Annotated in this window: 51 protein-coding genes, 3 tRNA genes and 1 pseudogene (1 of these 55 running past the window's edge); 30 read left to right on the top strand and 25 right to left on the bottom strand. The window is 61.2% G+C overall.

Features of this window, described 5'->3' with window-relative positions:
• Window positions 1-16 precede the first annotated feature (16 nt).
• The 3 genes from FNZ07_RS28530 to FNZ07_RS28520 all read left to right on the top strand — a co-directional run bounded on the left by FNZ07_RS28530 (window position 17) and on the right by FNZ07_RS28520 (window position 3,019).
• Window positions 17-358 (top strand): hypothetical protein, encoded by a 342-nt coding sequence (locus tag FNZ07_RS28530; protein WP_091011402.1) that lies wholly within the window; start codon window positions 17-19, stop codon window positions 356-358.
• A gap of 172 nt (window positions 359-530) precedes the next feature.
• Window positions 531-1,025, top strand: coding sequence for a hypothetical protein (locus FNZ07_RS28525; protein WP_091011403.1), 495 nt, complete (start codon window positions 531-533; stop codon window positions 1,023-1,025).
• An 803-nt stretch (window positions 1,026-1,828) separates the two neighbouring features.
• Window positions 1,829-3,019, top strand: a complete 1,191-nt coding sequence (locus FNZ07_RS28520; protein ID WP_091011404.1) for a hypothetical protein — start codon at window positions 1,829-1,831, stop codon at window positions 3,017-3,019.
• Between the two features lie 102 nt (window positions 3,020-3,121).
• Here FNZ07_RS28520 and FNZ07_RS28515 read toward each other — a convergent pair whose 3' ends face one another.
• Window positions 3,122-3,556 carry a GNAT family N-acetyltransferase gene (locus FNZ07_RS28515; protein WP_091011405.1) on the bottom strand — a complete coding sequence of 145 codons (435 nt, stop codon included), beginning with the start codon at window positions 3,554-3,556 and terminating at the stop codon, window positions 3,122-3,124.
• A 385-nt stretch (window positions 3,557-3,941) separates the two neighbouring features.
• On the opposite strand from FNZ07_RS28515, the gene FNZ07_RS28510 reads away from it, so the two are divergent.
• On the top strand, window positions 3,942-5,048 hold the full coding sequence (locus tag FNZ07_RS28510; protein ID WP_091011406.1) for an FAD-dependent oxidoreductase: 1,107 nt from the start codon (window positions 3,942-3,944) through the stop codon (window positions 5,046-5,048).
• A gap of 12 nt (window positions 5,049-5,060) precedes the next feature.
• On the opposite strand, the gene FNZ07_RS28505 is transcribed toward FNZ07_RS28510, so the two are convergent.
• From FNZ07_RS28505 to FNZ07_RS28490, 4 genes are all read right to left on the bottom strand, one after another.
• Window positions 5,061-5,789 (bottom strand): arylmalonate decarboxylase, encoded by a 729-nt coding sequence (locus FNZ07_RS28505; protein WP_091011407.1) that lies wholly within the window; start codon window positions 5,787-5,789, stop codon window positions 5,061-5,063.
• Window positions 5,790-5,951: 162 nt separating this feature from the next.
• Window positions 5,952-6,887, bottom strand: coding sequence for a sterol desaturase family protein (locus tag FNZ07_RS28500; protein WP_091011408.1), 936 nt, complete (start codon window positions 6,885-6,887; stop codon window positions 5,952-5,954).
• 109 nt (window positions 6,888-6,996) lie between these two features.
• Complete coding sequence (locus FNZ07_RS28495; RefSeq protein ID WP_091011409.1) at window positions 6,997-7,701, bottom strand: LytR/AlgR family response regulator transcription factor; 705 nt, start codon at window positions 7,699-7,701, stop codon at window positions 6,997-6,999.
• Window positions 7,689-8,774 (bottom strand): sensor histidine kinase, encoded by a 1,086-nt coding sequence (locus FNZ07_RS28490; RefSeq protein ID WP_091011410.1) that lies wholly within the window; start codon window positions 8,772-8,774, stop codon window positions 7,689-7,691. Before FNZ07_RS28490 ends, FNZ07_RS28495 begins: the two co-directional genes overlap by 13 nt.
• A 267-nt stretch (window positions 8,775-9,041) precedes the next feature.
• Here FNZ07_RS28490 and FNZ07_RS28485 point away from each other — a divergent pair, with 267 nt between their 5' ends.
• From FNZ07_RS28485 to FNZ07_RS28455, 7 genes are all read left to right on the top strand, one after another.
• Window positions 9,042-9,863 (top strand): DUF817 domain-containing protein, encoded by an 822-nt coding sequence (locus FNZ07_RS28485; RefSeq protein ID WP_407670661.1) that lies wholly within the window; start codon window positions 9,042-9,044, stop codon window positions 9,861-9,863.
• A gap of 183 nt (window positions 9,864-10,046) precedes the next feature.
• Window positions 10,047-10,832, top strand: a complete 786-nt coding sequence (map, locus tag FNZ07_RS28480; RefSeq protein WP_091011411.1) for a type I methionyl aminopeptidase — start codon at window positions 10,047-10,049, stop codon at window positions 10,830-10,832.
• A 98-nt stretch (window positions 10,833-10,930) separates the two neighbouring features.
• Window positions 10,931-11,464 (top strand): GNAT family N-acetyltransferase, encoded by a 534-nt coding sequence (locus tag FNZ07_RS28475; RefSeq protein WP_091011412.1) that lies wholly within the window; start codon window positions 10,931-10,933, stop codon window positions 11,462-11,464.
• Between the two features lie 163 nt (window positions 11,465-11,627).
• On the top strand, window positions 11,628-12,401 hold the full coding sequence (gene minC, locus FNZ07_RS28470) for a septum site-determining protein MinC (RefSeq protein ID WP_091011413.1): 774 nt from the start codon (window positions 11,628-11,630) through the stop codon (window positions 12,399-12,401).
• A 104-nt stretch (window positions 12,402-12,505) separates the two neighbouring features.
• The gene (gene minD, locus FNZ07_RS28465; RefSeq protein WP_091011414.1) at window positions 12,506-13,321 is read left to right on the top strand and encodes a septum site-determining protein MinD; all 816 of its coding nucleotides are present in this window, start codon (window positions 12,506-12,508) and stop codon (window positions 13,319-13,321) included.
• Between the two features lie 14 nt (window positions 13,322-13,335).
• Window positions 13,336-13,590, top strand: a complete 255-nt coding sequence (minE, locus tag FNZ07_RS28460; RefSeq protein ID WP_091011415.1) for a cell division topological specificity factor MinE — start codon at window positions 13,336-13,338, stop codon at window positions 13,588-13,590.
• Window positions 13,591-13,860: 270 nt separating this feature from the next.
• Window positions 13,861-14,172: a YXWGXW repeat-containing protein gene (locus tag FNZ07_RS28455; protein WP_091011416.1), complete on the top strand. Its 312-nt coding sequence runs from the start codon at window positions 13,861-13,863 to the stop codon at window positions 14,170-14,172.
• A 175-nt stretch (window positions 14,173-14,347) separates the two neighbouring features.
• Here the strand turns inward: FNZ07_RS28455 and FNZ07_RS28450 are convergent, their stop codons facing one another.
• Window positions 14,348-15,769, bottom strand: coding sequence for a chloride channel protein (locus FNZ07_RS28450; protein ID WP_091011417.1), 1,422 nt, complete (start codon window positions 15,767-15,769; stop codon window positions 14,348-14,350).
• 216 nt (window positions 15,770-15,985) lie between these two features.
• Between FNZ07_RS28450 and waaC the strand changes: the two genes are divergently transcribed.
• Both waaC and FNZ07_RS34325 read left to right on the top strand, forming a co-directional pair.
• Window positions 15,986-17,026: a lipopolysaccharide heptosyltransferase I gene (waaC, locus tag FNZ07_RS28445; RefSeq protein WP_091011418.1), complete on the top strand. Its 1,041-nt coding sequence runs from the start codon at window positions 15,986-15,988 to the stop codon at window positions 17,024-17,026.
• A gap of 290 nt (window positions 17,027-17,316) precedes the next feature.
• Window positions 17,317-17,448, top strand: a complete 132-nt coding sequence (locus tag FNZ07_RS34325; protein WP_281250540.1) for a hypothetical protein — start codon at window positions 17,317-17,319, stop codon at window positions 17,446-17,448.
• 90 nt (window positions 17,449-17,538) lie between these two features.
• Here the strand turns inward: FNZ07_RS34325 and FNZ07_RS28440 are convergent, their stop codons facing one another.
• From FNZ07_RS28440 to FNZ07_RS28425, 4 genes are all read right to left on the bottom strand, one after another.
• Window positions 17,539-17,718, bottom strand: coding sequence for a hypothetical protein (locus tag FNZ07_RS28440; RefSeq protein WP_091011419.1), 180 nt, complete (start codon window positions 17,716-17,718; stop codon window positions 17,539-17,541).
• A gap of 111 nt (window positions 17,719-17,829) precedes the next feature.
• Entirely contained in the window at window positions 17,830-19,146 is a 1,317-nt protein-coding gene (locus tag FNZ07_RS28435) for an MFS transporter (RefSeq protein WP_091011420.1), read from the bottom strand.
• A 187-nt stretch (window positions 19,147-19,333) separates the two neighbouring features.
• The gene (locus FNZ07_RS28430; protein WP_091011421.1) at window positions 19,334-19,804 is read right to left on the bottom strand and encodes a TonB family protein; all 471 of its coding nucleotides are present in this window, start codon (window positions 19,802-19,804) and stop codon (window positions 19,334-19,336) included.
• A 134-nt stretch (window positions 19,805-19,938) separates the two neighbouring features.
• On the bottom strand, window positions 19,939-20,151 hold the full coding sequence (locus tag FNZ07_RS28425; RefSeq protein WP_091011639.1) for a hypothetical protein: 213 nt from the start codon (window positions 20,149-20,151) through the stop codon (window positions 19,939-19,941).
• A gap of 1,261 nt (window positions 20,152-21,412) precedes the next feature.
• Between FNZ07_RS28425 and FNZ07_RS28420 the strand changes: the two genes are divergently transcribed.
• From FNZ07_RS28420 to FNZ07_RS28405, 4 genes are all read left to right on the top strand, one after another.
• A complete protein-coding gene (locus FNZ07_RS28420; protein ID WP_091011640.1) occupies window positions 21,413-22,150 on the top strand; it encodes a response regulator transcription factor in 738 nt (245 codons plus the stop codon).
• Window positions 22,151-22,227: 77 nt separating this feature from the next.
• Window positions 22,228-24,144, top strand: coding sequence for a CHASE2 and HATPase_c domain-containing protein (locus FNZ07_RS28415; protein WP_245811456.1), 1,917 nt, complete (start codon window positions 22,228-22,230; stop codon window positions 24,142-24,144).
• A 640-nt stretch (window positions 24,145-24,784) separates the two neighbouring features.
• Window positions 24,785-28,717: a YadA family autotransporter adhesin gene (locus FNZ07_RS28410; protein ID WP_091011422.1), complete on the top strand. Its 3,933-nt coding sequence runs from the start codon at window positions 24,785-24,787 to the stop codon at window positions 28,715-28,717.
• 64 nt (window positions 28,718-28,781) lie between these two features.
• Window positions 28,782-29,594 carry an OmpA family protein gene (locus FNZ07_RS28405; RefSeq protein ID WP_091011423.1) on the top strand — a complete coding sequence of 271 codons (813 nt, stop codon included), beginning with the start codon at window positions 28,782-28,784 and terminating at the stop codon, window positions 29,592-29,594.
• Window positions 29,595-29,966: 372 nt separating this feature from the next.
• On the opposite strand, the gene FNZ07_RS34320 is transcribed toward FNZ07_RS28405, so the two are convergent.
• On the bottom strand, window positions 29,967-30,101 hold the full coding sequence (locus FNZ07_RS34320) for a hypothetical protein (RefSeq protein ID WP_281250536.1): 135 nt from the start codon (window positions 30,099-30,101) through the stop codon (window positions 29,967-29,969).
• Between FNZ07_RS34320 and FNZ07_RS28400 the strand changes: the two genes are divergently transcribed.
• Window positions 30,100-30,867: an SDR family NAD(P)-dependent oxidoreductase gene (locus tag FNZ07_RS28400; protein WP_091011424.1), complete on the top strand. Its 768-nt coding sequence runs from the start codon at window positions 30,100-30,102 to the stop codon at window positions 30,865-30,867. The two genes, FNZ07_RS34320 and FNZ07_RS28400, sit on opposite strands and share 2 nt — an antisense overlap.
• A gap of 123 nt (window positions 30,868-30,990) precedes the next feature.
• Here the strand turns inward: FNZ07_RS28400 and FNZ07_RS28395 are convergent.
• The 4 genes from FNZ07_RS28395 to rph form a co-directional block, all read right to left on the bottom strand.
• Window positions 30,991-31,080, bottom strand: a tRNA-Ser gene (locus FNZ07_RS28395).
• Window positions 31,081-31,136: 56 nt separating this feature from the next.
• Window positions 31,137-32,351, bottom strand: coding sequence for a radical SAM family heme chaperone HemW (hemW, locus tag FNZ07_RS28390; RefSeq protein WP_091011425.1), 1,215 nt, complete (start codon window positions 32,349-32,351; stop codon window positions 31,137-31,139).
• On the bottom strand, window positions 32,348-32,992 hold the full coding sequence (gene rdgB / locus FNZ07_RS28385) for an RdgB/HAM1 family non-canonical purine NTP pyrophosphatase (protein ID WP_091011426.1): 645 nt from the start codon (window positions 32,990-32,992) through the stop codon (window positions 32,348-32,350). Before rdgB ends, hemW begins: the two co-directional genes overlap by 4 nt.
• Complete coding sequence (gene rph, locus FNZ07_RS28380; RefSeq protein ID WP_091011427.1) at window positions 32,985-33,725, bottom strand: ribonuclease PH; 741 nt, start codon at window positions 33,723-33,725, stop codon at window positions 32,985-32,987. Before rph ends, rdgB begins: the two co-directional genes overlap by 8 nt.
• A gap of 249 nt (window positions 33,726-33,974) precedes the next feature.
• On the opposite strand from rph, the gene FNZ07_RS28375 reads away from it, so the two are divergent.
• From FNZ07_RS28375 to FNZ07_RS28360, 4 genes are all read left to right on the top strand, one after another.
• The gene (locus FNZ07_RS28375; protein WP_091011428.1) at window positions 33,975-34,904 is read left to right on the top strand and encodes a YicC/YloC family endoribonuclease; all 930 of its coding nucleotides are present in this window, start codon (window positions 33,975-33,977) and stop codon (window positions 34,902-34,904) included.
• Window positions 34,905-34,931: 27 nt separating this feature from the next.
• Window positions 34,932-35,615, top strand: coding sequence for a guanylate kinase (gmk, locus tag FNZ07_RS28370; RefSeq protein WP_091011429.1), 684 nt, complete (start codon window positions 34,932-34,934; stop codon window positions 35,613-35,615).
• Between the two features lie 59 nt (window positions 35,616-35,674).
• Window positions 35,675-35,878: a DNA-directed RNA polymerase subunit omega gene (rpoZ, locus tag FNZ07_RS28365; RefSeq protein ID WP_091011430.1), complete on the top strand. Its 204-nt coding sequence runs from the start codon at window positions 35,675-35,677 to the stop codon at window positions 35,876-35,878.
• 81 nt (window positions 35,879-35,959) lie between these two features.
• Window positions 35,960-38,317 (top strand): RelA/SpoT family protein, encoded by a 2,358-nt coding sequence (locus FNZ07_RS28360; protein WP_091011431.1) that lies wholly within the window; start codon window positions 35,960-35,962, stop codon window positions 38,315-38,317.
• Window positions 38,318-38,383: 66 nt separating this feature from the next.
• Here FNZ07_RS28360 and FNZ07_RS28355 read toward each other — a convergent pair.
• Both FNZ07_RS28355 and FNZ07_RS28350 read right to left on the bottom strand, forming a co-directional pair.
• Window positions 38,384-38,460 (bottom strand) — tRNA-Arg (locus tag FNZ07_RS28355).
• A gap of 79 nt (window positions 38,461-38,539) precedes the next feature.
• Window positions 38,540-38,616, bottom strand: a tRNA-Arg gene (locus FNZ07_RS28350).
• Window positions 38,617-38,736: 120 nt separating this feature from the next.
• On the opposite strand from FNZ07_RS28350, the gene greB reads away from it, so the two are divergent.
• A complete protein-coding gene (greB, locus tag FNZ07_RS28345) occupies window positions 38,737-39,306 on the top strand; it encodes a transcription elongation factor GreB (protein ID WP_091011432.1) in 570 nt (189 codons plus the stop codon).
• Window positions 39,307-39,456: 150 nt separating this feature from the next.
• Here greB and FNZ07_RS28340 read toward each other — a convergent pair whose 3' ends face one another.
• Together FNZ07_RS28340 and FNZ07_RS28335 are read right to left on the bottom strand one after the other, a co-directional pair.
• The gene (locus FNZ07_RS28340; RefSeq protein WP_091011433.1) at window positions 39,457-40,596 is read right to left on the bottom strand and encodes a porin; all 1,140 of its coding nucleotides are present in this window, start codon (window positions 40,594-40,596) and stop codon (window positions 39,457-39,459) included.
• A 530-nt stretch (window positions 40,597-41,126) separates the two neighbouring features.
• Complete coding sequence (locus tag FNZ07_RS28335) at window positions 41,127-41,357, bottom strand: hypothetical protein (protein WP_091011434.1); 231 nt, start codon at window positions 41,355-41,357, stop codon at window positions 41,127-41,129.
• Between the two features lie 425 nt (window positions 41,358-41,782).
• Between FNZ07_RS28335 and FNZ07_RS28330 the strand changes: the two genes are divergently transcribed.
• Window positions 41,783-41,986, top strand: a complete 204-nt coding sequence (locus FNZ07_RS28330) for a cold-shock protein (RefSeq protein WP_091011435.1) — start codon at window positions 41,783-41,785, stop codon at window positions 41,984-41,986.
• Between the two features lie 274 nt (window positions 41,987-42,260).
• Window positions 42,261-43,418, top strand: a complete 1,158-nt coding sequence (locus tag FNZ07_RS28325) for an exonuclease domain-containing protein (RefSeq protein ID WP_091011436.1) — start codon at window positions 42,261-42,263, stop codon at window positions 43,416-43,418.
• 15 nt (window positions 43,419-43,433) lie between these two features.
• Here the strand turns inward: FNZ07_RS28325 and FNZ07_RS28320 are convergent, their stop codons facing one another.
• Both FNZ07_RS28320 and FNZ07_RS33780 read right to left on the bottom strand, forming a co-directional pair.
• Window positions 43,434-44,033 carry a chorismate mutase gene (locus FNZ07_RS28320; protein ID WP_091011437.1) on the bottom strand — a complete coding sequence of 200 codons (600 nt, stop codon included), beginning with the start codon at window positions 44,031-44,033 and terminating at the stop codon, window positions 43,434-43,436.
• 317 nt (window positions 44,034-44,350) lie between these two features.
• Entirely contained in the window at window positions 44,351-44,500 is a 150-nt protein-coding gene (locus FNZ07_RS33780) for a hypothetical protein (protein ID WP_170043833.1), read from the bottom strand.
• Window positions 44,501-44,724: 224 nt separating this feature from the next.
• On the opposite strand from FNZ07_RS33780, the gene FNZ07_RS28315 reads away from it, so the two are divergent.
• Complete coding sequence (locus FNZ07_RS28315; protein WP_091011642.1) at window positions 44,725-45,108, top strand: DUF2946 domain-containing protein; 384 nt, start codon at window positions 44,725-44,727, stop codon at window positions 45,106-45,108.
• Window positions 45,109-45,245: 137 nt separating this feature from the next.
• Window positions 45,246-47,603: a TonB-dependent receptor gene (locus FNZ07_RS28310; RefSeq protein ID WP_091011438.1), complete on the top strand. Its 2,358-nt coding sequence runs from the start codon at window positions 45,246-45,248 to the stop codon at window positions 47,601-47,603.
• Window positions 47,604-47,755: 152 nt separating this feature from the next.
• On the opposite strand, the gene FNZ07_RS28305 is transcribed toward FNZ07_RS28310, so the two are convergent.
• Window positions 47,756-48,871 carry an aldo/keto reductase gene (locus FNZ07_RS28305; RefSeq protein WP_245811457.1) on the bottom strand — a complete coding sequence of 372 codons (1,116 nt, stop codon included), beginning with the start codon at window positions 48,869-48,871 and terminating at the stop codon, window positions 47,756-47,758.
• Window positions 48,872-48,996: 125 nt separating this feature from the next.
• Between FNZ07_RS28305 and FNZ07_RS28300 the strand changes: the two genes are divergently transcribed.
• Together FNZ07_RS28300 and FNZ07_RS28295 are read left to right on the top strand one after the other, a co-directional pair.
• On the top strand, window positions 48,997-49,917 hold the full coding sequence (locus FNZ07_RS28300) for a LysR family transcriptional regulator (RefSeq protein ID WP_091011440.1): 921 nt from the start codon (window positions 48,997-48,999) through the stop codon (window positions 49,915-49,917).
• A gap of 33 nt (window positions 49,918-49,950) precedes the next feature.
• The gene (locus tag FNZ07_RS28295; RefSeq protein ID WP_091011441.1) at window positions 49,951-51,447 is read left to right on the top strand and encodes a M81 family metallopeptidase; all 1,497 of its coding nucleotides are present in this window, start codon (window positions 49,951-49,953) and stop codon (window positions 51,445-51,447) included.
• A 108-nt stretch (window positions 51,448-51,555) separates the two neighbouring features.
• Here the strand turns inward: FNZ07_RS28295 and FNZ07_RS28290 are convergent, their stop codons facing one another.
• The 3 genes and pseudogenes from FNZ07_RS28290 to FNZ07_RS28280 all read right to left on the bottom strand — a co-directional run bounded on the left by FNZ07_RS28290 (window position 51,556) and on the right by FNZ07_RS28280 (window position 55,729).
• Window positions 51,556-52,371 carry a polysaccharide lyase family 7 protein gene (locus FNZ07_RS28290; protein ID WP_091011442.1) on the bottom strand — a complete coding sequence of 272 codons (816 nt, stop codon included), beginning with the start codon at window positions 52,369-52,371 and terminating at the stop codon, window positions 51,556-51,558.
• Between the two features lie 536 nt (window positions 52,372-52,907).
• On the bottom strand, window positions 52,908-54,146 hold the full coding sequence (locus FNZ07_RS28285) for a dienelactone hydrolase family protein (RefSeq protein WP_091011443.1): 1,239 nt from the start codon (window positions 54,144-54,146) through the stop codon (window positions 52,908-52,910).
• Between the two features lie 255 nt (window positions 54,147-54,401).
• Window positions 54,402-55,729: pseudogene (locus FNZ07_RS28280) on the bottom strand (aspartate aminotransferase family protein).
• An 89-nt stretch (window positions 55,730-55,818) separates the two neighbouring features.
• Between FNZ07_RS28280 and FNZ07_RS28275 the strand changes: the two are divergent.
• Window positions 55,819-55,896: the 5' portion of a LysR substrate-binding domain-containing protein gene (locus FNZ07_RS28275; protein WP_091011445.1), read on the top strand. It continues 834 nt past the right edge of the window; 78 of the gene's 912 nt are visible here — the first part of the coding sequence; the start codon lies at window positions 55,819-55,821; its stop codon lies beyond the right edge, outside the window.

The raw sequence follows: 55,896 nt of genomic DNA, 5'->3' as shown, positions 1-55,896 counted from the left end.
TGTCTATGATGCATTCATGGGGGTGAACGTCGATAGGGTGGAGCTCGTTTCCGTCGTGTCCGAGCTACGCAAGGCGGGAGTTTCGTGTTTTAGTGTTCCGATCGAATACATGGACAATCCAGGCATCGATGTTGCTGAAGCAAAGGTGCTTGCAAAAAAACATGCGAAGTCGATGAGATGTGCGATATCTGAATCTGGTCATCGAGAAGGTCATGCGCCCTTGTTTTGGATATTCGATACTCCTGCTAATGACGATGACAGGGCTGGAGGGGTTGTGATAGTTGACAGACTAGATGGGCATATATGGAGAGCCGGTGAGTACGAGGAGTATATGTATGACTACAACAACATTTTTTGATCTCGCAACCGACCTCTGTGCTCAGGTCATCAACAATCACTGTGCAACGCGTAACGAGAGTCAGTTTTCACTCTTGTCGACAGCAACGTACTCGGTGCTCAGGATATTGCCTGCTCAGCGATTCCACCAGACAGTTCCGGCCGCGCGATAGCACCTTGCGAAGGAGGATGCATTGAATTTATTCGACATACTTGCGCACTACTTCTGGCTACTGTGTCTCGCCATATCCGGCTTTAACTATTTCGTGGGCGAGCGAGCCGTAGCAAGATCGGGAGCGGGGAGTCTGGAGGGAAGCGAGGAAGCAAAGGTTCTGCGTCGCCGTTTCGCTATCGTGGCTGCGCTTCCTTGGGTCGTTATGGGCGTCGGAATGACATTGGGTGGTGTGCCGGACGTTTGGTATTACTTTCGCCCCCAGGACCAGAATCCCTATGTATGGGCCTGGTTCGGTTCCGTCTTTCTCATCGCGTTTGCGTTTGCATGGTGGGTGTTTTTCCGTGACGGCGCTGCGAAAATTATTAGCAGCAAGGCCTTTGGAACGTTGTCGCCGGGCTCGAACTGGATGCATACGGTCGGGAGGGTCAAGTTCTTTGCCGCGCTTGGACCGATCTGGATAGCGGTATGGATCGCGATCGTCGTATCGACGGATGTGCATCCCGCATTGAAATAGCGCTAGCGCTCGCATGCTCCAAATATCGGGCATGCCATCGGGGGCACCGATAGCGATGCGCGTCTACCGACTGCGGTGCGACGCTCAGACGATGACCGCCGCATATTGCCGCGAACCGGGCCAACGACAATAGCTCCCAGCCCTAAAAACACCCCCTCCAGGTTGCGTCAGCACCCAACGCAAATGTGCCAAACTTTTTTAGCTTCAATCTAAAAAAGTTTGACGCCTTGTTTTTTTTATTGCTATCTTTTGCTTCAAGACACTGCTTTCTTAATGTTGCCGACAATTACAAGCAAATTACTTACGAGATGATAATTCGTAAATTACATCTCTATAATAAGTGAATGCCAATTTATGCCGACGGCATTACGCAATCCAATACTCAATTACTTTCAAATATCGCGATATCTCATTCTGCTTTTGCTTCGTTGATTAAGTCGATATGCGGAAAATTATCCGCTATGGATGGTCGCTTCCTGCCGTAACAGGACCTCTGCGCGTGAGGATCATCACGCAGCGCGCCTCGGCCGCAGCAGGCAAGCTTCGGCGGTACCCCATGCGTCACCACTTATCGGTTCATTCAACTGCATAACCCGCGATGCATGTGCCAAAAACCAAAGCCACAAAGTGTTCACGTTATTCAATATTCCTTGAGATTTTACAAGAAGCTGTCTTTAAAGAACCTTACCGCTTAATCCGATGCTTTACGGATAGTTTTGCCGCAGGTCCTCATCACGCAGGTCAAGGCCGCTGAATAATTCAGCGCCAGAAACCTCAACACGTTGCTTCCACCGGAGAAACATATGCGACCGAAGTTATTGCTTACCACGCGTAACATGGCTCATGCCGCAGTTGTCGTGGGTGCAGGTCTTTTTATCAGTGCCATTCCGCTGTCGTCGGCCTTTGCAGGTGAGACTGCCAGCACGTTCGTCGATCAGGCTCAGGTGCAGGCCGACGCTCAGGCGCATCAGTCATGGCGTGAAAACGTCAGGCAATTCGCGCCGCAGGCACAGGGCTGTTATCACGCTTCGTATCCGAACCTCAAATGGTCCAAGGTGGAATGCGGCCCGGTGTCGGGTTACGTGTCCGCGCGCCGGAAGACCGCACATGTCGCACAACAGGACGCAGCGACTAGCGTCAAGCATGCTGGCGAGCAGGTAGTGGGCAGCGGTTACGATTTCTCCGCCGAGGCACCGTCCGGGAACCTGATCAGTGAAGCGGTCGGCAGCTTCCCCACGGTCACCGGCGTGAAGACCGAAAAGGGCGCGGGCGTAGCAGCGTATGGCGGTGGCGGCATCCTTGGCGCGAATCAATACACGTTGCAGCTCAATACGAATATGGACGGTAACTCCGCGGCTTGCGCAGGCTACTCGGGCTGCCAATCCTGGCAACAATACATCGTGGTGTCCGACGACGTTAACGCCGCGGGCACGGCGCTCACCGGCACGACCGACGTGTTCATCCAGACCTGGCTAGAGAACTACGGCCAGGATGTGGATGGTGGCAACACCAACATCTGCCCGAGCGGATTCACGGACGCGGGTGCCGATTCGAATGGTGGGAGCGGGGATGACTGTTACCAGAACAGTCCTGCTACCGTCATCGCGAAGCAACTGCCGATCACGGCCCTTGCAAGCCTGACGCTTTCGGGTACTGCTAACTCGAATGGCACGGATACGGCAACCGCCGTCTACGGCACGGAAGCCTACAGCTCGTCCACCGCCGATTCCAACTCGGATATCGCAAATGGCTGGACCGAGACGGAATTCAACGTCGTGGGTAATGCTGGCGGATCGCGCGCCGACTTCAATACGGGTTCGTCGATGACCGTGAAGGTTGCGTTGACCGACGGCTCCAACTCGGCACCGACGTGCGTCGGCCCGAGCAACGGCGGCACGACCGGCGAAACCAACAACCTGAACATCGGGAAATGCACTGCATCTGCTGGGTCGAGCTCGACATCGCCCGCGATTCAGTTCACGCAGTCGGATTGAGGTCTGTTAGCTGTCGCTAAAGTCGTGATGAAGTGACAAGGTGCCGGGAGAGACTTCTCGGCACTTTTTTGTTTGCGTCGCGATCGTCCGGAACAAAACCACCTAACGTTCAATAGCTTTCCTGAGCGCAATCATCGTACTTCGATACCCATTCCGGATATAGAACTCATGCGTACGGGGCCGCTCGTTGTTACAGCGTATGACGATGGAAGTCGCGCCCACTTCATGAGCTCCGATCCACTGCTCGGCGCGTAACAGCAGCTCCCTTCCAATCCCCGAGCCTCTACTTCCCTCGCGAACCACAAAGGCCAGAACCTCGCCATATTTCCCGCTCGATACGATGACGTTGACGCACGCGTGAATCCATCCGAGAACGTCCCCGGCGTCACTTTCATACAGAAAGATCTTGTGGTCGGGCCTATCGAGCACGATCTCGAGGCGAGACCGTATTTCGTCTTCCGAGGCATTCCAGCCGAACTGACTGCTCAGCACGGAAATTTCTCTTGCGTCATTCAACTGCGCGTCTCGAATGCTCATTTCACGTCCTTCGATGATTCAGGTTGCCGCTGCGCCTGCTCCAGAAACCATGACTGACAGCACCCGAAAACCCATCCGGAGCGCAGAAATTCAAGCATAGCCGAGTCGACAACAGGCGTGAACGAGCTTGCGACGCAGGACAAATGTGAGCGCCATGACCAACACCGCTGCAACCAAAACCAGATACAGCCCATTTCACCGCGAAAAACAGGCCATAAGTAGCCATCGCAGCGACCGGCGGAAAGCGAGTAGCCAATGTGAGCGAACGCTCATAAATTAGAGTCCAATCCATCAACGAGGAATCCACGCGATTCCAACCGGTCGGTTCGGCGCGGTAGCAACCGAATCGAGGCAACCGGAAAACACTACCAGGAGTGTTCTGATCATGCGAGTCATCATTGCGGGCGGCGGTATCGTTGGATTGACTGCCGGTATTGCGTTCAAGTCGATTGGCTGGGAAGTGCTCGTATGCGAGCAGGCGCCGGAGATTCGCGCGGCGGGTGCGGCCATCGGTTTATGGCGCAACGCGCTCGACGTGTTCTCGGAAGTCGGCGTTGGCGACTCGATCAACGCAATCGGTACATCCGTTGAAACATGGTTCTACGATGCCGGCGGACGTCGTTTGCGGGCACCCGGCTTCGCGCTTGCCGAACACCAGTTTCTTCTCGTCCCGCGTCCCCAGCTGAACCAGCTTCTCGCTGCGGCGGTCGGCCAGGAAAACATTCGCGTGAACACCAGAATCCTCGCCTTCGAGGAAGAAGCGGACCACGTCAAGGTGAGGTTCACTAACGGAGCCGTCGAGCGAGCAGACCTGCTGCTAGGCGCCGACGGCGCTTACTCGGCAGTGCGCGCGCAACTGGACCCTGGTTCGGCTGCACAGGAGCATGCCGGTCACCACGTGTGGCGCGGCATGATTGCGGCAGGCGACGAACCTGCGGAGGGTTCCATCCTGACCGTTGGACATCAACGCGCGCGTGGGGGATATGTACGCACCTATGGCGATCAGGTGGTGTGGATGGTGAATCAGTTCGATAGTCCGGCTGTTACCGGTACGAAGAAGGAAGAGGCGCTGCGCCGGGCCGCGCATCTGAACGATAACGGCTGGAACGACTGGCTGGCGAAGCTGATCGAGAGGACGCCGGAAGAGCAGATCCTGCACAACCAGATCATGTTCGTGCCCGCGTTGCCTCGGTGGACATCGGCGCGCGTCGCGCTGATCGGCGATGCGGCACATGCGTTGTCGCCGCATATCTCGGCGGGTGGGACACTGGGTGTCGAAGACGTACGGGTATTGGTTAATGCCGTGCAGAAATACGAGGATCTCGCGACGGCGCTATCGGCCTATGAAACCAACCGCATTCCTCACTATGCCCGCGTGCATGAACTGGCGGACGCCGTAGAGCGGGTACGCGACGCCCACGAATACGCGCAGGAGTATGCAAGCTTCACTCACTGGATGCTGAACGACGGATATCGCGCCTCGCGTGCATGAAGGATCGCGATGCTACCGAAGCTCGAATAAGCGCCCGAAGCCGGGCGCGACCGGACTCACACCCATCAGTTGCACCGCGTCCCAGAACCCGGCCGGTGAGCTCGACACGACCGGTACACCAAGGCGAGCTTCCAGCGTTTCGACGATGCCGAGGGTTTTCAGGCCGCCGCAGGAGATCAACACGCCCTGTGCCGACGTATCCTGGGCGAACACGTCCTGCGCGAGATCGATGAGTGTTTCGGGCGGTACCGTACCCACGCCAATTACATCGGTCATGGCAAGACCTTTAACAGCAGCGACCTCGAATCCTTCTTCTTGCAGGAACGCGGCAAGCCGCGCGTTGACATCGTCGATGTAGGCCGTCGCCAGTGCCACGCGCCGCACGCCCATTGCTTTCAACGCCCTGACAACCGCGTGACTCATCGTCGTTGCAGGCAAACCAGTGGCTTTGTGGATCGCGTCAACGAGTTGCCGGTTGAACGCGGCTCCGCGATAAAAGCTGAGCGAGGTACCCATCAACGAAATGGCCTGCGCGCCGTCGTCGGCAAGAGAGCGGGCCCTGTCAGCCACGGAGTCGATGACCGCTTCATAGCCCTCCGGCGAAATCTGGCCGAGCGCCAGTCCGCGGGCGATAAACCTTGCCCGGTCCTTGTAGAGCAACGGACCGTCATCGGGGACTTTTCCGGCGGCAGGCGGAACGATCAAGCCGATTGTGGGCAGACTTTGAGCGTCGATATCCATGGGTAATCTTCGAGTGACGACACGGGTACGCGAGATGATTTCAGCGAGTCCCGACCGCACACTGTGACCCGATCGTTTGCGGCTCGCTGCATCATCGTAGCGTACGCGCGAGCGCCACGCAGAATCGCCACACCGATTCGCGAAACGGCACAAGCGAACCGTTTATTCCTCGACTGTAGAGATGCGCTGCTCAGGTTCCATCCCCGCGAACTGCAACCCCGCACGGCGCCGCAAATCTTCCGTGGTTTCACCGCGCTCATCGGGTCGCCAGCCAGGCGGTCCAAACAGATAACCCAGTCCCTCGCGAATCGAACGCGCCATTACCAGATCGCGCCACAATGCGCGCCAGTGATCGAACTCGACGGTTAGCAGGTTATAGGTTGTCATCGGTGTGACCAGCCCGAAGCGACAGGGCACGTCGGGCTTTTCGGCGATATACGTGCCGAACAACCGGTCGAACACGATCAGCACACCGCCGTAGTTGCCATCGAGGTACTCGAGGTTGGACGCATGATGAACGCGGTGCGCGGAAGGCGTGTTGAGTATCCACTCCAGCGGTCCGAGCCGCGGAATCCACGTGACGTGCAGCCAGAACTGATACAGCAGGTTGAGCGAAAGCAGCATCAGCACAATCCTGGGCGGCATACCGAATAGCGGCGCAAGCACGAAGAACAGCGTCGAGCCGGCAAGACGGCCGGTCCATCCCATACGGTAGGCGACGGCAAGGTTCAGTTGATTCGGTGAGTGATGAATCGCGTGGGTGCACCAGAACCAGCGCACCCGGTGGGCCGCGCGGTGGTAGCAGTAGTAGCAGAACTCCTGACCGACGAAACACGCCAGCCAGCCGGTCCAGTGATGCATCGGCAGGGTCCAGAGCCGGTGCCGCCAGAACCAGCCCATGGCATCGCCCCAGAACGCGAGCGGCAGCAACCAGCCGAGCGGGTACTCGCGAACCAGCATGTCGACCACCGATACCCCGGCCGCTTTCCAGTCGTAGTTGCGCCAGCCGCGTTGGACGGAAAGTACGAGGGCCTCGGTCAACGAAGACACGAGAATCAGCGCGACGGTATACCTCAGGATGGTGAACAGGATAGTCATGGCCGGAGCATCCCCATTGAGACGCTGGCCAGCGTAATTCGCCGTCGCGGGAGCGACAATCGATCTGGGACGAGTTGGGTCCGATGCGGGGTGGATCGGACGATTCGCGTTAGCGCTGCAGGCGCTGCATGAGTGCCGCGCGATGCTGCCGGCTGCACGGCACTTCGGCGCCGCTGCGCAGAACGACGGTTGCGTCGCCTTTCCCCTCCGGCCGCACGGCGAGCACAGCGGCGAGCGCGACGGCGGCGCCGCGATGTGTGCGGACAAACATCGGGTCGAGGTCATTGAGCAACGCCGTTAGCGTACGGCGCATCAACAGGCTGCGCCCCGGCAGATGGATATTGACGTAGTTGTCGGCGGCCTCCAGCCATTCGATTTCGGCGCAGCGCACGATGTGCGTCTGCCCGCGGTCGACGATCATCAACTGCGCGGGCGCGCCGACGCTCGGGCGTGGGGTAACGCGAACCGATGCGCGCAAGCGCTGCACCGTGCGCGCAAGGCGTTCCGGTTCGACCGGCTTCAACAGGTAGTCGACGGCCTGGGCATCGAAGGCGCGCAACGCGTACTGATCGAACGCGGTCACGAATACGAGCGCCGGTGCGTCGTCCGGTAACGACGCCGCCACATCGAAGCCGTCGACTTCAGGCATCTGCACATCGAGAAAGATCACGTCCGGACGAAGCTGCTCGGCGAGCGTCAGCGCGGTCGCGCCGTCGATGGCTTCGCCCACTACCTCGACATCGGGAAAGACGCGCAGCATGCGCAGCAGTTTGCTGCGAGCGAGTGCTTCGTCGTCGACGATCAGTGCGCGCATGGCAGTGTCACTCGCACGATCAGGCCGCCGCCGGGGCGCAGCTGCAACGCAAGGCTTGCCTGCGTGCCGTACAGCGATTGCAGCCGGCCCTCGAGATTGCCGAGGCCCACGCCGCGGGTATCGGGCAAGCCCAGCGTTTCGCCGTCGTCTTCGATCTCTATCTGCAGTTTGTCTGTGTCGTCGTGGCGCGCGCGTATCGCGATGTGCGTCGGTGCGCTGCGCCGCTCAACCACGTGCCGGAAGCAGTTCTCGAGCAGCGGCTGAAGTCCGAGCGTGGGCACCGGGCAGGTTGAAGTGGCGGCATCGACATCCCACGTGATCCGCACGCGATCCGAAAAACGTTGCGTCATGATGTCCGCGTAGGCGTGCAGTAACGTCAGTTCGTCGGCTAGCGACTGCTCGGGGCGCTGGCTTGCATCGGTCGCCGCGCGCAGCAAGGTCGCGAGTCGCGTAAGCAGCCTGTCAGCCGAGTCGGGATTGCTGTGGATCAGCGATGAAATGGTGTTCAGCGCGTTAAACAGAAAGTGCGGTTGCAGTTGCTGGGTCAGCTGTGCGAGCTGTGCCTGACGGGCGAGGTTCGCCTGCTGGGCGGAGCGCACTCGCTCGGCAGCCCACGCGCCGTAGGACTGAATGCCGAAAATAATGCCGCTGAACAACACATAGAACTCGACGAAGGCCGTCGCGTCGTACGCGAATACCTCGCCCCACGAGCCGTGCCGGTACCTGCTGCCGGCCAGTGCGTAGATGCCGAGGCGCAACGCGTAGATGCCCGTAACGTACACAACCAGTTGCAACGGCATCCATGCCCAGGCGCGGAGAAACCATTTCAGCGGCTGACCGAGAAGGTTCCTGCGCCGATTTCTGCGCCCCATTTGAACCACGATCAGCACCGTGGCTCCGAGCGCAGATGTGCTGGTGTTGACGAGTGTCCGCCAGAATTGAAGCTCGCCTGACCACATCGACTGCTGGATGTCGACCGCGAATATCAACAGCCAGAACGCGACCCAGGGCCACACGAGGCGGCGCAACAGCTCGATGGGTTGGGGTTCGTCGACGAGGAGGTTAGTGTTCATTGACGCGGTTCATGCGCGTTTGTCTCCGGCACGGGTTTTGTGTCCGCGCTCGATAATCCTACATCGCGGCGCTTCCGTATAGCATGGCGGCACGTCTTGCCGGTGTGCTGGGCGAGGGCGATCTCGCGGCCACAGCGCGTGAAACCGCTGGCGCAAGGACCACGAAGACAACAGGCACAACCAGAAGGAGCAGTCCAATTGACGGAGCAGTCCACAAGCACCGCGCTGGAACCGGCACCGTCTCGCGCCAGCGCCTGGCTCGACGCGTTGACGACGAGACTGTTGAACGCATCCGGCGATCGCAGCCGTCTCGCTGCCGGTTGGCACACCTTCCTCGTATTCGGCATCAAGCAGGCGTGGGTTTGTCTGTTCGGCGGATTAATGGTCGCGCTGCTGATCGCGACGTATCTCTGGTACCCGGCGCACGCACTGCTGCCTCGCTACGACGCGTTGACGCTTGCCGCGGTCTTAATTCAGATCATCCTGGTCCGGTTGGGCCTCGAAACGTGGGACGAAGTGAAGGTCATCTTGCTGTTCCACATTGCGGGCACCGGCATGGAAGTGTTCAAGACCGCGGTCGGCTCGTGGATCTATCCGGAGTTCGCGTATCTGCGTATCGGTGGGGTGCCGCTCTTCACGGGGTTCATGTATGCATCGGTGGGTAGCTACATCACGCGCTCTTGCCGGGAATTCGACCTGCGCTTCTCGCATCACCCGCCGCTGAAGGTGACGCTTGCGCTGTCGGCTGCGATCTACGGCAACTTCTTTCTGCATCACTACTGGTTCGATCTGCGCTATCTGTTGATGGCTTGTGCCGCGATCGCGTTTCGCCGCTGCTGGGTCTACTTTCGTATCGGCACTGTGTATCACCGCATGCCGCTGCTGCTTGGTTTCTTTCTCATCGCCGTTTTCATCTGGCTTGCCGAAAACCTCGGCACGCTCAGTCACGCGTGGCTGTACCCGAGTCAGATGCAAGGCTGGGCGATGGTCTCGGTCGGCAAGCTCGGCTCGTGGTTCATGCTGACGATCATGAGCTACGTGATCGTCACGCTGGTTAGCCGTCCGCGGTTGCCGTTGTCGCCGCGCTGATTGCGGCCATGATTCCGCAGACTGAAGTCCTGCGCAACACACCGGCACCCAAGCCAGCCCGAGCTGGCCGGATAGCACCGTAGCCCGCCCCGCGGAGGGTTGCGGGCCATCCTCTGTACAATTGCCCTATCGACAACCCGAAGCGACCGCTATTTCGCCTTCATCGATCCGTTTCATTCCATCATGGCCATCACCTACAAGACCCCTGACGACCTCGCCGGCTTGCGCATCGCCGGCCGCCTTGCCGCCGACGTCCTCGCGATGATCGGCGAGCATGTGAAGGCCGGCGTCTCGACCGGACAGCTCGACGCGATCTGCAACGACTACATCGTCAATACGCAAAAGGCGATTCCGGCCAACGTCGGCTACATGGGCTTTCCGAAAACAGTGTGTATTTCGGTCAACCAGGTGGTGTGCCACGGCATTCCGAGCCGCGGCGAGGTCCTCAAGGACGGCGACATCGTCAACATCGACGTCGCTGTGATCCGCGACGGCTACTTCGGCGACACGAGCCGCATGTACTGCGTCGGCACGCCGAGCACGGTCGGCCGCGAACTGATCGATACGACCTACGAAGCGATGCTCGCGGGCATTCGTCAGGTGAAGCCCGATGCGACGCTCGGCGATGTCGGCCACGCGATCCAGCAGGTCGCGCAACGCGCCGGCTTCTCGATCGTCCGCGATTACTGCGGGCATGGCATCGGCAAGGTGTATCACGAGGAACCGCAGGTGCTGCACTACGGGCAACCGGGGCAGGGCGTGAAGCTCAAGCCGGGCATGGTGTTCACGATCGAACCGATGGTCAACGCCGGGCGCGCGGGCACGTCGGTGCTCGCCGACGGCTGGACGGTCGTGACCAAGGACCGCTCGCTGTCCGCGCAGTGGGAGCACATGATCGCCGTGACCGAAGAAGGCTACGAACTGCTGACCCCCTGGCCGGACGGTACCGGCGCGTACGAGGCGCCCTGAACGTACGCACCGGCGGGCCTATCCGGAAAATAAGGATTTGACTCGCGCGGCTGTTCGGTTAAAGCTATGCCAAAGCATCAACAGGGGTTTTTGTCTGCATGATTCCGTCTCTGACCGTTCGCCGTATCACCGCCAGTCAAGGCGCCGTTTTCCGCGAACTCCGTACTGCGTCGTTGCGCGAAGCACCTTATGCGTTCGGCGAAACGCTTGAAGACGCCCTTTCCGCCGACTCCACCACGTTCGACGCAACCGCCGCGCGTCACGCGTTTTCCGCTACCGAAGCCTCGTTCATTCTCTATACCGAAGGCCATCCAGCCGGCCTGATCGGCGCGTATTGCGACGATTCGGCCGCGCGTCGCGCGTTCGTCCGCGAGCTATGGGTGGCGCCGGCCGTGCGGCATCTGCGCGGCGGTGTGCTGCTCGTCGATACCGCCGGTGAATGGCTCGCACGCGGCGGCGCACACGAGATCTACGCGTGGATTGCCGACGCAAACCGCAACGCGATGCGCTTTTACGAAGCGCTCGGTTTCGGTCCGACCGGCGAGCATCGTCGCATCGAACGCGTGCCGGAGCAGGGCGAAACGCTGCTGGTGCGCCACGTCAGGCACGCGTCCAGCGCGTCGGGCCGGTGAGCGGCGCGCCGGCTGCCGCGCCGCGGGTTTCGCGTTCCCTCCATTCCATTGTTCTTCTCTCGCACCGTGCGGCGCAGCATGTGCCTTTGCACGTGTGTTTCCCGAAAAAACTGGCCGCCCGCGTAGACGCCTGTAAAATACGCAAAATTTTTCGTCGAACGCTATGTCGCCCAAGAAATCGCCCTTTTTCGAACTGCGCAGCGGCTCCGTCGACACGCTTCTGTTCGTCGTGAAGACCACCGACCTCGATGCGATGCGCACCGAGCTGAACCGGCGCTTCGAGGCGACCCCGGAGTTTTTCGCCAACGATGTCGTCGCCATCGACGTACGCCGCCTGAATGCCGACGAGCGCTTGCCGCTCGCCGAGGTCGCGCAGTTGCTCGACAGCGTGCGGATGCGGCCGGTCGGTGTGGTTGCGTTGCCGGAACAGCATGGCTGGGTGCTGGAAGCAGGCCTGCCGCTGCTCGAAGCGCGCGACCGGCGCGGTGCCGGTGCCACGAAAGCGGCCGGTGACGAAGCTGCTGAAACCGCTGAAACATCTGCTGCAGCGGCGGTGGTGCCGGACACGGTACTGGCAGAACCGGTGCCGCTCGGTACCCCGTCGCAAACGCTCGTCATCGACAAGCCGTTGCGCTCGGGGCAGCGCATTTACGCGAAGGGCGATCTGGTCGTGCTCGGCATCGTGAGCTACGGCGCGGAAGTCATCGCGGAAGGCAACATCCACATCTACGCACCGTTGCGCGGCCGGGCACTGGCCGGCGTGCAAGGCAATCACGATGCGCGGATTTTCTGCACCTGTCTCGAGCCGGAACTGATTTCGATTGCCGGTATCTATCGTACGACTGAGAACCCGTTGCCGGCCGATGTGAACGGCAAGGCCGTGCAGATCTGGCTCGACGAAGAAAAATTGATGATCGAACCGCTGCGGCTCACCTGACGCACGCGCCGCACAGCGGCTGTGCATGCGGCTGACAACCGGTTGCTGCAGCGCCTAATTAAAGTTTGAAGTTGAAGAATCTGACGAACGCAAGGTAAGGCTAAATGGCAAAAATCATTGTGGTGACTTCGGGCAAGGGTGGCGTGGGCAAGACGACCACGAGCGCGAGTTTCGCATCGGGTCTCGCATTGCGCGGCCACAAGACCGCCGTGATCGACTTCGATGTCGGCCTACGTAACCTTGACCTCATCATGGGCTGCGAGCGCCGCGTCGTGTACGACCTGATCAATGTGATCCAGGGCGAGGCGAACCTGAACCAGGCGCTCATCAAGGACAAGAAGTGCGAGAACCTGTTCATCCTGCCCGCGTCGCAAACGCGCGATAAGGATGCGCTGACGCAGGACGGCGTCGAGAAGATCATCAACGATCTGATCGCGATGGACTTCGAATTTATCGTTTGCGATTCGCCGGCTGGGATCGAATCAGGTGCGCTGCTCGCGATGCACTACGCCGACGAAGCGCTGATCGTGACCAACCCGGAAGTGTCGTCGGTACGCGATTCGGACCGGATTCTAGGCATCCTGTCGTCGAAGACGAAGCGCGCGATCGAAGGCAAGGAGCCGATCAAGGAGCATCTGCTGATCACGCGCTACAACCCGAAGCGCGTCAGCGAAGGCGAGATGCTGTCGCTCACGGACATCCAGGAGATCCTGCGTATCGAGCTGATCGGTGTCGTGCCGGAATCGGAAGCGGTGCTGCATGCGTCGAACCAGGGGCTGCCGGCCGTGCACATCGAAGGTACGGATGTCGCCGAAGCGTATAAGGACATCGTGTCGCGCTTCCTCGGCGAAGAGAAGTCGCTACGTTTCACCGATTACCAGAAGCCGGGCCTGTTGCAGCGCCTCTTCGGCACCAAGTAAGGGGAGCGCACCTAATGTCGATTCTTTCGTTTTTGCTGGGAGAGAAGAAAAAATCCGCGTCGGTCGCGAAGGAACGCCTGCAGTTGATCATCGCGCACGAGCGCGGCGGCAACAAGGCGCCCGCCGACTATCTGCCGGCGTTGCAACGCGAACTCGTCGCCGTGATTTCGAAGTACGTGAAAATCTCCGACAACGATATCCGTGTGAGCCTCGAGCGTCAGGACGATCTCGAGGTGCTCGAAGTCAAGATCGAGATTCCGCAGGCTTGAGTGCCGGGCATCCGGTTGCTTTCAGTTTCTCCAGCTGTCGCATGACACTGTCTGTCGCGCCGCATGTGTTGCCTTGATGGCGACACATGCGGCGCCCAACAGCCCGCCCGTACTTTCCCCTTCTTCGCCGGTTCCTTCCCCTCGTTCGCTATCGCGCTGAAATACCTCGTTGCACTTCAGGTACCGGTGTAATACGGCGCATGTCAGCCTTCCTGTCACCTCGCGCATTGAACGGATACGCCGTCAACGGTGTTCTTTCCTGAGGTGAATATGAACAAGTCTTTGCGCGTGCTGCTCGTCAATGCGGCACTGGTTATCGCCGGCGTGAGTGCAGTTGCGTCGTCTGCTTCCGCCGAGGTGATCATCGTCGCGCCGTCCGCGCCGCCGCCGGTGCGCTACGAAGTCGTGCCCGCCGCGCGGGTCGGCTATGTGTGGGATCACGGCCACTGGCAATGGGATCGCGGCCACTACGTGTGGGTGGTGGGCCACTGGCAGGCCGAGCGCGTCGGGTATCACTGGGTGCCGGGCCACTGGGCCGGTCGCGGTGACGGCTGGCGTTGGATCGGCGGCCACTGGGCCTAAAGCACAGAGAAGCGTCGATCAGCGTCAGTTCGCGGCGCCGTGACTAGCGGCGCCGCTTTCAGGAGCATGTGATGAAAACAAGACTTCTGGCAGCGCTGCTGCTTGTCGTGACGCTTGCCGGCTGCATTGTCGTGCCGGCACGTCCCGCGTATTACCGGCCGGGGCCGGTCGTCATCTACTGACGGGGCGTATCGGTCGGGGCGGGGTCGGTTGCATCGGCGGCTGCATCGGCCGCCTCGGGCTCGTCCTCGATCAGTGCCTCGGGCACTTCGGGAACGGGTACGGGGGCCGGTTGCGGTAGCGGCGCCATATAACGCGTCGCCAGCGACTCATACAGCGGCGGCACGAAGAGCCGCGACACGCGGCTCGAGATCAACGCGGTGGCCATCAACGAGATCACCAGCGCATGACCGTTGATCATCTCCATCACAATCACAAACGACGTAATCGGCGATTGCGTGACGGCGGCCAGATAACCGACCATGGCGAGCGCGATCAGCATCTGTAGCTGCATGCCGCTGAATACGGTATGCAGCAGGTTGCCGAAGCCCGCGCCGATCGACAGCGATGGTGCGAAGATGCCGCCCGGAATACCAGGCAGGTACGAGCCCACCATCGAGATCATCTTCAGAAACGGATAGAACAGCGACAGTTGCTCGTGACCATCGAGCAGCCCACGCGCTTCGGCATAGCCGCTACCGAATGTCGTCCCGCCTGAAATCAGTCCGACCACCGCGATGATGAAGCCGCACAGGGCCGCGAACGCAACCGGCCGCTCGCCGTGCAACTGGCGCAGCGGCGCCGGAATCCAGCGCGCGGTGTTGAGCAGCAGCCAGCCGAACACGCCGCCTGCGATGCCGGTGACGATCGCGGTCAACACTACTGCGACGGCGAGCAGATCCGGAAAATGCGCGCCGATCTCGATCGTGCCGAAGTACGTGTAGTTGCCGTTGAGCCCGAGCGCAATCACACCGGCGATGATGATCGCGGTGATCAGCACGCCGCTCGCGCGCGCTTCGAAGCTGCGCGTCAGTTCTTCGATCGCGAAAACGATGCCGGCCAGCGGCGTATTGAACGCAGCGGACAGCCCGGCCGCGGCGCCCGCGAGCACGAGCTGACGCTCGATCAGCGCATTCGAACGCGGATAGAAGCGGCGCAGATTGAACATCAAAGCCGCACCGACCTGCACGGTCGGCCCCTCGCGGCCAATCGTAAAGCCGCCGAGAATGGCGAGAAACGACACCAGAATCTTGCCGACGAGGATCTTCAGCGTGAGCAGGCGCGCACCGGATTCGCCCGGTTTTGTGTGCAGCGTCGCGATGACCTGCGGAATCCCGCTGCCCTCGGCGCCACGAAAGAACTTGCGTGTGAGCCAGACCGCGGCCGCGGCGACGGCGGGTGTCAGTAGCAGCGGTAACCACGCGTAGTGGTGCTGCATCGACCGGAAGGCGTTATAGCCCCAGTCGATCAGGCGTGCATAGAGCACCGCAACCAGGCCGACCGCGATCGCACCGAGCCAGAAGATGCCGTACTGCCGCCAGAGGCGCCGTGCGCGTCTGGCCAGCGTGGAAGAGAGAACAGGCAGAGCCCGGGACATGGCGTATCTGCAGATGCAAAGCGGCGATTATAACGGCGGAACACGCGTAAAAATGCCGTGAAAGCGATTTGAAATAATCGTTCTGAATGTCAAGTGCAGTAACGTCCGGTAACGCCCTTGTGTTGCTGTAAGGGTATCGTGTGATTTACCGGCCTGTGATGTATAAGGATCGTCGGATAAAATCACGCCTGCGACCGATTACGGTAACGGAACACCATGAAGCGAATTCTTGTCGTCAAGGTCACCTCGATGGGCGACGTCATACAGGCCCAACCGGTCGTTGCCGATCTCAAACGCGCCTTTCCCGGCGTCAAAGTCGACTGGGCTGCTGACGAAGCCTTTGCAGAAATTGCCCGCTGGAATGTCGGCACCGACCGCGTGTTGTGTGCGCCGCTGCGCCGCTTCAAGAAAGCGCGTCGCTGGGCCGACTTCAAGGCGATCTGGGCATCGATCGCCGAACTGCGCGCGGAGCACTACGACGTGGTGCTCGATATTCACGGCGTCTACAAGAGCGCCATCATTTCGTTTCTCACGCGTTCGTCGCGACGGCTCGGCTATCAGGCCAAAGACCTCGGCGAGCGTGGCGCGGCCTTTGCCTACACGGGCCGTTTCGCGCCGTGTGGCGACGACACCAACGCGTGGCAGGGCATGCGCGAGACCGTGAGCCGCGCACTCGGCTATACGCTCGAAGATCCGCCGATCTATAACCTGGAAGTACCGCGCGCCACGCACGCGAACGTTGCAGCGGATGCGCTGCAGCCCGACGCCTCGCCGCTCGCCATCCTTTTCCATGCAGCATCGAAGGACGACAAGAAGTGGCCGACCTCGCACTGGGCGGCGGTTGCCCGCGATCTGCTCGGGCGCGGCTATCGTGTGGTGCTGCCGTGGGGATCGCTCGCCGAACATAGCGAGGCCACCGATATCGTCGCGCAGGTCCCGTCTGCGACCTTGTTGCCGCAGATGACGTTGACCGGCATCGCGCAACTGATCCAGGACTGCCAGCTCGTGGTCGGCGTCGACACCGGCTTCGTGCACCTCGCGCATGCGTTGCAGAAGCGTGCAGTGATGATTTTCATCGCGACATCGGCGGAGCATTTCGGCAATCACACGCCGTATCGTTCGGTGTCGGTCGGCGATGGCCGGCGGGTGCCGAGCATCGACGAAGCGCTGCAGGCCATCGATCACGTGCACGCGGCGCCTCCTGTTTCGCCGGCATCGACTGCCCTCGGCGCCACATCGTCTGCCGCCGCGGCATAACGGTTTTTCTCTCCGCTACCGGAACCGGAACGCACGCGTAAAGCGTGCGTTTTCACATGGGCGAACGCGGTTTCGCACGGCCGATCGCATTACACGCTTGTTAAATCTGTCGCTGTTCTTCTACAAATGAGCCGCGGAAGGCCGGTTTATGCGTTCTGTGTAACATCGCGGGCGAGTTCGCTTACAAATTGCAACGTTCGTGCAGTATCGCGTCGTGTTCAATCGGAAGTATTCGAGATCGCGAGATCGATCGAATCATACTGACCCGACGGGAGAACGATGTGAAACGCTTGACGCTAACCTTGATTGCCGGCGCGCTGCTGACAGCCGCGCTGGGTGGCTGCATTGTGGTGCCAGGGCCGGGCTACTACGGCGGTGGCGGCTATTACCATGGGTACGGTGGCGGCGGATACTACCGCTAATGAGAATGGCGTCACGCGCGAGCGCGCGTGACGCCATTCAATCTTGTGCAGCGCGAATTTGCGTGAATTCGCGCGAACGCGAGGCTGCCGCTAGGCGAGCATCATTTCGACCGCGACGACCGCGGCAATGGCTGCGATGTTTGCCGCGAGCGCTTCGACGAGAATGCCTTTCCACGTAACCGGCTTGAAACGGATTGCCAGTAGCAGGGAACCGAGCAATGCCAGTGCAATGATCATCACGATATCTGCGTTGCTGATCTGAATGCCCACGGGTGCCTCCTGTTTCGGGATCGTTTTTTCAGCTCGTTTTAGTATAGGCACGCCAAAAAACCGCGCAAGGCGGGGAAACTCCGCTGCCGCGCGGTGTTTTGGCAATGTTCCTTACATCAAACGTGCATCGCGAGTTTCGCGCATGCACAGCACACCGATCAGGCTGACGAGCGCAGCCACCGACACATATCCGCCCACCCACGACAATCCACCGCGTGCGGCGAGCACCTGAGCGATATACGGCGCGACCGACGCCCCGAGAATCCCCCCGAGGTTGTACGCCACACCGGCACCCGTGTAGCGCACGTTGGTCGGGAACAGTTCCGGCAACAACGCACCCATCGGCGCGAACGTGACGCCCATCAGGAACAGCTCGATCACGAGAAACAGCAATACGAGCGGCACCGAACCGCTACCGAGCAGCGGCTCCATCGCGAAGCCCGACAGGATCGCGGCAACGATGCCGACGATCAGCACCGGCTTGCGGCCGTAGCGGTCGCTGGCCCACGCGGAAATCGGCGTCGCGAATGCCATGAACAGCACCGCGATGCACAGCAGGCCGAGGAAGCCTGGTCGCGTGAAGTGCAGTGTCGATACACCGTACGACAGCGAGAACACCGTCGAGATGTAGAACAGCGTGTAGCAGACGACCATTGCGAGTGCGCCGAGCAGTGTGGGGCCGCCATGCTTCGACAGCAGCTCGGCGATCGGCACGCGCACACGTTCCTTGCGTTCGATGGCGGCGCGGAAGGCCGGCGTCTCCGCGATCTTGAGCCGCACATAAAGACCGAGCGCAACCAGCACGGCGCTGACGAGGAACGGCACGCGCCATCCCCAGCTACGGAACTGCTCGTCCGACAGCGTGAGCGCGAGACCGAAGAACAGACCGTTCGATGCCAGAAAGCCGACCGACGGCCCGAGTTGCGGAAACATGCCGAACCAGCCGCGCTTGCCGGCGGGCGCGTTCTCGGTGGCGAGCAGCGCGGCGCCGCCCCATTCGCCGCCAAGTCCGATGCCCTGGCCGAAGCGCAGCACGCACAGCAGGATCGGCGCGAGACTGCCGATCGAGTCGTAGCCGGGGACGAAGCCGATCAACGTCGTCGACAGACCCATGACGAGCAGCGACGCGACGAGCGTCGACTTGCGGCCGATGCGGTCGCCGAAATGGCCGAACAGAAACGAGCCGATCGGCCGCGCGATGAAGGCGATACCGAACGTGACGAACGCGGACAGCGCCTGAGCGGTCGCCGAGCCGTGCGGAAAGAACACCGGGCCGATCACGAGCGCGGCGGCGGTGGCATAAACGTAGAAATCGTAGAACTCGATCGCGGTGCCGATGAAGCTCGCGAAGATGACCCGCGACGCGCTGTTTTGCCCGGCCGACTCGGACTGGCCGGGTTGCGCGGTGGAAATCGGGGGTGTTGACATCGAAATCTCCAGGTGTCGTGATGCTGCCTGGTTGTGCGCAGGCATGTTTCTGCGGCGGCAGCGTTTTATGTTCATTAGGGCAAGCGCGCGTGCAGCGATGTATCAAGCGGGCCGCGACGGCCTGACAGCTTACATCGGGTGGCGCCGCGCTGTGAATGGTCGCGAACGGCTTCGGGATGGCGTGACGTCAGTCGATCGTTTGCGCTTGCGGCGAGGCGAGCGTACGCAACTGGAATTTACCGTCGTCGTTGAAGAGCCAGTCTTCCATCAGCTCGAGCCGGCCACGGCCGTCGAGTAGTCTGGCGGGCGGCTGTGGCAGCGGTGCCGAACGGCGTAGCGAATTGAGCGCCGTGCTTTCTGCTTCGTCGTCGCCGTTGGTGCGGTACACCGATGAAGCGAGCACGCGGCCGTCGCGATCGACGGTGAACGAAACGACGACGAGCGAGCGCAGCATCGCCTGCGGGGTGCCCGACAGGACATACGATGGATTGCGCTCCTGGATGCGACGCGCAACCGCGTCGCGATAGCGGTCGAGTGTGGCGCTATTCATCGCGGCTAGCGGGATCGACAGCGTAGGTCGTTGGGGAGGGGTGAAGGTGCAGGCGGTCGCTGTCAGCGCGAAAGCGAGCGTCATGCAGGAACGAAAGCGCGGGAACATGGCGGCACGCCTTGCAGGCAGACTGTGCTTCGAATGCTAGTCGAAACAGGCCGCTTTGCAATCGGTGGAGTACCGCAGCGGAGGTCGGGCTCCGCGCGACGCAGGCGCCCGGACGTGAGTGCGCGAGTGAAGGCTTACTGGAGCGACAACTGCGCGCAGGGATCGCTGGGCACGGTCGTACATCCATACGAATACTGACCGCTCTTCGCAATCAGATCCTTGCCCGCCTTGAGGTCGCCGCGGAATTCCGGCGAGCTTTCGTAAGCGATGAAGGTCGAGCACATGACGGCGGACAGTACGACCAGTGAGAACGCGATCTTTTCGAGTAGCTGATAACGATGAGGCATGAGCATGGCTTCCATATTTGGCCGCCATGATACCTCATGCTAAGGGTTTATACCTAGATTGCGATGCCGCTTGCACGCCCTGAAACGTCCGCTAAACCAAAATTACAAATGGAAACTTGTATGACGCTCCGGCTCGTGGGACATTGGAGTCGCGTTCAGCAGTAACCCCTCGGGACGCATGTTGATAGGGCCGCGGCGATGTCTGCGGCTTTTTTTTCGCCCATTTTTTGAAGCCAGGTTGGAATGTGCCATTACAGAATGGCTGATTCATGATTTAAAGCAGTATTCGAGTTTTCCGAATGGCCTATTGACAGCGAATTCAAGCGGCTGTTTGTCGATTTCGTTCGTAATGCGATTAAAAATTCGTAGTATTGAAGTTCATTCAACAGGCTGTCGATCGCCGTTACGTTCATCGCAGTCCCCCGTCACCCCACGCTACGAACTGGCCGTCCGCCTCGCCCACATGGCTGCACAGGCGTCATCAAGCTGTCATGTCTCGCCGGCACTGCGGGCGCTGGAAGGCGCGTCGTCGCACGCCGATGTGCCCAACTATTAGACATTATTAAATATTGCAATAGATGACTTTATCGTAAGCATTCATGTGGACAAAGTAATAGTCTTGTGCCAAAGTCCCGGCAGGCACTTAACACGCTTTTTTGGCGGCGATGCAGTGGGAAATACCACGAAAGTCGGCAGAATTGTTTGTTCGAGTATCAGTAAAACAAGTGCTTGAGAGATTCCCGAGATAAAGAAACCGGTAAGCGCCACAAAGACGTGCGCCGATCCGGTGCGCCGATGGTGCAAACGCGTGCGCAGATGGGAGAGGGTCGTAACCATGGACATCACAGGACCGGCAGGCTGGTGGAACAGCCCGCGAACCGAAGCGCATCACCTGCATCAATCGGCCCCTTCGCGCGCCATTTCCGCAGGTCTGCAACATCACGACGGCCCATCGTAAGCCGGCCGCCCGTCCACCTTGGTCTCCGTTGTTGAACATCCTCGCATCGAGGCGAGCGTGAGTGTTGCCCGTGTTTCGCGACCGTAACGTCGCGTACTACCTGCGTGCATTGACATCAAAGCGTTGCGGTCTTCTGTTGCCATACCTGCGTCATGAAATGGGTTCGCTGTCCGATGGGTCGTGCCAGTTTGCGCGTTACGACGGCCATGCGCTGCGTTGCGTTCATTGGTACGGGCAATCCCGACGGACTACGCCTGAGCGATCAAGTCGTGCCGCACCAGTCCTGAAGAACGGATGGCGTTTATGCGTGTGCTAGTTGTCGAAGATGACCCCGTGCATGCCAAAGCGGCGGTGAGAGTCGTCGGCCCGCTGGGGCACGACATCATCGAGGCTGGCGATGGCGAGGAAGCCGTTCGTCTTCTCAGGTCGCAGCCGGTAGATCTGGTCGTGCTGGACTGGCTGCTGCCGAGGATGAGCGGCTTCGAAGTGCTGTACTGGATTCGCCGCAACCTCGGCGATGTGCCCGCGGTGCTGTTCCTGACGAACAAGGTCCTCGACGACGACATCGTTCTGGCGATGGAAGCCGGCGCCGACGACTATCTCGTGAAACCGTTTCGTGTCGGGGAACTGACGGCGCGCGTCAACGCGCTGCTGCGCCGGGTCACACACGACCTCGAACGGACCGATCACATCCGCGCCGGCGACTACACGCTCGACCCGCTGGGCCGCACAGTCGCGTTGCGCGGCGAGCGCATCGATCTCACGCCGAAAGAGTTCGATCTCACCGCGCTGTTCTTCAACAACCTGGGGAAGCTGCTGTCGCGCAAGGTGGTTAGCATCAGCACGTGGGGGCGCGAGCTCGACCCCGCGTCACGCACGCTCGATACCCACGTCTATCGCGTGCGGCAGAAGCTGGCGCTCGCTCCTGAAAACGGTCTGCGGCTGAGCGCCGTCTACACGCACGGATACCGGCTGGAAGAAGTGCCGTCGAAGTCGCCCCGAAGTGCCGTGTCAGACCAGAACGTGTTGCCGTGCAACTGACCTGCGAACCAGGCGCGGCGCCCGGGCGCTCCGCCGATCAGACGAGCGACCCGCGACTTCGCAGGCGGACGTCGAGGTTGGGTCGCGATTCGGACGTCAGTCATCGTCGCATGCTGCAGGAGTGGCTGGCGTTCGGCGTTTTCCTGCTGTTGCTATGCGTTGCGCTTGACGTTTCACGGGTATTGCGCGGCGCGGATCTGTTTTTTTTCGACGCTGTGCAACCACTGCTGCAGCAGCCAGCACCAAAGAAGATCGTCCTCGTCGCCATCGACGATGCGAGCGTCAATGCGCTGGGCGGATGGCCGGTGAAGCGCGGTGCCTATGCCGAACTCATCGACTGGCTGACCGACGCCGGCGTGTCTGCCGTTGGACTCGACATTGCGATGCCGCACGCAGGCAGAGTCGATCCTGGCGGCGACGATCAACTCGCGAAGGCGATGACGCGGAATGCGAGAGTCGTGCTGCCGGTTCTGCTTGTCGATACACCCGGGGGAACGCATGTTGTCCCGCCGGTTACGCCGATCAGAGAGGCCGCCTTCGCGATCGCGCGAACCGATACATCCGCGGATGTGGACGGTGCATCCCGCAGCTTCTATCGGCTCGAACGGTTTACCGGCGCGACCTCGATGCATATGAGCGAGGCGCTGCTGAGCGCTGCCGGTGCGACGCCGGCTCGATGCAAAGAATCCCCGAATCCGACACGCGACGGGGCGGGTGCATGTCGCCGGTATGTGCCGATAGGACGTGAGTCGTCGCACGCAACTTTTTCGTTGATCGATGTGCTTCAGGGCCGCGTGGCTGCATCTATTTTCGACGGGGCGATCGTTATCGTCGGTCCGACTTCCGGTACGACGGACACGCACTTCGTCATCGCGGGTAGCGATCGATCTCCGTTGACCGATGTTGCATTTCTCGCGGATGCCACTTACGGGATGGCGAGCGGATCGCTGGTGAGCCCGCTGTCGGAAACCGGTCAGTTGCTACTTAGTCTGTGCGTGTTGCCGTTCGTGTGCGTGGGACTGTTCGCGCTCGGACCGCGCGCCGGATTGTTTGCCTGCGTAATGCTTGTGCTGGCTACGTATGCTGTATCGCTCGTCCTGCTTGCAGTAGCGCACGTTTTCTACTTTCCGGCCGCCGCGGCGACGATGTGCATCGCGGCGTATCCCGTCTGGGCGTGGTGTCGGCGGGGGGAAACGCTGCGCTATCTGAGCCCGCAGGCGGAGAGCGTAATGGGAGAGCTGGCGCTCGCCTGCGGACCGCCCATCCGCCTTAATGCGCTCGATCCGCGACAACAGCACGTCACACAGAAGCTCGCCGCCGAACGTGAGCAGGACACCGCACTACGCTTTTTCTCCCACGACGTTCGCTCTCCCCAGGCCGCGATACTCACCTTGATCGAGCAGCGACGCCATGCGCCGATGGAGATGCCGGAAGCACGCTTCATCGATCTGGTGAGCCAGTACGCAGAATCGACGCTCGCGCTAGTGGATCAGTTCCTGTTGCTCGCTCGCGCGGAGAGACGCACGCTGTCGCTGACGACGGTCGATCTTGCGTTCCTGCTCCACGACACCATCGATGATTTCTGGCCTCATGCCAATGCCAAACGCACACGGGTCGACCTGATCGCCGAGCCCGGCATCCTGATCGATGCCGATGCGCAGATGCTGCGTCGCGCGGTCGGCAATCTGATCGACAACGCCATCAAGTTTGGACCCGAGAACGCGACTATCACGGTGAACGCCCGCGCATGCGAGCAATACCAGACAGTGGCGATTGCCGATCAAGGCATCGGCATCCCCGCCGATCAAATCCCGAATCTGTTTACCGAGTTCACTCGCATCGACGCGCATAGCGACCGTCCTGGCCACGGCCTGGGGCTCGCCTTCGTCAAAGGTGTCATCGATGCGCTTGGCGGGAAAATTCATGTTGAAAGTCGCGTGGGGCAGGGGTCTGTTTTTACGCTTCTTTTGCCGAAACAGTCGGTGGCTGGTTGATCGTTATATCAACGGATCAATAGAAGGCAGATTGTTAAATCATCCCTCTGGTGTGTGATTTTATTTACGAATTCTCGTCTTTCGGATTAATAGGATAGTTTGTCGGGGCGATCTCTCCTGCTAATTACAAGCTTCGAATCCGTTTGTCAATTCAATCTGCCCAGATACGACAGGGCGAGTCATTTTTAACATTTGTGAACTGCCACGAGGCGCTCAATCGCTTGTTGTGCCGGCGTGTGTGTTTTCATTTGTCACTTTTCCGTGACAATTGTTCAAAATTGTTCCCTCCGTTTTTCTGCTTTCCATCCATTACTCTACGATTCAGCACATTCTTGCCTGAACCATGTGGGTAATTTGAATGGAAATGCGTAGCGAATAAATTGAATTGAGTTATTTCGATTGAGGAAGTTCACTGAATTCCTCGATGGGTGCGTGCGCCTGATACATAAGAATTCATTTGTTGGATTCGATGTGTATTCGCATGCCAGAAAAATACTTGCACTGAAGTTGTTTATCCGGAAACAAGCTCGCGTTGATTCAGGGAGACGCGAGACGGGCGTGCACGCCCGCTGGCAGACGGCCGCCAGTGAGCAGGTGCATTGCATGGAACACGTCGATTACAGCCTGGCAGGAAAAAAACATGAACAAGGTATATCGCTCGATCTGGAACAGCACGCGCGGCGCTTTTGTCGCCGTATCCGAGATAGACACCGCAGCGGGAAAAGGAAAGTCGAGGTCGTCGTCCGGCACGGTCGACCAGCGCGGAGGGTCGACTAGCAGGGTAGACCGGCGACGCGCTATCGCTGTTGGGATCATGTTGATGTCTGCGGGAGGTGTCCTGATTCCGCGGGCAGCGGTGGCGCAGGCAGTGGCTGGCGGCTCGGCCGGGGGCGCGAACTCGGTGGCAGTCGGATCAGGCTCAAATGCGGCGGGAAACCTGGGGGTTGCGGTAGGGCAGAATGCAGCGGCGACCGGCCTTAACACTACTGCTCTGGGCACCAATAGCCAGGCGGTTGGCAATTTCGCCACGGCGGTTGGCACCAATGCTGATGCGTCGGATGAGTTCGCGACGTCGGTAGGTTATCTCTCTACCGCGGCGTCAGGTGCAACGGCACTTGGCGCATTCGCGTCGGCAACCGGTGGTTTTTCGATGGCATTCGGCGAGCATTCGAGCGCGTCGGGTTCGTTCGGTCTTGCGCTGGGCGGCGGTGCCGCGGCAAACGGGAATTTTACCGTGGCGGTCGGCGGAAGCTCTGTGGCGTCGGCGCTGCAAGCCACCGCAGTGGGTTACCTGGCAACTGCCGCGGGTGTGAGCGGGGTTGCGGTGGGTAATCAGGCGCAGGTGTCGGCCGCGGCCGCTGGCGGTCTGGCGGTTGGTAGCGGTGCGTCATCGGGCGGTCCTTCGGCGACGGCGATTGGTACGAATGCAGGTTCCACGGGCACGGCCTCGATTGCCATCGGCGCAGGCGGTGGAACAGCTGGTGTACCCGGATCAGGCACGCAGGCTACGGGAGATGAGTCGACCGCGATCGGCTTTGGCAGTGTCGCCAGCCAGATCTACGCACAGGCATTCGGCCCGAATGCAACGGGCGCCGGAACAGGTTCGATCGCCATTGGCCCTTCTGCCAAGGCGACCGGGTATTTCAGCGTCGCCCTCGGCGACCTGGCTCTGGCGACCGCGACGTCCGCAGTGGCACTGGGCCCTGGTGCTACGGCTACCGCCGACAATGCAATCGCCGCTGGTATCAATTCCAAGGCGACCGGCGCGGCCGGGGTGGCGCTGGGCGGCGGCAGTTCCGCCGTGAACAATGGGTCGGCCCTTGGCGTCAACGCGCTCGCGTCCGGTGTGGGGAGCACGTCGCTGGGCGCATCGACCGTTGCCAACTCCACGAATGCATCGGCGTTCGGCAATGGCTCGAAGGCGCTTGCCGCATCGACTGTCGCATTCGGCGACACCAGCACGGTGACCGCAGCATCGGGCACCGGCTCCATCGCGGGTGGCCATAACTCGCAGGTGACGGGCGGCACCGGCGCCGTCGCACTCGGCGAAGGACAGACCGCAAACGGCAACGGTGCAGTCGCAATTGGTGACCCGAATACGGCCACCGGTAATGGCGCCGTGGCAATGGGCGCGACCAACACCGCCAACGGCAATGGTGCGATCGCACTGGGCAACACGAACGTCGCGACCGGGCAGGGATCGGTAGCACTCGGCAACGCATCGCAGGCGAATGTCGCAGGTTCGATCGCGATCGGCGATACCGCGGTGGTGCAGGCCGCGGCCACCGGCGGCCTCGCGCTCGGCTCGGGTGCGACGACCAGTGTTGCAAACAGCGTGGCCCTCGGTGCGAACTCGACGACCACCGCGGGCGTCGGCACACCCAGTGCGGTGATCGGTGGCGTCACGTATAACTTCGCGGGTGCGACGGTGGGCGGCGTGGTGAGCGTCGGCGCAGCCGGGCTCGACCGGCAGATCCAGAACGTCGCCGCAGGCCAGCTGAGCGGCACCAGCACGGACGCCGTGAACGGCTCGCAGCTCTTTGCGACCAACCAGCAGGTGACGGCCAACACGACCGCGATATCGAACATCAACAACGGCGCGGGTATCAAGTACTTCCACGCGAATTCGACCGATCCTGACTCGACCGCGAGCGGCGCTGACTCGGTAGCGATCGGCGGCAACGCGCAGGCGACGCAGGCCAATTCCGTCGCGCTTGGTGCCAATACGACGACCACCGCGGGCGTATCGACACCCAGTGCGGTGATCGGTGGCGTCACCTATAACTTCGCGGGTACGACAGTGGCCGGCGTGGTGAGCGTCGGCGCGGCAGGCGCGGAGCGGCAGATCCAGAACGTCGCGGCCGGGCAGTTGAGTGGAACCAGTACGGACGCCGTGAACGGCTCGCAGCTCTTCGCGACCAACGAGCAGGTGGATGCCAACACAACCGCCATCTCGAACATCAGCAATGGCGCGGGCATCAAGTACTTCCACGCGGACTCGACGCTCGCCGACAGTCAGGCAACGGGGACGGACAGCATCGCCGTCGGTCCGCAGGCCGTGGCGAGCGCCACGGATGCCTTCGCAGCCGGCACCGGCGCGCAGGCGACAACGGCTAACGCCATGGCGCTTGGCGCGCAGACGACCGCTTCGATCGACGGCAGCGTCGCGATTGGTTCAGGCTCTGTCTCCGACCGCACCATCGCAGCAGGCAGCGGCACGATTCCGGCCGGCACCCACACGGTTCCGTTCAATACGTCCGATGAGACGCTGCTCGGCGCGGTGTCGTTCGGCAGCACGACCGGCGCCACGTACCGGCAACTCATCAACGTCGCGGACGGTACCAGCGCACACGATGCGGTGACGGTCCGGCAACTGACCGGTGCGCTTCAGGCGTTCTCGGTGACACCGACGCTGTACTTCCACGCCAACTCGACCGCCGCCGATTCACTGGCAGTAGGCCAGGAGTCGATCGCCGTGGGTCCGACGACGGTCGTCAATGGCGACAACGGTATCGGCATCGGCAACGGCGCGATCGTCCAGCAGACGGCACCGGGCGGCGTAGCCATCGGTCAGGCGGCGAATTCCGGGCAGGCCGATGCCATCGCACTGGGTAGCGGAGCGAATGCGACCGGTCCTCAATCGATCGCTCAGGGCGCGAACTCTGTTTCCAGTGCGGCGGGTGCCGTGGCGGTCGGTTCGGGTGCGAACAGCAGTGCCGCCGATGCGTTGGCACTGGGCTCCGGTGCAAGCGCCAGCTTTGCGAACAGCGTGGCCATCGGTGCAGGTTCTGTGACTACCGTTGGCGCCCAGTCGAACTACATCGCCTACGGCCTGAGCAGCCCGCAGTCATCGGTGGGTGAGGTCAACATCGGCAACCGCAAGATCACTGGTGTTGCTGCAGGATCGGCCGGGACAGACGCCGTCAACGTCAGCCAGCTGCAGGCCGTCGACCAGAATCTCACCCAGCAGATCCAGAACATCGTCAACAACAGCGGTGGCAACGGCGGCTTCCCTTCGACGCCCGGCACCACGACCGCGCCTTCGTCGACCGGTTCGAACTCGTCGGCGGGCGGTAACGGCGCGGTCGCCTCCGGTTCGAGCAGTACCGCGGTGGGGAACGGTTCGACGGCCTCCGGTAACAACTCGGTGGCGCTCGGTGCGGGCAGTAACGATGGCGGCCGCAGCAACGTCGTCTCGATCGGCACGGCCGATTCGCCGCGCCAGATCACCAATGTTGCCGCCGGCACGGCACCCACCGATGGTGTCAACGTCGGCCAGCTGAACGCTGCACTCGGCAACGCCAACGCCTACACCGACGCCCAGATCCAGGGCCTGCGGCGCGATGCGGATGGCGGCACGGCAAGCGCGATGGCGGTGGCTGGATTACCGCAACCGTCGGGACCCGGCAAGAGCATGGTGTCGATCGCGGGCAGTATCTATCGCAGCCAGTCGGGTCAGGCGATCGGTATCTCCACGATCTCGGAGAACAACCACTGGATCTACAAGGCTGCGGTCACCACCAATACGCGCAACGACTACGGCGCGGTGATCGGTGCGGGCTATCAATGGTAAGCAGGGCGGCTGCGCCGGAGCGGTTCCGCGCGCTGCCTTTCTCACTTTGGAAAACGGGTACACCATGAAAATGCAATCGATTGCGGCTCTCTCCCTCAGTGTGCTGGCAGCCCTGCTCATAACGGGCTGTGCGGCACCCCAGTCTCCGCCCGTGTTTCCCAACCCGCAGGCGGCCTCGCCCGCGGGCGGCACGTTCGTCAACATCGATAACCTGCGCAACGTCGCGGTGGGCCTGAACAAGGACCAGCTGTACGACCTGATCGGGCCGCCGCAATTTCACGAGTGGTTCGTCGGCAATCACGTGTGGAATTACCTGTTCGACTTCCGGCGCGGCAACGAGGTGGTGTCGTGCCAGTACCAGGTGCAGTACGACAGCCACATGCGGGTGAGCGGCACGTACTGGCGAGACCCGGCGTGTGCGGATTTCCTGAAGGCGGCGCCTGCGCAGACGACGGTGGTCACGGAAGTGTCGAAGCCTGTTGCGCTCGATGAGTTCTCGATCCAGAGCGAAGCGCTGTTTCCGTTTGGCAAGTCGAGCCTCGCTTCGATGTTGCCCAAAGGGCGCGCGGAGCTGGATGCGGTGGCGGAGAAGATCCGTGCGCGAGATGGGGTGACGCGTATCGATGTAGTCGGGCATACCGACCGGATTGGCTCGGATGCGATCAACCGTCCGCTGTCGGTTGCGCGGGCGGATACGGTGCGGGCGTATCTGATCGATCGTGGACTCGATGCGCAGGTGATACACGCGGAGGGTGTCGGGTCGAGCCAGCCGGTGACGCATTGTCCGGGTGGAGAGTCGGCTGCGGTGATCGCGTGTCTGCAGCCGGACCGGCGTGTCGGGATCACGCTCTATGGGCAGCGTAAGGCGGGGGCGTAGCAGGCTCGAACGTGGATCATGCGATGTGGCCGGGAGCGGCCGCATCGCGTGCCGTCGAGGGGGCGGTTTATCGTGCAGTCCCTTCGATGCGCTTCATCGTATGGGGCAGGCTGCCTGCGCAAGTGAGCCAGGCTGCGAGGGAATCGCCCCCGGCCACCGTGGCTCGTTTCTTACGCGGGACCTGTGCCCTATCTTCAGTGACGTGCCAAATCGCCTCTCTGAAAAACACAAGATCGACTGGTACCCAACGGCTAACGGCCGACCAGGTGGTAACACCACACAGCAATTACCCGGCTGCGAACTTCCATTCTTGATAGCCGGGCACCCAGCAAAGCGAACAGCCGAGGAATAGCACCTATTCCTCGCCGATGACTACCGCGCATCCCAGCGCGAGCGGACGATACGCATCAACCAGTGCATGAACGCATTGGCACCCATGCAGTAGTCCGCCAGTCCTGCTTCGGACACGTGAGCGGACCGTTCAACACTCACTATCGAGGTCATCATGACGCAAGCTCTGAAAGGCAAACTCGCACTCGTCACCGGCTCTTCCCGCGGCATCGGTGCTGCAATCGCGACCCGTCTCGCGCGCGACGGCGCAGCGGTCGTCGTCCACTACGCATCGAGTCCGGAACGCGCGGAGGCGGTGGTCAAGGCAATCCGCGATGCGGGAGGCGAGGCCGAAGCGGTCGGCGCCAATCTGTCGAAGCCCGAGGGGGTGACGGCACTGATCGATGCGGTGAATGGCGTGTTCGGCGGCAAGTTCGAAGGTCGGCTCGACATTCTCGTCAACAACGCGGGTACGGTCGAATATGGGCCGTTCCTAGATTCGTCGGAAACGTCGTACGACACGCATTTCAATCTCAACGTACGCGCCCCGATCGAACTGGCGAAGGACGCGGCGAAACGCATGATCGCGACGGGCTGGGGACGCATTATCAATGTGGGTTCCGCTTTCGGCGAAGCCGCGCCGTTGCCTGGCGTCACGCTTTACATCGCGTCGAAATTCGCCATTCGAGGTTTTACACGCGGTCTTTCGCGCGAGCTTGGGAAGTATGGTGTGACCGTCAATGCAGTTCAGCCGGGTCCGATCGATACCGAACTGGCTCCGCAGCCAGGTACCGAAGATCACGCAACGATGACGCGACTCGCCAGTGTGGGTCGTTTCGGCAAGCCCGAAGAAATCGCGGCGGCGGTGGCGTACCTGGCGAGTCCGGAAGCGGGGTACACCACCGGTGAAAGTCTGACGGTGGATGGGGGATGGATTGCCTGAGGGCGGCGATCGGTGTTTGCGCGCAGACGAACCGAGCTGGATCGTGAAAGTATCGGTTCGCCGAGAACACCCCGTGGGGTTTGGTTCTGCGGCGATTTTTTGAGAGCGCTTGAACGATAAATCTGGCGGAGGCGGTGAGATTCGAACTCACGGAAGGGTTGCCCCTTCGCCGGTTTTCAAGACCGGTGCATTCAACCACTCTGCCACACCTCCGGGACGCGGATTGTACCCTGGAACGGCGCTATCGCGCCCGGTCCGAGGTCAAGTCGTTACGATGCGTCCTGCAAGAATAACTCCTGAAGATCGTTCAGAAACCGCTGGCCAAGCGGCGTCGGCGCGATGTGCTGATGATCCCGTGCAATCAGCCCACGCCTTTCCGCTTCCCCTAACGCGGTTTCGATCGATGTCATCGTCAGGCCAGTACGCTCGACGAAACGATGCACCGGAAACCCTTCAACCAGCCGCAGCGCGTTCAACATGAACTCGAACGGCAGGTCGCGTGGTCCGACTTCGTGTTCCTCATGAACGGGTTTACCGGCCTTCGCATGCTCGATGAAGGTGGTCGGGTGCTTGTAGCGCATCTGCCGCAAGATCCGGTTCGGAAACGACAGCTTCGTATGCGCGCCTGCGCCGATGCCGAGGTAATCGCCGAACCGCCAGTAGTTCAGATTGTGTTTGCTCTGCCGATGCGGCTTCGCATACGCGGACACTTCGTAGCGCTCGTAACCTGCAGCGGCGGTGCGCTCGTGTATCCACTCCTGCATGTCGGCGGATGCGTCGTCGTCGGGAAGCGCGGGCGGGTACTTCGCGAACATTGTGTTCGGTTCGAGCGTCAGGTGGTACAGCGACAGATGCGGCGGCGCAAACGAGAGCGCTGTCTCGATGTCGGTCTGACATTCGGCAAGCGTCTGTTGCGGCAGCGCGAACATCAGATCGAGATTGAAATTGTCGAAGGTGTGCGCCGCGACTTCGACTGCGCGATGCGCCTGCGTCGAGTCGTGAATCCGGCCGAGTGCCTTCAGATGCGCTTCATTAAAGCTCTGGATCCCCACCGACAATCGATTCACCCCGCTCGCCCTGAACTGCGCGAACTTCGCGGCTTCGAACGTGCCGGGGTTTGCTTCGAGCGTGATTTCAGCGTCGGCGTCGAGCGGCAATAGAGCCCGCACATCCGACAGCAGCCGGTCGAGGCCCGCGGCCGACAGCAAACTGGGCGTCCCCCCGCCGATAAACACCGTGTGCACCTGGCGCCCCCACACGAGCGGCAACGCCTGCTCGAGATCGGCGCGCAGCGCATCGAGATAATCGTTCTCCGGGAACGCATCGCCTTTCCATTCGTGCGAATTGAAGTCGCAGTACGGGCACTTGCGAACGCACCACGGAAAATGCACGTACAGCGCAAGCGGCGGCAGCGACGTGAGTCGAATGCTGCCCGGCGCGGTGAACGCCTGGATCACGCCGGCCCCCGCCGATGCCGCGCTCATGCTTCCTCCCGCAAGCGTGCGAGCAACTGCTGCAACGCGATCGCTCGATGGCTTTGCGCGTTCTTCACAGCCGGATCGAGTTGTGCCGCGGTAGCGTCGAGCGTGGGCAGGAAGAACAACGGGTCATAGCCGAAGCCGTTCGAACCACGCGGCGCATCGAGCATTTCGCCGTGCCAGCGACCTTCGACGATCAGCGGCTCAGGGTCGTTCTCGTGACGTACGAGTGCGAGCACGCAGTAGTAGTACGCACGACGATCGGTCGTGTCCTTCAACTGTTCGATGAGATGCGCGTTGTTTGCCGCGTCGCTTTTCTCACCGCCGGCAAGCAGCGCGTAGCGCGCCGAATAGACACCGGGCGCGCCGCGCAGCGCGCGCACGCACAGACCGGAGTCGTCGGCGAGTGCGGGCAGGCCGGTCAGTCGCGCTGCGTGTCGCGCCTTGGTCAGCGCGTTCTCGACAAACGTCGGGTAGGGCTCCTCCGCTTCGGGCACATTGAGCGCGCCCTGCGGAATCAACTCGATTCCCGCCGCGCCGAGCAGGGCCGCGAATTCGCGCAGCTTGCCCGGGTTGTTCGACGCGAGCACGACTTTCGACAGCGAACTCGCTGTCGCCGTGGTCGCGAGAGTCTGACGATCACTCACCCTTGATCTCCAGCGCTTCCTTTTGCTTCGCGATCAGCGTCGTAATACCGCTTTGCGCGAGATCGAGCAGCGCATTCATTTCGTCGCGGGAAAACGGCACGCCTTCCGCGGTGCCCTGAATCTCGACGAAACCGCCATCGCCGGTCATCACGACGTTCATGTCGGTATCGCATTGGGAATCTTCGTCGTAGTCGAGATCGAGCACCGGTAGTCCGTCATACACGCCGACCGAAATCGCGGCGACGTAGTCGGTGATCGGTGAGCTTTCGATACGGCCTGTCGTAAGCAGTTTGGCGACCGCGTCGTGCGCAGCGACGAATGCACCGGTGATGCTCGCAGTACGCGTGCCGCCGTCAGCCTGGATCACATCGCAATCAATGTGCAGCGTGCGCGCGCCCAGCCGTTCGAGATCGAACACCGAGCGCAGCGCCCGGCCGATCAACCGCTGGATTTCCTGCGTACGCCCGGTCTGTTTGCCGCGTGCGGCTTCACGGTCGCTGCGCGTATGCGTCGCGCGCGGCAGCATGCCGTATTCGGCCGTGAGCCAGCCTTGGCCGCGATCGCGCAGAAAGCCGGGCACCTGCTCGGCGATGCTCGCGGTGCAGATCACTTTCGTGTCGCCGAATTCGACGAGCACCGAGCCTTCCGCGTGCTTCGTGTAGTGGCGCGTGATGCGCACATCGCGCAGCTGATCGGGGCGGCGGCCGCTGGGGCGTTTCGTGGTGTCGTTCATCGTCGGGGACCGTGGAAGGAGGGGGGTAGGAGGGAAACCGCGATTTTACCGCCGATCGGCGCTGCGAGCCGCGTTCGGGTCGCTTCCGCTTCACAGGGTGCTATCGCGAAAGATGGGATAATGCGCGTTCTACGCCCCGCGTCCCGTACACGCCGGGCGACTCGAATCCACGGGCTGTACCGGAAATGACGCGGAAACGATGCGATTACCGCTGCGTTTTTCCGCATGGCCCCTTTCGCGAGACGAACGATGATCTACAGCATGACTGGCTACGCGAGCGTGACACGCGAACTCGCCGCGACCTCGGGCAATGGCGGTGTGAGCGTTTCCGTCGAACTCCGTACCGTTAACTCGCGCTTCCTCGATCTGAACTTCCGCATGCCCGAAGACGTGCGCGTCTGCGAACCGACGCTGCGCGAAATGCTGATGAACAAGCTGTCGCGCGGCAAGGTCGATATCCGAATCAACCTGCAACGCAGCGAACAGGCGGCCAACGCGGGTGCATTGAACCGCGATGCGCTCGAACAGCTCGCGGTGCTTGAACGTGCCGTGCTCGATGCGTTCCCCGATGCAGGCCGCCTGCGTACCGGTGAAATCCTGCGCTGGCCCGGCGTGCTCGCCGAAAGCGGAGTCGCCGCTGAGGTGTTGCGCGACGCCGTGCTCGGTTGCGGCAAGCAGGCAATCACGGACCTGATCGACGTGCGCGCGCGCGAAGGCGCGCAACTCGCCACCATGCTGCTGAACAACGTCACCGAGATGGAGACGATCGTTGCGAAGATCTCGCCGCTTGTGCCGGAGCTGATCACGAAGCATCAGCAGAAGATCGTCGAGCGTCTGCAGGAAGCGCTCGGCATCGCGGCACCTGAGAACGCTGCGTCCGTGTCGACCGTATCGCGCGAAGAAATCAACGAGCGTATCCGCCAGGAAGTGACGATGTACGGTATCCGTATCGACATCGCCGAAGAACTGACGCGCCTCACCGCGCACCTGAACGAAACGCGCCACGTGATCGAAAAGGGCGGCAAGGTAGGCAAACGGCTCGACTTCATGATGCAGGAGCTGAACCGCGAAGCGAATACGCTCGGCTCGAAGGCCGCGGCCAAGGAACTCGCCGACGCATCGATGACGCTGAAGCTGCTCATCGAACAGATGCGCGAGCAGGTGCAAAATCTCGAATAAGTCCCGACCGACCCGGAGTCCCGCAGCATGACCGACCACCCACGCGAAAGCAGCGCGCCGCGCAATCCGTACGCAGGCGTTTATCCGGGCAACCTGTTCATGGTCGTCGCACCGTCGGGTGCGGGCAAGTCGACCCTCGTGAACGCGTTGCTCGCGCGCGATCCGGCCATCCGCCTGTCGATCTCGTACACGACGCGCCCGCCGCGTCCGAAAGAACAGGATGGCCAGCACTACCACTTCACCACCGTCGACGATTTCCTCGCGCGCCATGCGGCCGGCGAGTTTCTCGAAAGCGCGGAAGTGCATGGCAATTACTACGCGACGTCGCGCGTGTGGATCGAAGACCAGATGAAAAACGGCCATGACGTGCTGCTGGAAATCGACTGGCAGGGTGCACAACAGGTGAAAAAACAGTTTCACAACGCGATCGGCATCTTCATCCTGCCGCCTTCGCTCGAAGCGCTCGAAGACCGCCTGAAGAAGCGCGGCCAGGACGAGCCGAACGTCATCGTGCGACGTCTGCTCGCCGCCGGTAGCGAGATGGCGCACGCGGCGGAAGCGGAGTACGTCGTGATTAACGAGAACTTCGATCGCGCGCTCGCGGACCTGCAGTGCCTGGTCGGTGCGACGCGTTCGCGGTTCGCGTCGCAGTACGCGCGCCACACGCAGCTGTTCATGCAGCTCGGCATCCACCTGCCGCATGGCGGCTGACGGCGGGGTGTCGCGCACATAAGGTAGAATGAGTAACATACTGAGAAGGAATTCCTGACATGGCCCGCATCACCGTCGAAGACTGTCTGAAACAGATCCCGAATCGTTTCGAACTGGCGCTTGCCGCAACCTACCGCGCGCGTCAGCTCGCACAAGGTCACACGCCGAAGCTTGAAAGCCGCGATAAGCCCACCGTCATCGCCCTGCGCGAAATTGCGGCTGGTCACGTCGGCGTCGAAATGCTGAAGAAGGTGCCTGTCTAAGGCACCTTGTCTGTTTTTCGATTACCGCTGTAAATGACTCCGCCGCGTGCAGACCGCGGGCTCACTGACAAGGAGGCGAGCATGAGCACCCACCCTTCGCCTTCTGCTACAGAGCTAGAGCAGGAGTCCGACTCGCCCTCGTCTGCACGCAAATACATCGACGCGGTCCTCGAACAGTCGTTTCGCCATCTGTTCGGGCCGACCGCTACGCCGGAGCAACCGCGCCGGCACGACGTCGTTTCGATCGCCAAACTGACCGCTGCTCTCGCCGGCTACCTGACGCCGGAAGAGATCAAGGAGGTCAAGGCGGCGTTCCATTTCAGCGACGAAGCCCATCTCGGCCAGTACCGCCAGAGCGGCGAACCCTATATCACGCACCCGGTCGCCGTCGCGGAAATCTGCGCCAGCTGGAAGCTCGACGACCAGTCGATCATGGCGGCGCTGCTGCATGACGTGATGGAAGATCAGGGCGTGACCAAGGCCGAGCTGGCCGAGCGCTTCGGTGCGAAGGTCGCGGAACTGGTCGACGGGTTGTCGAAACTGGACAAGATGGAGTTTCGCAATCGCGAGGAAGCGCAGGCAGAAAATTTCCGCAAGATGCTGCTGGCGATGGCGCGCGACGTTCGCGTGATCCTTGTCAAACTGGCGGACCGGCTGCACAACATGCGCACGCTGGGTGCGGTGCCGCCCGAAAAACGCCGCCGCGTGGCGCGCGAAACACTCGATATCTACGCTCCGATCGCGCATCGGCTGGGGCTGAACAATACGTATCGCGAGCTGCAGGATCTGAGCTTCGCGAACTTCAATCCGCATCGCTACGCAACGCTTGAAAAGGCCGTGAAAGCGGCGCGCGGCAATCGCCGCGAAGTGGTCGGCAAGATCATGGAGTCGGTGCAGCGCGCAATCGCCGATGCGAAGCTCGACGCGGAAGTGACCGGCCGCGAGAAAACCATCTTTAGCATCTACAAGAAGATGCGCGACAAGCAACTGTCGTTCTCGCAGGTGCTCGATGTGTACGGTTTTCGCGTGGTCGTCGAGAGCGCGCTTGAGTGCTATACCTGCATCGGTGCGCTGCATGCGCTCTACAAGCCGGTGCCGGGCAAGTTCAAGGACTACATCGCGATCCCGAAGGTGAACGGCTACCAGTCGCTGCATACGACACTGGTGGGGCCGTTCGGCGCGCCGATCGAGTTCCAGGTGCGTACGCGCAAGATGCACGAGATCGCCGAAGCGGGCGTCGCGGCGCACTGGCTGTACAAGAACGGCGGCGCGGATCTCAACGATGTGCAAAAGCGTGCGCATCAGTGGCTCAAATCGCTGCTCGATATTCAAAGCGAAGCGGGTGATTCGAGCGAGTTTCTCGAGCACGTGAAGATCGATCTGTTCCCGGATGCGGTCTACGTGTTCACGCCGAAGTCGAAGATCATGGCGCTGCCGCGCGGTGCGACGGCGCTCGATTTCGCCTATTCGATCCACAGCGACCTCGGCAACCAGTGTGTCGCGGTGAAGATCAACAACGAACTGCTGCCGTTGCGTACCGAACTGAAGAGCGGCGATATCGTCGAGGTGATCACCGCGCCGTACTCGAAGCCGAACCCGGCGTGGCTCGGCTTCGTGCGTACCGGCAAGGCGCGTTCGGCAATCCGCCATTACCTGAAGACGATGCGCCTGAACGAGTCCGTGCAGCTTGGCGAGCGCCTTGTCGATCAGGCGCTCAAGGGCTATGGGCTCGCGTTGGCCGACGTCACACCCGAGGTGTGGGAAAAGCTCGTGCAGTGGACGGGCAACAAGAACGGTCAGGAAATTTTCGCGGACATCGGCCTTGGTCGGCGCGTCGCGGCGGTGATGGCGAAGCGCATCGAGGTGCTGATGCGCGGCCTCGATGCCGACGACGACAGCCCGCGCGAAGCGTCCGTATTGAACCCGCCGCCGGTCGTGATCACCGGTACCGAAGGCATGTCGGTGCAGCTCTCGGCTTGCTGTCGCCCGATCCCTGGCGACGACATCATGGGCTATATCGGCATCGGGCTCGGCATGGCGATCCACACAACCGATTGCCGCGTTGCACAACGTATTCACCGGCGCGATCCGGGCCGCTGGATCGATGTCGCGTGGGCACCGCAGCCGGGGCGTCTATTCGACGTGGCGATCAAGGTGCTCGTGAAGAACGCGAAGGGTGTGTTTGCGCGCGTTGCCGCGGACATCACGTTTGCCGATGCGAACATCGTGCACATTGCGATGGACGAGGACCTGTCGCAGGAATCGACGGTGCTGCGCTTTGTGATCCAGGTCAGCGACCGCGTGCATCTCGCCAACGTGATGCGCCGCGTGCGTACCAATCCGGACGTGATGCGCATTACGCGCGAGCGGCCGAGCGAAGAGCAGCACCATCGTCACGACGGTGGCATGCGCATCGATCGCGAGCGCGCTGACTACTGACCTGATCCACCGTAAGGTCCACCGACAAAAACAAAGGGCCTTCCGGATGGAAGGCCCTTCATGAAATGGTGCGGCTGGCAGGATTCGAACCCACGACCCCTTGGTTCGTAGCCAAGTACTCTATCCAACTGAGCTACAGCCGCACGTGACCGGTACAGATAACCCGCTTATACAGCGGGGTGAAACGAAAGGGCCTTCCGTGGAGGAAGGCCCTCAAATAAGTGGTGCGGCTGGCAGGATTCGAACCCACGACCCCTTGGTTCGTAGCCAAGTACTCTATCCAACTGAGCTACAGCCGCACGCAGAAACGAGATTATAGCAAAGCCTCGAAAAAAGGGAAGCGAGAAACGCGATTTGTGCCGCTGTGTCGATCGTGTACCCTTGATGGCTGGACGTTTGCGGCATTCACCCGGATTACCATGAACAAGGCTTTTGTCAAAGAATCGAGCGAAGAAAGCGACGACGATCTCGACGTCGCCCAGCCCGAAGTGCCCGCTGGGGCGAAAAACTACATTACGCCGGCCGGCTATCGACGGATGCGCGACGAACTGCTGCATCTGATCGATGAAGAGCGGCCCGAAGTCGTGAAGCTCGTCTCGTGGGCTGCGTCGAATGGCGATCGTTCGGAGAACGGCGATTACATCTACGGAAAGCGGCGCCTGCGCGAAATCGATCGGCGGATCCGCTTTCTGACCAAGCGGCTGGATCTCGCCGAGATCGTCGATAGCAGCCGGCAGGAGAGCGTCGATCAGGTGTTTTTCGGGGCGACTGTTCACTATGGGACAGCCGATGGCGAGGAGCATGCGATCACCATCGTTGGCGTCGACGAGGTCGATCTGGATCGCGGGCATGTCAGCTGGATCTCGCCGGTGGCGCGGGCGCTGTTGAAGGCGCGGATCGGTGATCAGGTCACGTTGTATACGCCGGCAGGGCCGGAGCCGATCGATGTGCTCGATGTGAGCTACCCGCCACCCGATACGGGCGCTTGATCGCGCTGGCAGCGACCGACGCGCGCTGCCTCAAACCCTCAAACCGTTACCCGCGGTGTGAAGCGCACCCGACTCCCGGCAAAAACCTCAAGCCCATGAAAAAAGGCGCCGCAAGCGGCGCCTTTCGATACTGCGGATACTGCCAGCAGCTTAGAAGCGGTGACGCAGGCCAACCGTCACAGCGACTTGCTGATTGCTGTTCGAAGCAGCCAGACCGTTGATGTCTGCGCTGACGATAGCATTCTTGTTGGTGCGTTGGTATTCGCCTTGCAGGTACACGTCCGTGCGCTTGGACAGCAGGTAGTCCGATTGCAGGTTGAACTGGTTCCAGTGCGGGCTCGTACCAGCCAGGTTGCCACGCGTGTACGTGTACGAACCAGCCAGGCTCAGGGCCGGCGTCAGAGCGTAACGTGCGTTCGCTTCGATGTTCTGGAAGCGGGCGCTGTTGCCACCCAGACCGTTGATGCCACCGCTCACGCCCGATGCACCTGCACCGATACCAGCCAGTTGCGACAGGTTCGTTTGCGTGTACACGAGACCAACGGTTGCCGGGCCGAACGAGTAGTTCGCGCCAGCACCGAACGTGCGTTGACGGCCAGCCAGGAACGTGTTGTCACCCGACACAGCACCGCTCGTGTTGTTGAGCGCTGCACCCGGGTTGCTGTTCAGTTGCAGGTAAGCTGCTGCGACGTTCAGGCCGCCCCAGCTGTACGAACCACCCACGCTGTATGCGCGGTTGTTCGCGAACTGACCAGCGTCGTTCGAGAAGCCATACAGGCCACCGAACTTGAAGCCGGCGTAGTCAACGCTTTGGTACTTGACCGAATTGTTGATACGGAACGAGTTGTTCAGGTTGTCGTTGTCGAACGGGTGCGCGAACTGCGTGCCACCGTATTGCGTGCCAGTCAGTGCCAGCGGGCCGACATAGTCAACCACGCTGTCGTATTGACGGCCGAGGGTCAAGGCGCCGAACTGATCGCTTGCCAGACCGACGAACGCTTGACGACCAAATTCACGGCCGCTCTGACCAAGGGTGCCGTTAGCGATGTTGAAGCCGTTTTCCAACGTGAAGATAGCCTTCAGACCGCCGCCGAGGTCTTCAGCACCGCGCAGGCCCCAACGGCTGCCGTTGATCGCGCCGCTGGTTTCTTGCCAGTTGCTGTGACCGCCCTGGTTGTTCGTGTAGGTGATACCTGCATCGATAAGGCCGTACAGCGTGACGCTGCTTTGGGCGTGCGCTGCAGTAGCAAAAACGCCCGACAGGGCCGCGACCAAAAGAGTCTTTTTCATCTTTATAACTCCGAGAACAGGATGGGCTTTGGAAACCCAGGCTTGAAGGAAACCTTCACGCTAACGCTGCGAGAGGCGAAATTTGCGTGAAACGCGCGATCTGGCCAACGCGTTGGTTTCCGGACAGGCAGAGTGTAGAGACGAGGCCGCGGAGCGGATGTTCCAATTTCAGCAATAAAGTATTACGAGATTGGAAATTATTCGGATGATCGCTCAAAGCCTTGCTGGGAAAGGCTTTTCAAGACGAGCAAAGGGGTGGGAAGGATGTGTCAACCAACCGGCGTTGTGCAATTGCTACAGCAAACGACGTACGAAAACAACGCTAAAAGACATAAAAATAGATTGTTGTCGTATAAGGAATAGATGTTTGTTGTTTGCGCTACTAATGGGCTGATGCGGTGGCGCTATACTTTAATCTCTGCTTTCCGAAGCAGACTTTTTCGTTGACGAAAAAGATCTCCAAACCTTTGTCGGCGCGACCTCCAAGTCGCGCTTTTTTTTACCTGTAGCTTCCGCGCGGTTGCTGCCTGTTATCCCTGTTGAGCCGCAACGCCGGGGGTAAATACATCCAGCGGTAAGGACAGACTCCAGTCTTCCATTACATAGTGACGGGCGTCCATAGGGGAAGACAGCAGGTTTTGCCAATGATCGCCGTGCCAGACCGGGTCGAATGCAAGGTGAGAGACAGCTGTAGTAATGGCTGGCGCCTCGTTTGGCGCACGGTTCAACCACGCGATCAATCGGCGGAATTCATTCAGCATGGCACTCTCTCCCTGGGACAGCTTATGCACACGATCTTGAAATGGATGCCTTATACATACAACCCGGACAAACACTTACCAAAAACACAATTTGTTACGTCAAGGTAATATTTTCCTATCAAAAGATTCTCAAGATCCGTGATTAAGTAATAATGACGTTTTAACGATCCGGTTCACACCGGAAATAAGCTGAAAACGTTCTCCATGCGCCGCGCATTGCCATATTGTTTGTTGCGCAATACACCTTCCAAAAATTTACTTGACGACGATTCCCCGCCGCCCGTATAACGGCAGAGCTGAATTTTCGATTGACAGACGCAGCGGCATTACAGGCCGATGCGTACCTCCGGCAACAGAGGATGTACGTCGTAATATCGGCTTGAGGGCATTGCCCGTTTTTATTAAATCTCGAGGGAAACTGGAACATGGAAACCGGTATCGTCAAATGGTTCAACGATGCTAAGGGCTTTGGCTTCATCACATCGGACGCAGGCGGCGAAGATCTGTTCGCTCATTTCTCGGAAATCCGCAGCGAAGGCTTCAAGTCGCTGAAGGAAAACCAGCGCGTTTCGTTTGAGGTCAAGACCGGCCCGAAGGGCAAGCAGGCTGCGAACATCCAGCCGCTGTAAAGGCCCTGCGCCGCATGAGTTAGCTGCGGCCCATTGAAAGCCCCCGCATCGTCGGGGGCTTTTTTCTTGTATGGCCACGGTACGGAACCGGTCTTAAAGCCGGCGATATTTAAATAGTCATCTGGCTGGATTACCGGGCGGCCGATATTAAATCGGGCGGTCCGGAATGAACGATGTGAATCGCGGGTTGCGGATTTCCCGCCTGGCGCGGCGGCGTGCGGCCCTGCCGGCAACTGGTGGCATACTTCCCGTAAGCCACATTCAAACTCCTGTCATGCCCGAACAGCTTCTGCCGGACCCCGCGATCGACACGCCGATCGTCTTCGTCGACCTCGAAACGACCGGCGGCTCGCCGGGCGAGCACCGCATCACCGAGGTCGGCGTGGTCGAACTGGGGGCGTCGGGCGTTTCGCGCTGGAGCACGCTGGTCGATCCGCAGCAGCCGATTCCACCGTTCATCCAGCAATTGACCGGCATCACCAATGCGATGGTGCAGGGCGCACCCACGTTCGATGCGATCGCTGCCGCCCTGTTCGAGCGCCTGAACGGCAAGCTTTTCGTCGCGCACAACGCCAGCTTCGACCGCGGTTTTTTGCGCAGCGAGTTCGCGCGCGCAGGTTTCACGTTCAATCCCGATGTGCTGTGTACCGTTCGTCTGTCGCGCGCGCTGTTTCCGGCGGAAAAGCGCCACGGGCTCGACGCCTTGATGGCGCGGCATGCCCTGGTACCCACCGATCGACATCGCGCGCTCGCCGACGCCGATCTGCTATGGCAGTTCTGGCAACGCCTGCATGGGCTGGTGCCGCTCGACGTGTTGCGCACGCAGATCGAGCGCACGATGCGGCGCTACCGGCTGGCCGGCGACATTACCGAAGATCTGCTCGATAGCGCGCCGGCCGGTTGCGGTGTCTACGCGCTCTACGGCGAGGACGATGCGCCGCTGTACGTCGGCCGCAGCGTACGCGTGCGGCAGCGCTTGCGTACGCATCTGACCGGCGAGCGCCGGTCATCGAAAGACATGCGGCTTGCGCAGCAGGTGCGGCGAGTGGAATGGCGCGCAACGGGCGGCGAACTCGGCGCGCTGCTTGCCGAGGCGCAGTGGATAGCAGCGCTGCGTCCCGTCCATAACCGGCTGCCCCGTGTGGCCCGCGACGATCCCGCCGATGCGCCATGGCCGTACACAGGCGCGATCGTCTTCGAGGAGCGCGACGACGCGTCGCGCTCGCGCACTTTCCATGTGGTGGACCGCTGGCGTTATGTGGGCCATGCGCCGTCGCTCGAGGAAGCAGCGCTGCTGACGTCGTCCGGCATTGCGGGTCCGTTCGAGCTCTCGACGTACCGGATTCTGCAGACGCACCTTGCGCGCGGCCTGCGCGTCACGCCGCTTGCTGCGCCTTTGTCGGCGCTGGCTGGTGCGGATACCGTCGCATAGCTTTAGCGCCCAGACTCACCCAGTAGCACCAACCCCACCCGACTCGCACACATGCCCAAGCGCCCGCGTCAGCGCGCCGGAATACGTCGTGTCATAACGCGTTAGCGATTTCCAGTTCGCAATCCCATCGGCGACTCGCGTCGGACAGTCCGACGCGCCGCGCAACGGCTGAACACGCGCAAGCCCCGCAATCAAGGCGGCAGTGAGCCTGTCCAGTTGCGGACGCGTGCTCGCCGCAAGATCGGGGGCCGGCCCTTCGGGCGGCCGCGTCGTTTGCCAGGTCTTGAACAGATCGTTCTGCACGTCCTTACTCGCATCTATCTGGTCCTGGAAAAACGCGTGAGCGAACGCCGGATCGACATCGGCCGCTTGCGCGCGTTTTTCAACGTCGTTGAGCAAGGCGGTTTCGCGCGGCTTGTCGGTAATCGCCTGATGGTTTGCCCATTTCCAGCGCGCGACCGGCTCGGCGAGCGCGAGCCGCTGCGACACGAGTGCGATCAGATTGGTGAGCGCCACGTCGTCGCCGGCTGCGGAGACCGGCATGGGGGCGAAGCAGATCGCGGAAAAAAGCGCGAGCGTGCGGAGCACTGCAGCAGGGCGGTAAGTGAGTTTCATCGATGGGCAGTCAAGCGGCGTTAATCGAGGCGGGAAAAGCCGAAGAATAAACGAACCGAGGACAATGCGCGGCGAAGCATGCGCGCAGCGATCAAGTACGGGGAAAAAGCTGAGGCGGGAGGAAGTGCGGGAGGGACAGCAGAACAACATGTACAAGACGCGCAACGGACGTGCACAGACCCGCACGCTGAATCAGTCGGGACTCAGGTACAGCTAGCAGGTAGCGACCTGCGTGCGCGATTTCGGTAGCGCATACCTCAGTGCGTTACTGCGCCGCAGCAAATGTGCTGAGGCAACTGCAACGTCGCGGCGGATGCTTACTTCTGTTCGCACGTCTTGCGTTGTTCGTCGAGAAACGCGCGGACATGTTCCGGCAGTTCGGCCCCGAGAAACTCCACGCCTGCGGGTTCCGGATCCGGACTAAAGACTTTGTCCGGGGTCGGGACTCTTGGCGGTCTGGTATCCATGATAGTTCTCCTGTGTAAAGCGATTATCTGCCTCGCTCCCCGATTTGCACCAGTGCTGCGAAGCGGTGACGCTGCTTTCATTGCCTCTTTGTTGCTTTAACGGCACAGCGGTCGATGAATTCAAAGTTGCTTAAACAAAATTTAACGATCGTCGGTATGGCAATTGGCCGCAGACCGCGTGTCGCCTGCTTGTTATACTGCGCGCACAAATTTTCAGACCAATGATGAAACGCTCGACGCGGTGGATCGGCCTCGTATGGCTGGCGCTGGTACTCAATGTACTGTCGCCCGTCATCGGCTATGCGCGTCTTGCCAGTACGCAGAGCCCGTTCACCGTCGAGCTCTGCCATGCAGGCGGCCAGAGCGTCGTCATCGATCTCGGCGGTTCCGGCGATGCCAGCGACAGCGGCAAAGTCCACCTCGTCGTCCCGCACTGCGTCTATTGCCCCGGCTTCGCCGCGAATTTCGCGCTCGGAGCCAGTCTTCCGTTCCTGCCGGTTCCCGCTCGCGCGTCTGTGTATCAGCAGACATTTGAGCCGGAAACCGTCTTTGTGCGTCGCAGCGTTCGCGTCGCGCAACCTCGTGCCCCACCTGAAACGCTGATCTAGCCCGTCTCCCGAGTCCGCGCCGTCGTCATCGTCTTTGCTGACGGTGTGGGATACAGCACGTCGCGTGCCGCCCGATCGCGCCTTATCGCGCGAGGTTCGTGCGCGCGTCGTTCTCGATCACGCTTTCAGGATTTCCCATGCGTTACGCCATTGCTGCGCTGTCTGCACGCCGGCCGTTTTCGGTTGCGTGCATGGCGGCCTTCGTCATTCAGTCCGCTCATTCCGCCGAGACCACCACCGCGCCGGCCGATCCATCCGATCCATTGTTAACGAACGATTCGACGCAGGCGTTGACGGGCGGCATACATACTTTGCCCGTCGTCACGATCAATGCGGCGCGGCCGGTGCGTCCCGCTTTTGCGCCGGACACGCCGGGGGTTGTCGAGACGATCACGCGCAGGCAGATCGATGCGCACAACACGGTCAACACCGAAGATGCGCTGAAGTACGTACCGAACCTGATGGTGCGCAAGCGCTTCATCGGCGACCGCAACTCGGTGTTCTCCGGCCGCGACTTCAACGAAATGCAGAGCGCGCGCGGTCTGGTTTACGCGGACGGCCTGCTGCTGTCGAACCTGCTCGGTTCGAGCTATGGCTACCCGCCGCGCTGGTCGCTGATCGCCCCAGACGACATCGCCCAGGTCGAAGTGCTGTACGGCCCGTTCTCGGCGCTGTACCCGGGCAATTCGATCGGTTCGACCGTGCAGATCACGACGCGCAAGCCGGAGAAACTGGAAGCGTCGCTGGACACGCAGTTCTTTACGCAGCGCTACAACGATCCGTACGGTTTTGCACAAAGCTTCGGCGGCAATCACCAGTCCGCGCGGATTGCCGATCGTGTCGGACGGTTCTGGTATTCACTGACGCTCGACCGGCTCGAGAACAACAGTCAACCGATGCAGTACGCGGCGCCGAACGGTACTTACAACCCGTCGTTTGGCACACCGGTGCCGGTAACCGGCGCCGCCACCGACATCGGTCCGAACGGCCGGCCGCGCGTGTTCGTCGGGCCGCAGATGATCGAGCGCACGCAGCAGCTCACCGAAACCGTGCGGATGGGCTACGCGTTCACCGACCATATCGACGCGACGCTCACGCTGGGTCACTGGGAAAACCACTATAAGGATCGCGCGCAGACGTTTCTCACCGACGCGGCAGGCAATCCCGTGTATGGCGGCAATGTAACGATCGGCGGGCGTAACTACACGCTCTCGCCGAGTGCGTTTTCGCCGGCTAACGGCGATCAGGAAAACTGGCTGTACGCGTTCGGCCTGAACGCGAAGCTCGATTCGGGTTGGCGCTTGTCCAGCACCGTTTCCGCCTACGATGTTTCGCACGACGTGCTGCGTTCGGCAACCACCGCGCCGCCGGCGTCGCTGGGCGGCGGTGCGGGCACGATCTTCCACGGCGACGGCACCGGCTGGCGGACCTTCGACCTGAAGGCGGAGTCGCCGTCGGTGGCAGGGCACACGTTCACGCTCGGCTACCACTTCGACAACTACTTCCTGCGCAACGAGACCTACAGCACGCCGAACTGGTTGTACGGTGCACCGGTGACGCTTGCCAGCACCTATCGCGGCGACACCCGGACCCAGGCGGTGTATGGCCAGGATGCGTGGCGTTTCGCGGCGGGCTGGCTCGCCACGCTCGGTCTGCGCTACGAGCGCTGGGATGCGTATGACGGCGCGCTCGGCAACGCAAGCTCGACGCTCGGCTACGCGGACCGCGGCGCGAACGCGCTGTCGCCGAAAGCATCGGTGCAATGGCAGGCCACCGACAACTGGCGGTTCCGCGTGTCGTTCGCAACCGGCACGCGTTTTCCAACGGTCGCCGAACTGTTCCAGGGAACGGTCTCGAACAATGCGCTCGTCAACAACAACCCGGGCCTGCGCCCGGAAAAAGCAATCGACTGGGATTTCACGGCCGAGCGCGACGTCGGCGTCGGTGTCGTACGGGCGAGCATTTTCCAGAGCGATCTGCGCGATTCGATCTACAGCCAGACCACGATCAGCGGTGCCACGACGGTCACGAATATCTCGAACGTCGACCGGGTGCGCGTGCGCGGCGTCGAGCTGGCGTTCTCGGGGCAGAACGTGCTGCTGCGCGGACTCGATCTCGATGCCAACGTGTCGGCCAGCAACGCGCGCACGCTCGAGGATTCAGCGAACCCGGGGTACCAGGGCAACCGCTGGCCGCGCATCCCCGTAGTCCGCGCGAACCTGCTCGCGTCGTATCGCTTCAACGAGCAGTGGCTCGCGAGCGTCGGCGTGCGCTATTCGGGTCGTCAGTACAACACGCTCGATAACAGCGATGTGAACCCGGACGTCTACGGCGGCACGAGTTCCTTTACGGTGATCGACCTGAAGGCGCGCTACAAGATCGATCGTCACTGGCTCGCTTCGATCGGCGTCGACAACCTGACGGATCGTCGCTATTACGTCTTCCATCCGTATCCGGGGCGGACGTTCTATGGAGAACTCAAGTGGTCGCTTTGAAAGCGCCAGGAGATCACGACTCTGCTGGCGAGAGCGCGGATCTCACACGGTGCGAATGCCTGGGCGCTCCTTGAGAAACCGATGCGGGCCCGGCACAGGCTGAGGCGGCGAGATGCCGCCCCAGCCGGTCACGCCGTCACCGTTCGTGCAGTTCAGCCTTCGGCAGCCGGCGCCGGCACACGCACAGGCCGATCGAATGCCGTGGGCTTGCTGCTCACTTCAACCCCGCCGTGGATTCGCGCCTGATGGCCATCCGCAAACATGTAGTACGGGAACGGGCGCGCCGGTTCGGACACCGCGTCGAGGCGCGCGATCAGTTCCGGTGCAAGCGTGAAATCGAGCGAACCGAGCGACTCCTGCAACTGCTCCGGCTTCGTCGCGCCGACGATCACGCTCGACACACCGCGCTTCTGCGACAGCCAGTTCAGCGCGACCTGCGCCATCGGCCGGTCCGCTTCGCTGGCGACTGCTTCGAGTTCCGCGACGATTGCGAAGTTGCGGGCGGTCAGTTTGTTGAAGGCCGGCGGTGGATTGGCCGCGACGCTCTGCAGACGTCCCGTGCCAGTGAACCCGCCCACTGCGCCGCTCTGCGATGGCCGGTACTTGCCCGATAGCACGCCCATCCCGAGCGGGCTCCACGGCACGAGCCCCATGCCGAGGTCCACGGCCAGATCGGCAAACTCGTTTTCCGGGTTGCGCTCGATCATCGAGTACTCGAGCTGCATGGCCGCGACCGGTTCGAAACCGCGCCAGTCAGCGAGCGTCTGTGCACGGCTCGCAAACCACGCGGGTGTGTCGGAAAGACCCACATAGCGGATCTTGCCGGCGCGCACGGCGTCGTCCATGGCGCGCATCACTTCGTCGACCGGCGTCATGCGGTCCCACGTGTGCAGGTAGTAGAGATCGATATAGTCGGTGCCGAGCCGCCGGAGCGATTCGTCGAGCGCGCGCAGCAGGTTCTTGCGATGGTTGCCACCCGTATTCGGATTGCCGCTCTGCGTGTTGTAGCTGTACTTCGTCGCAATCACGAGACGGTCGCGCAGGCTGCGCGCCGCGACGAATTTGCCGAGCCAGCGCTCGCTGGTTCCAGCGGTGTACATGTCGGCGGTATCGATAAAATTGCCGCCGGCGTCGACGTACAGGTCGAACAGCCGCTGCGCCACCTGCTCGTCGGCGCCCCAGCCCGATTCGGTGCCGAATGTCATCGTGCCGAGCGAAATCGGGCTGACGCGCAGACCCGAGCGGCCGAGCAGGGTGTAGTGATTCATTGCCATAACTGTCTCCTTCAAGAGTTGGAAGAAACTGCAATGAACGTATGGTGCGCGCACGCTTTCCGTGGAAAAATCCCCATTCACTGAAAGGATTGTGAAGCTTGACTTCATAATGGAGGCGCATGGATCCCGCTCAATTGCCCGCCCTCATGACGTTCGCCGCAGTGGCGCGACACGGTAGCTTTACGCGCGCGGCCGGTGAAACGGGTGTGTCGGCTTCGGCGCTGTCGCAGTCGGTGCGCGCGCTGGAGGCGCAACTCGGCGTCCGGCTGTTCAACCGGACTACGCGCCGGGTCGCGCTGACCGAAGCGGGCGCGCAGTTTCTCGAACGCGTGAATCCGGCGCTCGCAGCACTGGCCACGGCGTTCGATGCCCTCGAGGAAACGCGCGGCCATCCGGCGGGCACGCTGCGGATCAATTTGTCGCGGGTTGCAAGCGAGCTGCTGGTGCTGCCTTATCTCGCGGAGTTTGCGCAACGCTATCCGCGCATCCGTGTTGAACTCGTACTCGACGATGGCCTCGTTGATATGGTCGGTGAGGGATTCGATGCGGGTATCCGTCTCGGCGAGCGGCTCGCGCAGGACATGGTGGCGATTCCGCTCAGCGGTGAACTGCACATTGCGGTTGCCGGCTCGCCGGACTATTTCGCGCGCCACCCGCAACCGTCGACGCCCGACGATCTCACCGCCCACGATTGCCTGCATTACCGCTTCACGACGAGCGGCGGGATCTATCGATGGGAATTCGCGCAGCCCGGCGATTCACACCACGCGTTCGATGTCGAGACGCGCAGCAGCTTCATCACCAACGACCTGCACACGATGGTCCGCGCCGCCGAAGCGGGCGTCGGTCTGCTGCATGTGATCGAAGACTACGTACACGCGCAGCTCGCCGACGGCCGACTGATCCGCGTGCTCGATGCGTGGTGCCCGACGTTTCCGGGCTTCTATCTGTACACCACGAGCCGTTCGCAGATGCCGCTCAAGCTGCGCGCACTGATCGATTTTTTGCAGGAGAAGCGGCTCGAGCGGGAAGGGTTTTAGTCAATTCACGTTTCAGGTCAAGGGAGCGGTTGCATGAAGGTACTGATTGCACGAATGAATCACGAGACCAACACGTTCTCGCCAGTGCCGACGCCGCTCGAAGCGTTCGGCCGCAACGGACCGAGCTACGGCGAGGACGCGTACCGCCACGACAAGGGTATGCAGACCGCGATGGCCGCGTTCATCGATGCGGCCGAGCGCGAACGCGTCGAGATCGTTACGCCGGTTTCCGCGTCGGCCAACCCGAGCGGTCCGGTTGCAGCGTCGGCCTACGAAGCGATCTGCCATGCGATCGTCGCGGCGGCGCCCGGTTGCGATGCGGTTCTGCTGGACCTGCACGGCGCGATGGTCGCGCAGTGTTCGAACGACGGCGAGGGCGATCTGCTCGAGCGGGTCCGCGCGGTGCTGCCCGACGCGCCGATTGCAGTCGCGCTCGACCTGCACGGCAACGTCACGCAGAAGATGATCGATCACGCCGACGTGATCGTGAGTTTCAAAACTTATCCGCATGTCGATATGTACGAGACGGGCGCGCATGCGGCGCGTCTGTTGTTCGATCGGCTGCATGGGCGCAGCCGTCCGGTGATCGCATGGCGGCAACCGCCGTTGCTCGCGCATACGCTGCGCAGCGCGACAGCCGAAGGCGCGATGGAGCGCGCCGTCAAGGCGGCGCGTGCCGCGGAGGCCGACGGCATGCTCGCGGTGTCGGTGCTCTCGGGTTTCTCGCTGGCGGATATCGAGGCGCCTTGCATCAGCGTGGTCGTCGTGGGCGATGGCGACCGTGCTCAAGCGGATGTTGTCGCGGCACGCATCGCGCAGCAGATCTGGAGCGAGCGCGAGGACTTCGTTTATCGCAGCGCGCCGCTGGCGGAGTCGGTAGCGCAGGCGGCCGTGTTTGCGCGCACTGCCGACAAGCCGGTGCTGTTGCTCGATCATGGCGACAACTGCATGTCCGGTGGCACCTGCGACACGATGGATCTGCTGGAAGAAGCGCTCAGGCAAGGATTCGAGCGCGTGGTGAGCGGTCCGTTGTGCGACCCCGAAGCCGTTGCGGCGCTACACGCAGCAGGCGTCGGCGCAACCGTGACGATCGCAGTCGGCAATAAGCGCCCGGGGCCGTCCGGACAACCGCGGCCGCCATTTCGCGTGACCGGTGTGGTCCGCGCGCTCACCGATGGCGAGTACACGATTACCGGTCCCACCTATACGGGGCAGCGTGCATTCATGGGCCGCAGCGCCGTGCTCGACATCGGCGCGGCAACGCTCGTGGTGACCGAGCGCACGCACGAGCCGTGGGATCTCGGTGTGTTCGAGAGCGTCGGTATCGATCCGCGGCGCGCGCGTTTTCTGTTGCTCAAATCGAGAATGTATTGCCGACCGGTGTTCGTGCCGATCGCGGCGGGACTGGTCGAATGCGACAGCCGCGGGGTGACGAGTTCGGACTACGCGCTGTTTGCATTCGAGCAGCTTCGGCGACCGGTTTATCCGTTCGATGAAGAGACCGTGTGGGAAGGGGCGATTGGGGTGTAGCTGGTTTGATGAATGTGATGAATCCCCTTGAACTTGCCGATCAAACGAGCGGCTGGACCCTGCGTTTTCACGCAGGGTCCAGCTATAGCGGAAGCGCAATGCGATGCGTTACGAGTGTGTGAGACTCAACGCATAGAACTTGACGACCGTGCCAGCCGTCGTCAACGGTGTACCCGATACCGCCGATTGATCATAGTCGCCGGCCTTGAAGTAGAAGTTCTCTCCGTCGAAGCTGGAATCCATCGTATAGGTCTTCGTCGTGCTGTTGACCTTCACGGTGACCGTCGTGCCACTCAGGCTCAACTCATAGGTGAACTTCGTTCCTACCGCGACATTGGTAATCGTGTAGGTGTTCGATTTGCCGCCCTGGTTAGTGCTCTCGAGTAGAAGCTTCACCACACCACCTGAAGTGAACTGCAATTCGCACAGCGGTTTGCTAGGCCCGGAGCCCTGGAAAATCTGGCCGACCGTGGTGTGGTCCGGCACCTGGGTCACGGCGACCGTTGCGTTCATCCTGTTCGTGCCGGCCGTGGACCACGTCGCGTTCTCATGCAGTTCCGTCCGCGGATGCAGCGAGCCGGACGTGGTCCAGCCCTGCGTGGGATCCATCATCACCATCGAACCATCCGAACTGTCCGTATAGAAGTAGGGCTTGTCCGTGTAGCCGCCCGTAAGTCTGGAACTGCTCACCGTGTCGATATCGCCGGACGAACCGGTCGGCAACTGCAGCGTGAATGGCGCGAGGTTGAAGTTCGATCCAGGTGGACTGCCGGTGCTCAGATCGGGGGCTATCACGCTGGCATTCTGATCAAGCTGTTTCAGCGCCGCTGCGGGCACGCCATCGCTTGAACCGCCGCCGCCACATGCCACGAGCACGCTTCCGGACAGAACTGCAACCAGGCTGGTGATGATTCGGCTCTTCATATCGTCTCCTTCTCATTTGCCACGGGTTGAAATGCGACAACATTTAACGAGAGCTGTTATTCGTTTTGAGTTATTTAGGGTAACGTTTTCCTAAATAATTAATAATCGTTAACCCGAGTAACTTATTCAATATGAATTGCGTTGATTGTTTCAAGTGACGATATTGGATATCCAGATGGAATCGATCTGGAATCCGAGGTTGTATCTTGCGGATCAGGCCAGGCCTCATGGGCCAAGGGATATCTGGGCGAAATCAGAGCGCTTCGCCACTCACAGATTCAAAGGGCGTGTCTTATGAACCGGCGTTCAAGTCGGGATTGCTATGTGAATCGATTAATTACGAAAAACTTTCTAGGTGAAATTGCGACCTTGTTTTAAATCATGCTAGCAAGGAATATCTTGAAAGTAAACGATTTCCTGATTTATCGTTTTAGTCGTGACGATAGAGAGTCGCTAGCAATACGGCGCTCGAAACACCGATGAATACTGATGCGGGCCGCCGCCGGCAGCCCGGTATGGATATCGTTTGTGCGTGATCAGGTTGGCTTCCCTTCACTCGATGCCCAGTTCGGCATCAGCGCATTGCTCGGAAGTGTTTCGTCGACCATCTTGCGGGTCGTCTGGATACCGGCCACCGGCAACCCGGTCGGATCGAGCAGGCCGATCTGCACGAGGACGGATGCCTGGTCCCAATAGATATGTTCGTTGTAGAGCTTGTCGCCGCGAAAGCAGACCACGGCGAGCATCGGTACTTCGAAGTATTTCCCGGTTGGCGGCAGACCCGGCAGAAGCCAGTCGATCTCGCGATCATGCGTCGCGCAGAATACAAACTCGTCGACGATACGATCGGCGCCGATCGTGCGTGAAATCGGAATCAGGCGTGTGTCGGCGGGGTTCGAATCGACGAAGTGATATTTGTAGAAACGCTTTAACTGGTCATGCCCGACGCCGCCGGTCATCGTCGGCACATGATTGACGTAGGGTTCGGCGACCATGGTCGGCATCACCGCGTCGACGTCCCGTGTGGCGAACTCGTAGTAGCAATGTTGTTCCCACAACGTATTCAGGTCATGGATCGGACCGAGTATCTTGCGCAACAGGGCGAGCGTCCGCGAATACGCCATCATCGTGGCCGGCTTGTCGAAGTGTTCGCGTTCGGGCGTGGCGAATGCATGACCGCAGCCGGCATAAACGTATTGCTCGATCTGCGGTCGGGTCGCGAGCGCGGTCTGGATTTTTTCTCGCACATGCGCTGGGCAATGTGCGTCTTCGCCGGCGAAATGGAAAACCATCGGACACTGGATCGATGCGACCTCATCGATGAACGCATCGAGACCGACGCCGTAGTAGCTGACCGCACAATCCACATCGGTGCGTGCTGCGGCCAGCATTGCAAGCTTGCCGCCGAGACAGTAGCCGATCGTGCCGACCTTGCCTGCCTGTTCGGGTCTTGCGCGTAACGCGTCGATGGTGGCCGCGATATCCGTCACGGCGAGCGGCAGATCGAGCCGGGCGTTGTAGTCGAGCGCCTGGGCCAGATCCGCTTCGTCATAGCCGAGCACGACGCCTGGCTTCATGCGCCAGAACAAGTCCGGAACGAGCACGACATAGCCTTCCTCTGCGTACCGGTCCGCCATCGCTTTCATGTAACCGTTGATGCCGAAGATTTCCTGCAGCAACACGAGTCCCGGACCGGATCCCTGGGCGGGCTTCGCCAGATAGGCTGAGAAGCGCCCGCCATCGCGGGACGGAATATCGATCATTGCACCGCTCATGTTTTCGTTCCTTTCGGGCTTGCTGAAGCGATTCTGAATAGTGGGGGAGGTGCGCTGTCGTCGAATCGGTGAGTTGCGCGCATGTCGGCGATCGTTCGCAATGACAACTGTTCAGGCGGTGCCGGATGCGCACTGCAAGGCTGTCGACGTTGCGCCGACGATCGCCTCGCTATTGTGAACCAGAGCCAGTGGAAAGGTGTGACACCTCGCGGGTGTAGCGAGGCGTCGACGTCGAGTGGATGTCGTTCGCGAATCTCAGTTCGCTCTCGCTCTCGCGCCCGCGATCTCGTTGAGACTATCGCCCAACGCCTTGTCGAGGATCGCCACCGCGCGATCGATCTCGTCGGTGGAAACCGTCAGCGGCGGGGCGATACGCCATACCGAACCGCGCTCGGGACGCCGGCGGATGTTCATGCTCAGTCCGTTTTCGAAGCATTTGCGTGTTGTTAGCGCGCCGAGTTCGTGAGCCGCGTTGCGCGATGCGCGGTCGGTGACTAGTTCGACGCCAAGCAGCAGACCTGCACCGCGAATATCGCCGATGACCTCATAACGCTGCTGCAATGCTTCCAGACGGCTGCGCAGGTAGCCGCCCATTTCGTTTGCGCGCGCAACTAGGTTCTCTTCCTCGATCACCTTCAGGACGGCCAGTCCGACTTCGGCCAGGAGCGGGTCCGATACGTGACTGGTGTAGAACGTAAAGTGCTTCTCGTGCAGGACTTCCTCGATCTTTGACGTCGTCGACACCGCAGCAAGCGGCAAACCGCCACCGAGTGTCTTCGACATCGTCATGATGTCGGGCACGACGCCGAAGAACTCCGATCCGGTGCGTGTACCGATGCGACCAAACGCGGTTTGCGCCTCATCGAAGATGAGCAGCATGCCGCGTTCATCGGCGGCCTTGCGCAATGCCTGCATGAACGATTGCGGCGGTACGAGCACACCACCCGCGCTGATGATGGGCTCGACGATGATCGCGGCGCCGCGGCCGCTCGACTGCATGTCGAACATCTTCAACGCGAGGTTCAGGTTGGCCAGCGCCGATGCTTCCGGTGTGGCAGCCGGAATATACGGTCGATACGCATTCGGTTCGGGGATCAGGAACACGCCGGGTGCGGGCACGCCGTAACCCTTGCGGTCGCTCGCAAACGACACCGTACTGGCGCCCCCGTGATGCCATGCCACGAACCGCCGAGCGCCAGCACTTCGTAGCCGTCCGTGTACATCTTGGCCATGCGCAGCGCGACCTCGGTGGCTTCAGAGCCGGTGTTGATGAAGATGGTTTTCTGGAGATCGCCGGGCAGCCAGTCGCGTGCCAGTGTCTGTCCGAGTTCGGCAACGACCTCCGGAATCATGCCGCTGAACATATGGAACGCTTTCTCGCCCGCTCGATGGACGGCTTCGACGATGGCCGGATGGTTGTGCCCGATCGTGGCGCACATCTGGCCCGACGTGAAGTCGAGATACTCGCGGCCGTGGCTATCCTTTACGATGGTGCCCTTGGCGGACGTGAACAGGTTGGGGAAAGCATCGCCGCCGTACCGGACCAGAAAGTCTCTGGATGCCTGCAGAAGTCCTTCGCTCATCGTTTGCTCCATGGGTCGATCGCCGTGAGAGAACATCTTAGGAAGGCGAGCATGTTGGCGCCAACGCATAAAATTCAGCAGCCCATCAAATGAGCTCAACTAGAAGCCCCTCGAAGTCCCGCTTGCCGCCGCTCAAGGCGCTCGTCGCATTCGAGGCCGCGTCGCGG

This window comes from Paraburkholderia megapolitana (assembly GCF_007556815.1).
GTDB lineage: Bacteria > Pseudomonadota > Gammaproteobacteria > Burkholderiales > Burkholderiaceae > Paraburkholderia > Paraburkholderia megapolitana.
The sequence above is the reverse complement of the archived record's forward strand: the minus strand, read 5'-3'. Positions and strand labels throughout refer to the sequence as shown.

What these genes read in the sequence shown, in the direction of transcription:
- FNZ07_RS28530 (WP_091011402.1), top strand. Translation starts at nt 17, where the DNA reads ATGGGGGTGAACGTCGATAGGGTGGAGCTCGTTTCCGTCGTGTCCGAG.
- FNZ07_RS28520 (WP_091011404.1), top strand. Translation starts at nt 1,829, where the DNA reads ATGCGACCGAAGTTATTGCTTACCACGCGTAACATGGCTCATGCCGCA.
- FNZ07_RS28515 (WP_091011405.1), bottom strand. Translation starts at nt 3,556, where the DNA reads ATGAGCATTCGAGACGCGCAGTTGAATGACGCAAGAGAAATTTCCGTG.
- FNZ07_RS28510 (WP_091011406.1), top strand. Translation starts at nt 3,942, where the DNA reads ATGCGAGTCATCATTGCGGGCGGCGGTATCGTTGGATTGACTGCCGGT.
- FNZ07_RS28505 (WP_091011407.1), bottom strand. Translation starts at nt 5,789, where the DNA reads ATGGATATCGACGCTCAAAGTCTGCCCACAATCGGCTTGATCGTTCCG.
- FNZ07_RS28500 (WP_091011408.1), bottom strand. Translation starts at nt 6,887, where the DNA reads ATGACTATCCTGTTCACCATCCTGAGGTATACCGTCGCGCTGATTCTC.
- FNZ07_RS28495 (WP_091011409.1), bottom strand. Translation starts at nt 7,701, where the DNA reads ATGCGCGCACTGATCGTCGACGACGAAGCACTCGCTCGCAGCAAACTG.
- FNZ07_RS28490 (WP_091011410.1), bottom strand. Translation starts at nt 8,774, where the DNA reads ATGAACACTAACCTCCTCGTCGACGAACCCCAACCCATCGAGCTGTTG.
- map (WP_091011411.1), top strand. Translation starts at nt 10,047, where the DNA reads ATGGCCATCACCTACAAGACCCCTGACGACCTCGCCGGCTTGCGCATC.
- FNZ07_RS28475 (WP_091011412.1), top strand. Translation starts at nt 10,931, where the DNA reads ATGATTCCGTCTCTGACCGTTCGCCGTATCACCGCCAGTCAAGGCGCC.
- minC (WP_091011413.1), top strand. Translation starts at nt 11,628, where the DNA reads ATGTCGCCCAAGAAATCGCCCTTTTTCGAACTGCGCAGCGGCTCCGTC.
- minD (WP_091011414.1), top strand. Translation starts at nt 12,506, where the DNA reads ATGGCAAAAATCATTGTGGTGACTTCGGGCAAGGGTGGCGTGGGCAAG.
- minE (WP_091011415.1), top strand. Translation starts at nt 13,336, where the DNA reads ATGTCGATTCTTTCGTTTTTGCTGGGAGAGAAGAAAAAATCCGCGTCG.
- FNZ07_RS28455 (WP_091011416.1), top strand. Translation starts at nt 13,861, where the DNA reads ATGAACAAGTCTTTGCGCGTGCTGCTCGTCAATGCGGCACTGGTTATC.
- FNZ07_RS28450 (WP_091011417.1), bottom strand. Translation starts at nt 15,769, where the DNA reads ATGTCCCGGGCTCTGCCTGTTCTCTCTTCCACGCTGGCCAGACGCGCA.
- waaC (WP_091011418.1), top strand. Translation starts at nt 15,986, where the DNA reads ATGAAGCGAATTCTTGTCGTCAAGGTCACCTCGATGGGCGACGTCATA.
- FNZ07_RS28435 (WP_091011420.1), bottom strand. Translation starts at nt 19,146, where the DNA reads ATGTCAACACCCCCGATTTCCACCGCGCAACCCGGCCAGTCCGAGTCG.
- FNZ07_RS28430 (WP_091011421.1), bottom strand. Translation starts at nt 19,804, where the DNA reads ATGTTCCCGCGCTTTCGTTCCTGCATGACGCTCGCTTTCGCGCTGACA.
- FNZ07_RS28425 (WP_091011639.1), bottom strand. Translation starts at nt 20,151, where the DNA reads ATGCCTCATCGTTATCAGCTACTCGAAAAGATCGCGTTCTCACTGGTC.
- FNZ07_RS28420 (WP_091011640.1), top strand. Translation starts at nt 21,413, where the DNA reads ATGCGTGTGCTAGTTGTCGAAGATGACCCCGTGCATGCCAAAGCGGCG.
- FNZ07_RS28410 (WP_091011422.1), top strand. Translation starts at nt 24,785, where the DNA reads ATGAACAAGGTATATCGCTCGATCTGGAACAGCACGCGCGGCGCTTTT.
- FNZ07_RS28405 (WP_091011423.1), top strand. Translation starts at nt 28,782, where the DNA reads ATGAAAATGCAATCGATTGCGGCTCTCTCCCTCAGTGTGCTGGCAGCC.
- FNZ07_RS28400 (WP_091011424.1), top strand. Translation starts at nt 30,100, where the DNA reads ATGACGCAAGCTCTGAAAGGCAAACTCGCACTCGTCACCGGCTCTTCC.
- FNZ07_RS34320 (WP_281250536.1), bottom strand. Translation starts at nt 30,101, where the DNA reads ATGATGACCTCGATAGTGAGTGTTGAACGGTCCGCTCACGTGTCCGAA.
- hemW (WP_091011425.1), bottom strand. Translation starts at nt 32,351, where the DNA reads ATGAGCGCGGCATCGGCGGGGGCCGGCGTGATCCAGGCGTTCACCGCG.
- rph (WP_091011427.1), bottom strand. Translation starts at nt 33,725, where the DNA reads ATGAACGACACCACGAAACGCCCCAGCGGCCGCCGCCCCGATCAGCTG.
- FNZ07_RS28375 (WP_091011428.1), top strand. Translation starts at nt 33,975, where the DNA reads ATGATCTACAGCATGACTGGCTACGCGAGCGTGACACGCGAACTCGCC.
- gmk (WP_091011429.1), top strand. Translation starts at nt 34,932, where the DNA reads ATGACCGACCACCCACGCGAAAGCAGCGCGCCGCGCAATCCGTACGCA.
- rpoZ (WP_091011430.1), top strand. Translation starts at nt 35,675, where the DNA reads ATGGCCCGCATCACCGTCGAAGACTGTCTGAAACAGATCCCGAATCGT.
- FNZ07_RS28360 (WP_091011431.1), top strand. Translation starts at nt 35,960, where the DNA reads ATGAGCACCCACCCTTCGCCTTCTGCTACAGAGCTAGAGCAGGAGTCC.
- greB (WP_091011432.1), top strand. Translation starts at nt 38,737, where the DNA reads ATGAACAAGGCTTTTGTCAAAGAATCGAGCGAAGAAAGCGACGACGAT.
- FNZ07_RS28340 (WP_091011433.1), bottom strand. Translation starts at nt 40,596, where the DNA reads ATGAAAAAGACTCTTTTGGTCGCGGCCCTGTCGGGCGTTTTTGCTACT.
- FNZ07_RS28335 (WP_091011434.1), bottom strand. Translation starts at nt 41,357, where the DNA reads ATGCTGAATGAATTCCGCCGATTGATCGCGTGGTTGAACCGTGCGCCA.
- FNZ07_RS28330 (WP_091011435.1), top strand. Translation starts at nt 41,783, where the DNA reads ATGGAAACCGGTATCGTCAAATGGTTCAACGATGCTAAGGGCTTTGGC.
- FNZ07_RS28325 (WP_091011436.1), top strand. Translation starts at nt 42,261, where the DNA reads ATGCCCGAACAGCTTCTGCCGGACCCCGCGATCGACACGCCGATCGTC.
- FNZ07_RS28320 (WP_091011437.1), bottom strand. Translation starts at nt 44,033, where the DNA reads ATGAAACTCACTTACCGCCCTGCTGCAGTGCTCCGCACGCTCGCGCTT.
- FNZ07_RS33780 (WP_170043833.1), bottom strand. Translation starts at nt 44,500, where the DNA reads ATGGATACCAGACCGCCAAGAGTCCCGACCCCGGACAAAGTCTTTAGT.
- FNZ07_RS28315 (WP_091011642.1), top strand. Translation starts at nt 44,725, where the DNA reads ATGAAACGCTCGACGCGGTGGATCGGCCTCGTATGGCTGGCGCTGGTA.
- FNZ07_RS28310 (WP_091011438.1), top strand. Translation starts at nt 45,246, where the DNA reads ATGCGTTACGCCATTGCTGCGCTGTCTGCACGCCGGCCGTTTTCGGTT.
- FNZ07_RS28305 (WP_245811457.1), bottom strand. Translation starts at nt 48,871, where the DNA reads ATGAATCACTACACCCTGCTCGGCCGCTCGGGTCTGCGCGTCAGCCCG.
- FNZ07_RS28300 (WP_091011440.1), top strand. Translation starts at nt 48,997, where the DNA reads ATGGATCCCGCTCAATTGCCCGCCCTCATGACGTTCGCCGCAGTGGCG.
- FNZ07_RS28295 (WP_091011441.1), top strand. Translation starts at nt 49,951, where the DNA reads ATGAAGGTACTGATTGCACGAATGAATCACGAGACCAACACGTTCTCG.
- FNZ07_RS28290 (WP_091011442.1), bottom strand. Translation starts at nt 52,371, where the DNA reads ATGAAGAGCCGAATCATCACCAGCCTGGTTGCAGTTCTGTCCGGAAGC.
- FNZ07_RS28285 (WP_091011443.1), bottom strand. Translation starts at nt 54,146, where the DNA reads ATGAGCGGTGCAATGATCGATATTCCGTCCCGCGATGGCGGGCGCTTC.